Source organism: Massilia sp. UYP32 (assembly GCF_050434365.1).
Taxonomy (GTDB): domain Bacteria; phylum Pseudomonadota; class Gammaproteobacteria; order Burkholderiales; family Burkholderiaceae_D; genus Telluria; species Telluria timonae.
Window position 1 is genome coordinate 112742 of the sequence record NZ_JBNDIK010000011.1, and the last position, 57286, is coordinate 170027.

50 protein-coding genes (2 of these 50 cut by a window edge) are annotated in these 57286 nt (G+C 66.5%); 24 read left to right on the forward strand and 26 right to left on the reverse strand.

Translation table 11 applies throughout. The features are described from left to right. On the forward strand, positions 1-589 hold the 3' portion of the coding sequence (locus tag ABIB42_RS10635) for a LytR/AlgR family response regulator transcription factor (protein WP_071360232.1). Its footprint begins 206 nt before the window's first position; only the last 589 of its 795 coding nucleotides appear in the window; its start codon lies off the left edge, out of view; its stop codon occupies positions 587-589. Positions 590-596: 7 nt separating this feature from the next. On the opposite strand, the gene ABIB42_RS10640 is transcribed toward ABIB42_RS10635, so the two are convergent. Beyond that, entirely contained in the window at positions 597-1139 is a 543-nt protein-coding gene (locus ABIB42_RS10640) for a gamma carbonic anhydrase family protein (protein ID WP_005668382.1), read from the reverse strand. Between the two features lie 87 nt (positions 1140-1226). On the opposite strand from ABIB42_RS10640, the gene chrA reads away from it, so the two are divergent. Then, positions 1227-2435: a chromate efflux transporter gene (gene chrA, locus ABIB42_RS10645; protein WP_429248303.1), complete on the forward strand. Its 1209-nt coding sequence runs from the start codon at positions 1227-1229 to the stop codon at positions 2433-2435. On the opposite strand, the gene ABIB42_RS10650 is transcribed toward chrA, so the two are convergent. Then, complete coding sequence (locus ABIB42_RS10650) at positions 2430-2831, reverse strand: hypothetical protein (protein WP_429248304.1); 402 nt, start codon at positions 2829-2831, stop codon at positions 2430-2432. The two genes, chrA and ABIB42_RS10650, sit on opposite strands and share 6 nt — an antisense overlap. Before the next feature lie 188 nt (positions 2832-3019). Beyond that, positions 3020-3715, reverse strand: coding sequence for a DUF2076 domain-containing protein (locus ABIB42_RS10655; protein ID WP_429248305.1), 696 nt, complete (start codon positions 3713-3715; stop codon positions 3020-3022). A 188-nt stretch (positions 3716-3903) separates the two neighbouring features. Between ABIB42_RS10655 and ABIB42_RS10660 the strand changes: the two genes are divergently transcribed. Next, positions 3904-4440, forward strand: coding sequence for a DUF2058 domain-containing protein (locus tag ABIB42_RS10660; RefSeq protein WP_005668378.1), 537 nt, complete (start codon positions 3904-3906; stop codon positions 4438-4440). Between the two features lie 47 nt (positions 4441-4487). Here the strand turns inward: ABIB42_RS10660 and ABIB42_RS10665 are convergent, their stop codons facing one another. The 7 genes from ABIB42_RS10665 to xapA all read right to left on the reverse strand — a co-directional run bounded on the left by ABIB42_RS10665 (position 4488) and on the right by xapA (position 12188). Continuing rightward, positions 4488-4814, reverse strand: a complete 327-nt coding sequence (locus ABIB42_RS10665; protein ID WP_005668377.1) for a hypothetical protein — start codon at positions 4812-4814, stop codon at positions 4488-4490. A 77-nt stretch (positions 4815-4891) separates the two neighbouring features. After that, complete coding sequence (locus tag ABIB42_RS10670) at positions 4892-5296, reverse strand: cytidine deaminase (RefSeq protein WP_184235266.1); 405 nt, start codon at positions 5294-5296, stop codon at positions 4892-4894. A 14-nt stretch (positions 5297-5310) separates the two neighbouring features. Then, positions 5311-6633: a thymidine phosphorylase gene (deoA, locus tag ABIB42_RS10675; RefSeq protein WP_184235268.1), complete on the reverse strand. Its 1323-nt coding sequence runs from the start codon at positions 6631-6633 to the stop codon at positions 5311-5313. Positions 6634-6766: 133 nt separating this feature from the next. Beyond that, positions 6767-9145 (reverse strand): aldehyde dehydrogenase family protein, encoded by a 2379-nt coding sequence (locus ABIB42_RS10680; protein WP_429248306.1) that lies wholly within the window; start codon positions 9143-9145, stop codon positions 6767-6769. 14 nt (positions 9146-9159) lie between these two features. Then, entirely contained in the window at positions 9160-10116 is a 957-nt protein-coding gene (gene deoC / locus ABIB42_RS10685; RefSeq protein WP_071360242.1) for a deoxyribose-phosphate aldolase, read from the reverse strand. After that, on the reverse strand, positions 10113-11306 hold the full coding sequence (locus ABIB42_RS10690) for a phosphopentomutase (protein WP_312486914.1): 1194 nt from the start codon (positions 11304-11306) through the stop codon (positions 10113-10115). The genes deoC and ABIB42_RS10690 overlap by 4 nt, the downstream gene beginning before the upstream one ends. Before the next feature lie 27 nt (positions 11307-11333). Beyond that, a complete protein-coding gene (xapA, locus tag ABIB42_RS10695; protein WP_219862766.1) occupies positions 11334-12188 on the reverse strand; it encodes a xanthosine phosphorylase in 855 nt (284 codons plus the stop codon). Between the two features lie 288 nt (positions 12189-12476). On the opposite strand from xapA, the gene ABIB42_RS10700 reads away from it, so the two are divergent. The 8 genes from ABIB42_RS10700 (at position 12477) to crtB (ending at position 21669) form a co-directional block, all read left to right on the forward strand. Beyond that, complete coding sequence (locus tag ABIB42_RS10700) at positions 12477-13592, forward strand: carbohydrate kinase (RefSeq protein WP_429248307.1); 1116 nt, start codon at positions 12477-12479, stop codon at positions 13590-13592. 14 nt (positions 13593-13606) lie between these two features. Then, positions 13607-14524 (forward strand): pseudouridine-5'-phosphate glycosidase, encoded by a 918-nt coding sequence (locus ABIB42_RS10705; protein WP_005668365.1) that lies wholly within the window; start codon positions 13607-13609, stop codon positions 14522-14524. Between the two features lie 22 nt (positions 14525-14546). Then, the gene (locus ABIB42_RS10710) at positions 14547-15455 is read left to right on the forward strand and encodes a LysR family transcriptional regulator (RefSeq protein WP_071360246.1); all 909 of its coding nucleotides are present in this window, start codon (positions 14547-14549) and stop codon (positions 15453-15455) included. A gap of 198 nt (positions 15456-15653) precedes the next feature. Further along, positions 15654-16652 (forward strand): polyprenyl synthetase family protein, encoded by a 999-nt coding sequence (locus tag ABIB42_RS10715; RefSeq protein ID WP_312486912.1) that lies wholly within the window; start codon positions 15654-15656, stop codon positions 16650-16652. Positions 16653-16666: 14 nt separating this feature from the next. Further along, positions 16667-17977, forward strand: coding sequence for a glycosyltransferase (locus ABIB42_RS10720; RefSeq protein ID WP_429248308.1), 1311 nt, complete (start codon positions 16667-16669; stop codon positions 17975-17977). Next, positions 17970-19154: a lycopene beta-cyclase CrtY gene (crtY, locus tag ABIB42_RS10725; protein ID WP_429248309.1), complete on the forward strand. Its 1185-nt coding sequence runs from the start codon at positions 17970-17972 to the stop codon at positions 19152-19154. Before ABIB42_RS10720 ends, crtY begins: the two co-directional genes overlap by 8 nt. After that, positions 19151-20677: a phytoene desaturase gene (locus tag ABIB42_RS10730; protein WP_005668357.1), complete on the forward strand. Its 1527-nt coding sequence runs from the start codon at positions 19151-19153 to the stop codon at positions 20675-20677. The genes crtY and ABIB42_RS10730 overlap by 4 nt, the downstream gene beginning before the upstream one ends. Then, the gene (gene crtB, locus ABIB42_RS10735; protein ID WP_005668355.1) at positions 20674-21669 is read left to right on the forward strand and encodes a 15-cis-phytoene synthase CrtB; all 996 of its coding nucleotides are present in this window, start codon (positions 20674-20676) and stop codon (positions 21667-21669) included. The genes ABIB42_RS10730 and crtB overlap by 4 nt, the downstream gene beginning before the upstream one ends. Here crtB and ABIB42_RS10740 read toward each other — a convergent pair. Next, the gene (locus ABIB42_RS10740; protein ID WP_005668353.1) at positions 21563-22099 is read right to left on the reverse strand and encodes a sterol desaturase family protein; all 537 of its coding nucleotides are present in this window, start codon (positions 22097-22099) and stop codon (positions 21563-21565) included. The genes crtB and ABIB42_RS10740 overlap by 107 nt on opposite strands. A 135-nt stretch (positions 22100-22234) precedes the next feature. On the opposite strand from ABIB42_RS10740, the gene ABIB42_RS10745 reads away from it, so the two are divergent. After that, positions 22235-22663 carry a DUF2141 domain-containing protein gene (locus tag ABIB42_RS10745; RefSeq protein WP_005668352.1) on the forward strand — a complete coding sequence of 143 codons (429 nt, stop codon included), beginning with the start codon at positions 22235-22237 and terminating at the stop codon, positions 22661-22663. 489 nt (positions 22664-23152) lie between these two features. Here ABIB42_RS10745 and ABIB42_RS10750 read toward each other — a convergent pair whose 3' ends face one another. The 5 genes from ABIB42_RS10750 to ABIB42_RS10770 all read right to left on the reverse strand — a co-directional run bounded on the left by ABIB42_RS10750 (position 23153) and on the right by ABIB42_RS10770 (position 26136). Continuing rightward, a complete protein-coding gene (locus ABIB42_RS10750; protein ID WP_005668350.1) occupies positions 23153-23389 on the reverse strand; it encodes a hypothetical protein in 237 nt (78 codons plus the stop codon). 22 nt (positions 23390-23411) lie between these two features. Continuing rightward, positions 23412-24077, reverse strand: a complete 666-nt coding sequence (gene pcp / locus ABIB42_RS10755; protein ID WP_005668348.1) for a pyroglutamyl-peptidase I — start codon at positions 24075-24077, stop codon at positions 23412-23414. 7 nt (positions 24078-24084) lie between these two features. Then, entirely contained in the window at positions 24085-25041 is a 957-nt protein-coding gene (locus ABIB42_RS10760) for a DUF979 domain-containing protein (RefSeq protein WP_005668346.1), read from the reverse strand. Beyond that, positions 25038-25754, reverse strand: a complete 717-nt coding sequence (locus ABIB42_RS10765) for a DUF969 domain-containing protein (protein WP_005668345.1) — start codon at positions 25752-25754, stop codon at positions 25038-25040. Before ABIB42_RS10765 ends, ABIB42_RS10760 begins: the two co-directional genes overlap by 4 nt. Positions 25755-25833: 79 nt before the next feature. After that, complete coding sequence (locus ABIB42_RS10770; protein ID WP_005668343.1) at positions 25834-26136, reverse strand: YciI-like protein; 303 nt, start codon at positions 26134-26136, stop codon at positions 25834-25836. Positions 26137-26326: 190 nt separating this feature from the next. On the opposite strand from ABIB42_RS10770, the gene ABIB42_RS10775 reads away from it, so the two are divergent. From ABIB42_RS10775 to ABIB42_RS10800, 6 genes are all read left to right on the forward strand, one after another. Beyond that, positions 26327-27265: an alpha/beta hydrolase gene (locus ABIB42_RS10775; protein WP_005668341.1), complete on the forward strand. Its 939-nt coding sequence runs from the start codon at positions 26327-26329 to the stop codon at positions 27263-27265. A gap of 365 nt (positions 27266-27630) precedes the next feature. Continuing rightward, a complete protein-coding gene (locus ABIB42_RS10780; RefSeq protein WP_071360257.1) occupies positions 27631-28647 on the forward strand; it encodes a BMP family lipoprotein in 1017 nt (338 codons plus the stop codon). Positions 28648-28741: 94 nt separating this feature from the next. Beyond that, complete coding sequence (locus tag ABIB42_RS10785) at positions 28742-30268, forward strand: ABC transporter ATP-binding protein (RefSeq protein ID WP_429248310.1); 1527 nt, start codon at positions 28742-28744, stop codon at positions 30266-30268. Beyond that, positions 30265-31359, forward strand: a complete 1095-nt coding sequence (locus ABIB42_RS10790; RefSeq protein WP_429248311.1) for an ABC transporter permease — start codon at positions 30265-30267, stop codon at positions 31357-31359. Before ABIB42_RS10785 ends, ABIB42_RS10790 begins: the two co-directional genes overlap by 4 nt. Before the next feature lie 3 nt (positions 31360-31362). Then, positions 31363-32328 carry an ABC transporter permease gene (locus ABIB42_RS10795; protein ID WP_005668334.1) on the forward strand — a complete coding sequence of 322 codons (966 nt, stop codon included), beginning with the start codon at positions 31363-31365 and terminating at the stop codon, positions 32326-32328. 254 nt (positions 32329-32582) lie between these two features. After that, the gene (locus ABIB42_RS10800) at positions 32583-34202 is read left to right on the forward strand and encodes a methyl-accepting chemotaxis protein (RefSeq protein WP_005668332.1); all 1620 of its coding nucleotides are present in this window, start codon (positions 32583-32585) and stop codon (positions 34200-34202) included. 50 nt (positions 34203-34252) lie between these two features. On the opposite strand, the gene ABIB42_RS10805 is transcribed toward ABIB42_RS10800, so the two are convergent. The 10 genes from ABIB42_RS10805 to puuE form a co-directional block, all read right to left on the reverse strand. Next, on the reverse strand, positions 34253-35128 hold the full coding sequence (locus ABIB42_RS10805; protein ID WP_219862753.1) for a MipA/OmpV family protein: 876 nt from the start codon (positions 35126-35128) through the stop codon (positions 34253-34255). A gap of 92 nt (positions 35129-35220) precedes the next feature. Then, positions 35221-36282, reverse strand: a complete 1062-nt coding sequence (locus tag ABIB42_RS10810) for a S1/P1 nuclease (RefSeq protein ID WP_314436606.1) — start codon at positions 36280-36282, stop codon at positions 35221-35223. A gap of 17 nt (positions 36283-36299) precedes the next feature. Then, positions 36300-37982, reverse strand: a complete 1683-nt coding sequence (locus ABIB42_RS10815; protein WP_429248312.1) for a bifunctional metallophosphatase/5'-nucleotidase — start codon at positions 37980-37982, stop codon at positions 36300-36302. Between the two features lie 205 nt (positions 37983-38187). Beyond that, positions 38188-41604, reverse strand: a complete 3417-nt coding sequence (locus ABIB42_RS10820) for a TonB-dependent receptor (protein WP_071360266.1) — start codon at positions 41602-41604, stop codon at positions 38188-38190. A gap of 511 nt (positions 41605-42115) precedes the next feature. After that, complete coding sequence (locus ABIB42_RS10825; RefSeq protein ID WP_005668324.1) at positions 42116-43609, reverse strand: adenosine deaminase family protein; 1494 nt, start codon at positions 43607-43609, stop codon at positions 42116-42118. A gap of 72 nt (positions 43610-43681) precedes the next feature. Further along, positions 43682-44998 (reverse strand): guanine deaminase, encoded by a 1317-nt coding sequence (gene guaD, locus ABIB42_RS10830; protein WP_005668322.1) that lies wholly within the window; start codon positions 44996-44998, stop codon positions 43682-43684. Continuing rightward, positions 44998-45999, reverse strand: coding sequence for a xanthine dehydrogenase accessory protein XdhC (xdhC, locus tag ABIB42_RS10835; protein ID WP_184235332.1), 1002 nt, complete (start codon positions 45997-45999; stop codon positions 44998-45000). The genes guaD and xdhC overlap by 1 nt, the downstream gene beginning before the upstream one ends. Further along, a complete protein-coding gene (gene xdhB / locus ABIB42_RS10840; RefSeq protein WP_429248313.1) occupies positions 45996-48320 on the reverse strand; it encodes a xanthine dehydrogenase molybdopterin binding subunit in 2325 nt (774 codons plus the stop codon). Before xdhB ends, xdhC begins: the two co-directional genes overlap by 4 nt. A gap of 10 nt (positions 48321-48330) precedes the next feature. Next, positions 48331-49794, reverse strand: a complete 1464-nt coding sequence (gene xdhA / locus ABIB42_RS10845) for a xanthine dehydrogenase small subunit (protein WP_429248314.1) — start codon at positions 49792-49794, stop codon at positions 48331-48333. Positions 49795-49925: 131 nt separating this feature from the next. Then, on the reverse strand, positions 49926-50873 hold the full coding sequence (puuE, locus tag ABIB42_RS10850) for an allantoinase PuuE (protein ID WP_429248315.1): 948 nt from the start codon (positions 50871-50873) through the stop codon (positions 49926-49928). Between the two features lie 193 nt (positions 50874-51066). On the opposite strand from puuE, the gene uraH reads away from it, so the two are divergent. The 6 genes from uraH to ABIB42_RS10880 all read left to right on the forward strand — a co-directional run. Next, positions 51067-51420 carry a hydroxyisourate hydrolase gene (gene uraH, locus ABIB42_RS10855; protein WP_184235344.1) on the forward strand — a complete coding sequence of 118 codons (354 nt, stop codon included), beginning with the start codon at positions 51067-51069 and terminating at the stop codon, positions 51418-51420. Positions 51421-51493: 73 nt separating this feature from the next. Further along, positions 51494-53332, forward strand: a complete 1839-nt coding sequence (locus ABIB42_RS10860; RefSeq protein WP_429248316.1) for a DUF4153 domain-containing protein — start codon at positions 51494-51496, stop codon at positions 53330-53332. Positions 53333-53386: 54 nt separating this feature from the next. After that, the gene (locus tag ABIB42_RS10865) at positions 53387-53944 is read left to right on the forward strand and encodes a ClpP family protease (RefSeq protein ID WP_005668312.1); all 558 of its coding nucleotides are present in this window, start codon (positions 53387-53389) and stop codon (positions 53942-53944) included. A gap of 190 nt (positions 53945-54134) precedes the next feature. After that, positions 54135-55376 (forward strand): hypothetical protein, encoded by a 1242-nt coding sequence (locus ABIB42_RS10870; RefSeq protein WP_429248317.1) that lies wholly within the window; start codon positions 54135-54137, stop codon positions 55374-55376. Positions 55377-55386: 10 nt separating this feature from the next. Beyond that, complete coding sequence (locus ABIB42_RS10875) at positions 55387-55791, forward strand: hypothetical protein (protein ID WP_005668310.1); 405 nt, start codon at positions 55387-55389, stop codon at positions 55789-55791. A 94-nt stretch (positions 55792-55885) separates the two neighbouring features. Further along, positions 55886-57286 carry the 5' portion of a methyl-accepting chemotaxis protein gene (locus ABIB42_RS10880; RefSeq protein WP_005668308.1) on the forward strand. It continues 168 nt past the right edge of the window, so 1401 of the gene's 1569 nt are visible here — the first part of the coding sequence; the start codon lies at positions 55886-55888; its stop codon lies beyond the right edge, outside the window.

The window sequence follows — 57286 nt, forward strand, 5'->3', positions numbered from 1 at the left end:
CGCGGCGCGCCAGATGTACGAGCGCTGCCACATCGTGTTCGCCACCGCCTACGACCAGTATGCGGTCGAGGCCTTCGAGCACGGCGCCATCGACTACCTGCTCAAGCCCGTCACCCTGGCGCGCCTGGAAACCACGGTGGCGCGCCTGCGCCGCCGGCTCGACCACACGCCGCAGGACATCGGCGCGCAACTGGCCCGCCTGGCGCAATTGGGCGACCAGTTGCTGATGCAGAACGGCGCCGCCGCGGCCGCCGCCAGACCTGCTTATCTGCGCTGGATCCAGGCGCAGGCCGGCAACAGCCTGCGCATGGTGAGCACGCGCGAAGTGCTGTTCTTCCAGTCGGACGACAAGTACACGCGGGTGCAGACCGCCACCGGCGAGCACCTGATCCGCAAGACGCTCAAGGAACTGGAAGAAGAGCTGGACCCGGACGAGTTCTGGCGCATCCACCGCTCGACCCTGGTGCGCGTGGATGCGATCGCGGAAGTGCGGCGCGACCTGCGCGGACGCCAGATGCTGCGCCTGCGCGGCTACCCGGAAGAACTGGAAGTGAGCCGCAACCACGGCGCGCTGTTCCAGCAGATGTAAAGCGACGTCAACGCTGCGCCGGCGTATTCAGGTAGTTGTCCTTGACCCGCACGTAGTGCTCGGCCGAGTAGCGCAGCCAGGCCTTTTCGGCGTCCGTCAGCGGACGCACCTTCTCGGCCGGCCGGCCCATGTATAAAAATCCGCTTTCGAGCCGCTTGCCCGGCGTGACCAGGCTGCCGGCGCCCAGCATCACCAGGTTCTCGATCACGGCGTCGTCCATCACGATGCTGCCCATCCCGACCAGGCAGTCGTTGCCGATGCGGCAGCCGTGCAGGATGACCGAGTGGCCGACCGTGACGTAGTCGCCAATGACCAGGGGCGAACCCTGCGGCTTGTGGGGCGTGCGGTGGGCGACATGGCCCATCGTCAGGTCCTGGATATTGGTGCAGCTGCCGATGACGATGTCGTTGACGTCGCCGCGCAGCACGGCGTTGCACCAGACCGAGGAATCGGCGCCGATGCGCACGTTGCCGATGACCTGGGCCGATTCGTGAAGATAAACGCCGTCGGCGAGTTGCGGCAGGGCGTCGAGGTAGGGGGCGATCGGCATGGCGGTCTATTCGATGACAGGAATTCGTCATTTTAACTTGGGCATGTTTACTGCTATGCTGGGCCGGTCTCGCCCACGGTCCACGCCATGCCGCTCCAAGCCACCGCTACCGCCACCTTGCCCATCTGGTCCATCTTCTGGACCTTCCTGAAGCTCGGCCTGACCTCGTTCGGCGGCCCGATCGCCCATCTGGGCTACTACCGCAACGAGTTCGTCCTGCGCCGCCAGTGGCTCGACGACGCGCGCTACGGCGACCTGGTGGCGCTGTGCCAGTTCCTGCCCGGGCCGGCGTCGAGCCAGGTCGGCTTCGCGCTCGGCGTCCTGCGCGGCGGCGGCCTGGCCGGCGGCCTGGCGGCCTGGATCGGATTCACGCTGCCTTCGGCGCTGCTGATGTTCGCGTTCGCGCTGGGCGCCGCGAGCCTTGTCGGCTTAGGGGCGGCGGGCGTCGTGCATGGCCTGAAGCTGGTGGCGGTGGCCGTGGTGGCCCATGCCGTGTGGGGCATGGCGCGCACGCTCACGCCGGACCGCCGGCGCATCGCGATCGCGCTCGGCGCCATCGCGATCGTGGTCCTCGTCGATGGGCCGACCGGGCAATTGGCCGCCATCGCCGCGGGCGCCGGCGCCGGATACCGGCTGTGCCGGGGACCGGTCGCGCAGTCCGGCCCGGAACTGTCCATGCCGGTCAGCCGCCGCGCCGGCATCACGGCGCTCGTGCTGTTCGGCGTCCTGCTGCTCGGGCTTCCGCTATTGTCCGGCCTGACCGGGCATCGGCCGCTGGCGCTGTTCGATGCCTTCTACCGCTCCGGCGCGCTGGTCTTTGGCGGCGGCCACGTGGTGCTGCCATTATTGCAGGCCGAGACGGTGGCCACCGGCTGGATCCCGAACGAGACCTTCCTGGCCGGGTATGGACTTGCGCAGGCGCTGCCCGGCCCGCTGTTCGCCTTCGCCGCCTTCCTCGGCGCCCAGGCCGGCATGACGGCGGGCGCGCCCACGGGCGCCGCGCTCGCCCTGCTCGCGCTCTTTCTTCCCGGCCTGCTGCTCGTCTATGGAACCTTGCCGTTCTGGGACGGCTTGCGCCGTCACGCGGCCGCGCGCCACGCCATGATGGGCGCGAACGCGGCCGTGGTCGGCATCCTCGCCGCCGCCTTGTACCACCCGGTATGGACCGCCGCCGTGTTCGACATCCGCGACGCCGGCATCGCGCTGGGCGGCTTCATGCTGCTGACGCTGTGGAAGGCGCCATCGTGGATCGTCGTGATCCTGCTGGTGGCGCTGGGGGCTGTTGGCGCGTCATAGCTTCTTGTATATCTCTGGATTCAAACCTGCCGGCCCCGGCCCCTCGCTGCCGCGATTCAGGTCGATCAGCGTCCGTCCACGCAAGGGCAGCCCGGCGCCATGCAGTTCGACTTCGAGCGTGATGCCCGATTCGAACACGATCCGGTTGGTCTGGAACACCTTGGTCACGGTCACCGTTGCCCCCTTGGGCACCGGGGCTTCGAACACGACTTCGGACCCGCCGATGCCTGGGCGGGGAATCAAGGTGAGATAGTCGGCCGGCGCGCGCGAGTGCCGGCCGATGCCATAGGCGTCGACCTCGCCGATGATCTCGTACCGGGAGCCCACGACCTTCCTGAATTCCTCGTGGTGGCTGACATCGGCATAGGTGACCTCGCACGAACAGCCGGAAAGCATGGACGCGCAGGCACACAGGACAATGCAGGGAAGCGGACGCATGGGGTGATCTCCTCGACGGCAAGGAAGCGGCTGGCGTGCCGCAACCGGAAAGGCCATCCTGCCGCTTTCGCCGCGACGCTTCCACGAAAGCCGGCAAGGTGCCGTCATCTGCGCCTGCAAGGAGCGTGCGACGATCCCGGGTATCGTCAGCCGAACAGCCCTTCGTCGGAACCGTCGCCGTCGAAGAAGCCGCCCAGGCTATCCTCGCTGCTGTTGTCGGCCAGGCTGTCGTCGGCGCCGCCGCCTGGCTCGTCGATCGCCCCGATGCCGGCCTGGTCCGCCAGCGCCCCGCCCCCGGCCGCCTCGGCCGCGCCACCGTCGGCCGCGTTGTCCGCCAACAAGTGGTTCGAGGCGCCCTGCCCGTCATTGCCCAGCAGGTTGCCGATGCCGTGGAACAGGAAGCTGCCGGCCGCCACCCCGGCCGCCGTGGCCGCCATCGTGCCCAGCATGCTGCCGCCGGCGCCGCCCAGGAAGCCGCCGCTTCGCGCCGGCTGGGCCTGCGGTGCCGAGCCGGTCGGTCCGTTCTGCTGGTAAGCCCCCTGCTTGACTCCCGGGACCGGATTCGATGGCTGGCTCTGCGCGGAGTTTCCCCATTGGTTCGCGTCGAGGAATCCCCCGCTTCCTCTCCCGCCCTGGCTTTCGAGCTCGGCGATACGGGCCTTGGCATTGCCCAGCGCCTGCTCCACCAGCAGTGCGCGCTGCACCAGCAGGTAGGCGGCGTCCGGCTGCTGGGCCACGGCGCGCTGGATCAGTGCGTCGGCCTCCCGGTCCTTGGCCACGCCACGGGCCTGCACCAGCTGGCCCAGGAAATCCTGCAACATCTTTTCGTCGGATGGGTTCATTGTCGAGCTCCTGTCTGATGGACGGTATTCCACTATGTTGTGGATCAGTCATCGCTATTTCAAGTCGTACGGCAGGCGCGAGTTCGCCTGCGCCATCCCGGCCGGCATGTGATCGCTTTCCGCCGCGCTTGTTGCTATGCTATCGGCTGGCGCCGCGAGCGGCATTCATCATTTCAAGGAAGCACAACATGGTCTCGCTGCAAGAGCAGTTATTGAAAGCCGGCCTGGTCGACAAGAAGAAGGTCAAGCAGGTCAACCAGGACAAGAGCAAGCAACACAAGGAAGTGTTGCGCACCGGCGTGGAAAAGGTCAACGAATCGCGCGAAGCCGCGCTCGAGATGCAGCGCAAGAACGCGGAACGGGCGCGCGAACTGAACGCCCAGCGCGACGCCGCGGCGACCCAGAAAGCCATCCTGGCGCAGATCGCCCAGCTGGTGCAGCAGAACAAGCAGTCGAAGGGCAAGGGCGACGTGCCCTACAACTTTACCTTCGGCACCAAGATCGAGCGCATCCACGTGACGTCGCAGATCGTCGAGCATCTGGTGGCGGGACGCCTGGTGATCGTCCACATGAATGGCAGCTTTGAACTGGTGCCGCGCGTGATCGGCGAAAAGATCGCCCAGCGCGATGCCTCGATCGTGGTGCAGATCAAGAAGAAGGTGCAGGAAGTGGAAGAAGACGATCCGTACGCGGATTACAAGATTCCGGACGACCTGATGTGGTGATCGAAGGCGGCCCCAACGCAGACCCGATGGGGCCGCTGTGACGAAGCTTACTGTTTCGTCTTGTTTTCCACGTCCTGCACGTCCGAACCGCTCTTCTTCGAAGACCGCTCGCCTTCCTTCTTCGGCTGCCCCAGGCCGGATGCGGTGGTTTCCTGCTTGCTGCTGCCCTGGAAATCGGGGTCGACGATGTTCGCGCTTTCCGGCCCTTCCGCGGCCGGATTCTCCCGCTTGTCGCGGTCGGTATTGGCCGGAATCTGCCGATCGACGGTTCCCGTCCGTTCAGCCTGGGTTGTATTCGAACTGGTCTTGTCCGCCTGGGCTGCGGCGCTCGCGGCGATGATCACACCACTCAACAGCACGATGACTTTCTTCATGACTACCTCCAATTCCAGGTTAAAGCATGTAAGGATGTCATCATGGTGGTGACCGAATCGCGGATCACAAGGCCTGTTTAATTGCCGAGGTCACGCCCGCCGAAGGCATTCGGCAACTGCGCCGCCGCAGTGGTCTCGAATATGTCGCCGCCCAGGTTGGTCAGCACGACCGGCAGTTCGTTGCCGCCCAGTTCCAGGATCACCTGGCGGCAGGCGCCGCACGGCGCGATCGGGCCCTCGGTCTGGCCGATCACGGCCAGGGCCGCGAAATCGCCCGGCTGGTAGCCGCTGGCGATGGCGCTGAACAGGGCGGTGCGCTCGGCGCAGTTGCACAGGCCGTAGGCGGCATTCTCCACATTACAGCCGCGGAAGATACGGCCATCCTTGCACTCCAGCGCGGCGCCCACCTTGAACTTCGAGTACGGGGCATAGGCCAGCTCGCGCGCGGCGCGCGCTTCATCGATCAGTTTCGCGTATTTCATGATTGGTCCTCAGCTCAGGGACGAACGGTGCGGTGGATCATCGGCTCGACGGCCGGCTTGTCAAGAGCGATGCGGTAGGCGGCCTGCACCTGGCGGATGGCCTGCTCGGCGGCTTCCCGGGTGCGCGCATGCACCATCGCCAGCGGCTGGCCGACGACGATCGCATCGCCCAGTTCCACCAGCCCGGTCAGGCCGACGGCGAAGTCGATCGCATCCTGCGGACGCACGCGGCCACCGCCCAGCGCCACCACGGCCAGGCCCAGTTCGCGGGTGTCGACCGCGCTCGCATAGCCGGCCTGCAGCGCAGGCGCGGGCACGATGACCGGCGCCGTTTCCAGGTAGGCATCGGGCTTGTCCATCAGGTCGGCCGGGCCGCCCAGGGCGCTGACCATGCGCGCGAAACGCTCGGCGGCTTCTCCCGAATCGAGGGCCGCCTGCAGCCTGGCGCGCGCTTCCTGCTCGCTCGACGCCAGGCCGGAGATGACGAGCATCTCGGCGCACAGCGCCATCGTCACCTCGTGCAGGCGCGCCGGGCGCGATTTGCCGCTCAGGTAGTCGATCGCGACGCGCACTTCGACGGCGTTGCCGGCGGCGTGGCACAGCGATTCGTTCATGCCGGTCAGGATGGCCGAGGTGCGGGTGCCGGCGCCGTTGCCGACATTGACGATCGATTCGGCCAGTTCCAGCGATTTGGCCGGGGTCGGCATGAAGGCGCCGCTGCCGACCTTCACGTCCATCACCAGCGCATCCAGGCCCGCCGACAGCTTCTTGGACAGGATCGAGCCGGTGATCATGGCCACCGATTCCACGGTCGCCGTGGTGTCGCGGATGCTGTAGAAACGCTTGTCGGCCGGCGCCAGCTGGGCGGTCTGGCCGATGATGGCCACGCCCACGTCCTGCACCACCTGGCGGAACTTTTCGGGTTCCGGCACGGTGCTGTAGCCCGGGATCGAATCGAACTTGTCGAGCGTGCCGCCGGTGTGGCCCAGGCCGCGCCCCGAGATCATCGGCACGAAGCCGCCGCAGGCCGCGATCATCGGTCCCAGCATCAGCGATACCACGTCGCCGACGCCGCCGGTCGAGTGCTTGTCGACCACCGGGCCGGGCAAATCCAGCGATTTCCATTCCATGACCTGGCCCGAGTCGCGCATCGCCAGCGTGAAGGCGACGCGTTCATCCATCGTCATGTCGTTGAAATAGACCGCCATGGCGAAGGCCGCGATCTGGCCTTCGGTGACGCTGCCGTCAGGGATGCCGCGCACGAAGAACTGGATCTCTTCGGCGGAAAGGACGCCGCCGTCGCGCTTCTTGCGGACGATTTCTTGGGGGAGGAACATGATTGTGTCCGTTTTCGCTAATAGCTTGAAAACGTCATTCCCGCGGAGGCGGGAATCCAAGTCGTTCGCGATACGCTAGCTTGCTTGGATTCCCGCCTGCGCGGGAATGACAGGGTTTGAGGTTCCGGGCTGATTACACGCCGTACGGAATCCAGACATTCTTGACCTGGCTCGCATGCTGCAGCACCGTGCGGCCGCAGGCCTGCTTCGGATCGAACCAGTCGCGGCCCTTGGCGCCGCCGGTCCAGGTGCGCTTGAGCGATTCGGCCGACAAACGCTCGACTTCGGCACAGCCTTCCGCCGAACCATCATGACGCCACACCGCATCGATATCGCCATGCGTCGCCAGTGTGCGCGCCAGCTCGTCGGCGGAGCCAGTGACGATGTTCAGCGCGCCGCCCGGCAGGTCCGAGGTATCCAGCACCTGGTACAGGTCGATGCTCGATAACGGATGCTGCTCCGACGGCACCGCCACCACGCGGTTGCCCAGCGCCAGCGCCGGCGCCACCAACGAGATGAAGCCCAGCAGCGGGTTCTCGTTCGGGCACACGATGCCGATCACGCCGACCGGCTCGTTGAGCGCGACGGTGATGCCGTGCATCGGCGGCTGGTGCGCCGCGCCGTCGTACTTGTCGGCCCACGCCGCCCAGTAGAACAGGCGCTCGATCGAGGCGGCCACTTCGCGCGCCGCACCCTTCGAACCGGTCTGCTGCGCAATCCGCTGCGCGAATTCGTCGGCGCGGATCGCCAGGTTCTCGGCGATGTAGTACAGCACCTGCGCGCGGTTGTGCGCGGTCGCCCTGGTCCAGCCGGCAGCCTTGTGCGCCGCTTCCACGGCGTTGCGGATGTCCTTGCGGCTGCCTTCGCCGATGTCCGCCAGGAAGTCACCATTGGCGCCATGGATGGCGCGGCTGTAGGCGCCGTCAGGGCGGGCCTGCTTGCCGCCGATGTACAGCTTGGCGGTGCGGTCGACCGCGAACGGGCTGTCTTCCTGCGCCGGCCTGGCCTTGGCTTTGTCGGCCACGATTGGCGCCGCTGGACGCGCATCTTCCGCCAGCGGCGTCAGGTACTCGACCATGCCTTCCTTGCCGCCTTCGCGGCCATAGCCCGATTCCTTGTAGCCGCCAAAGCCGCAAGCCGCATCGAACTGGTTGGCGGTGTTGATCCACACCACGCCGGCCTTGATCTGCGGGACCACGTCCAGCGCCAGGCTGATCGATTCGCTCCATACGCAGGCCGCCAGACCATACACGGTGTTGTTCGCCAGTTGAACCGCCTCGGCCGGGGTGCGGAAGCTCATCGCCACCAGCACCGGTCCGAAGATCTCGGCCTGGGCCACGGCGGCCGAGGTCGACGCGCCCGTGATCAGGGTCGGCAGATACCACGAACCGGTCGCCGCCAGTTCGACGTTCGGCTGCCATACTTCGCAACCTTCGGCGCGCGCCGACTCCACGAGGCCGTGGATGCGCTGCTGCTGCACCGGATCGACCAGCGCGCCGATATCGTTCGATTTGTCCAGCGGCGAGCCGACGCGCAGGTTCTGCATGCGCGCCTTCACCTTGGCGATGAAGCGGTCATAGACCGACTCCTGCACCAGCAGGCGCGAACCGGCGCAGCACACCTGGCCCTGGTTGAACCAGATCGAATCGACCAAGCCTTCGACCGCCGCATCCAGGTCGGCGTCGTCGAACACGATGAACGGCGACTTGCCGCCCAGTTCCAGCGACAGCTTCTTGCCGCTGCCTGCGGTGGCCTTGCGGATCAGGCGGCCGACTTCGGTCGAGCCGGTGAAGGCGATCTTGTCGATGCCAGGGTGATTCACGATCGCTTCGCCCACGCGGCCGTCGCCGGTGACGATGTTGACCACGCCGCTTGGGACGCCGGCGCGCTGGCAGATCTCGGCAAACAGCAAGGCGGTCAGCGGCGTGTACTCGGCCGGCTTGAACACGACCGTGTTACCGGCGGCCAGCGCCGGTGCGATCTTCCACGCCAGCATCAGGAGCGGGAAATTCCACGGCACGATCTGGCCCACCACGCCGACGGCGCGGTAATCCGCGAATTCTTCGGACTGCAGCTGCGCCCAGCCGGCGTGATAATAGAAGTGCCTGCTTGCTAACGGCAGGTCGGCGTCGCGGGTTTCGCGGATGGTCTTGCCGTTGTCGAGCGTCTCGAGCACCGCGAACAGGCGCGCGTGCTTTTGCAGCAGGCGCGACAAGGCATACATGATCTTGGCGCGGCCATGGCCGCCGAGGGCGACCCAGCCCGGCTGCGCGCGGCGCGCGGCGGCGACGGCGCGTTCGACGTCGTCCTGCGTCGCCTGCGTCACCTGCGCCAGCTCGCTGCCGTCAGCCGGATTGTTGGTGGCGAAGGTCGCGCCGGCCTCGCTCCAGGCGTTGTCGATGAACAGGCCGAAGCGGCGGCCACGCTGGTCCAGCCACGCGAGCGCTTCCTTGGTACTCTCTGGTGCAGGACCGTAATCCATGGTGTTCAGAATCTCTTTGATTGTTGGCATGACGAAGTCCGGAATTAAGGTTGCGCGTGGCGATGGGCGGCCGAGTAGTTCCCGGTCACGTAGTGCTCCAGCTGGCGCTCGATGTCGGTCAGCAGGCTGGAAGCGCCGATGCGGAACAGGTGCGGCTGCAGCCAGTCGTTGCCCAGTTCTTCCTTCATCACGGTCAGGTATTGCAGCGCCGACTTCGCGGTCGACACGCCGCCGGCCGGCTTGTAGCCGATCTGGAAGCCGGTCTGTTCGTAGTAATCGCGGATCGCGCGCACCATCACCAGCGACACCGGAATGGTGGCGTTGACGCCTTCCTTGCCGGTCGAGGTCTTGATGAAATCGGCGCCGGCCATCATGCACACCCAGGATGCCTTGGCCACGTTTTCCAGGGTCACCAGGTCGCCGGTGGCCAGGATCGCCTTGACGTGCGCTTCGCCGCAAGCCTGGCGATACGCCACCATCTCGTCGTACAGCGCCTGCCAGTTACCGGTCAACACGTGCTGGCGGGTGATGACGATGTCGATCTCGGTGGCGCCCGCGGCCACCGACAATTCGATTTCGCGCACCTTGGTTTCCATGCTCGACAGGCCGGCCGGGAACGCGGTCGACACGGCGGCGATCGGCAGGCGGCCCTGGATCACTTTCACCGCGGGCTGGATCATCTCGTGGTACACGCACACGGCGCCGGTCGACAGCGTTTCGAGGCCGAGGGCCTGCATCAGGTCGGCGCGCAGCGGACGCATCGCCTTCATGCACAGGCGCTCGACGCGGCCCGGCGTGTCGTCGCCGCTCAGCGTGGTCAGGTCCATGCACTCGATGGCGCGCACCAGCCAGGCGGCCTGGTATTCCTTCTTGACCGTGCGGCGGTTCGCCAGGCTGGCGGCGCGGCGGTCGGCCGCGTTGCGGTTGACCTTGAGGCTGTTCACCAGGCCCAGGTCCAGCGCAATGCCGGTATTACGTTTGAAATCCAGGGGCTGGCTCATAACAGTGCGGTTCCGTTCGAAAGTGGTTTGACGCCGAGGTGCTGCGCCAGCGTGGCGCCGATGCTCGAGAAGGTGTCGGCGGTCGGTAGTTCCTGCGCCTTGACATTCGGGCCGAAGAAGATCATCGGGATGTGCTCGCGGGTGTGGTCCGAGCCAGGCGCGGTCGGGTCGCAGCCGTGGTCGGCGGTGATCACGACCAGGTCGCCATCCTTCAGCTTGGCCATGAATTCCGGCAGGCGCGCGTCCAGCTCGTGCAGCGCGTTCGCATAGCCGGCGACGTCGCGGCGGTGACCGAAGTGCATGTCGAAGTCGACGAAGTTGACGAAAGTGAGCGACTTGTCGCCCGCTTCGTCGGCCACTTCCAGCAGGCGGTCGAACAGCGCCATATTGTCCGGGCCTTTCACCAGGCGCGTGACGCCCTGGCCTGCGAAGATGTCGCTGATCTTGCCCAGCGCGATCATCTCGCCGCCAGCATCTTTCACATGGTCGAGCAGGGTCGGCGCGATCGGCGGCACGGCGTAGTCGTGGCGGTTCGACGTGCGCTTGTAGTCGCCGTTGGCGCCCACGAAAGGACGCGCGATCACGCGGCCGATATTGTAGGGCTTGACCAGCTCGTAGGCCGCTTCGCACACCTGGTACAGGCGCTCGAGGCCGAAGTGTTCCTCGTGGGCCGCGATCTGCAGCACCGAGTCGGCCGAGGTATACAGGATCGGCTTGCCGCTGGCGACGTGCTCGTCGCCCAGCTCGTTGATGACGGTGGTGCCCGAGGCGTGGCAGTTGCCCAGCCAGCCCGGCACGCCGGTCAGTTCCTGCAGCTTGTCGGTCAGCTCGGCCGGGAACGACGGCACGGTCTTGGGGAAGTAACCCCAGTCGAACAGCACCGGCACGCCGGCGATTTCCCAGTGGCCGCTCTGCGTGTCCTTGCCGGTCGACTGCTCGCGGGCGACGCCCCAGGCGCCAGTGAAGCCATCGCGCAGGTCGAAGCCGGGCGCCCACTCGCCGCTCGCCTTGTGCGCGGCAGCCGCGAGGCCCAGTTTCTCCAGGTTCGGCAGCGACATCGGCTTGCCCTCTTTCGCCGCCCACTTGGCGATGTGGCCGAAGGTGTTGGCGCCCGCGTCGCCGTATTTGTCGGCGTCCGGCAATGCGCCGAGGCCGAAGGAATCAAGCAGGAGGATGAATGCGCGTGACATGGTCTTCGCTCTTCCTATTCAAATGATTTATGCGTCGGCGCGCGGGGTCGAGCCCAGGCGTTCGCTCAGTTGCTCAATAAAGGCATGGATCAGCTTGACCATGTCCTGCGCCGCGACGGCGGCGTACTTCAGGGTCTGCTCGTGCGACAGCGCGAACGGCGACAGGCCTTCGGCCAGGTTGGTGATGGCCGAGACGGCGGCGACCTTCAGGCCGCAGTGGCGCGCGGCGATCACTTCCGGGATCAGCGACATGCCCACCACGTCGGCGCCCAGCGTCTTGAAGGCGCGGATTTCGGCGACGGTCTCGAAGTGCGGGCCGGCGGCGGCCAGGTACACGCCTTCGTGCAGGGTGATGCCCTTCTCGGCCGCGACAAGCTTGACCTGCTCGCGGATCTCCGCGTCATAGGCGTTGGACATGCTGAAGAAGCGCGGGCCGAAGCGCTCGTCGTTCGGGCCGGCCATCGGGCTGCCCGGCAGGAAGTTGATATGGTCGGTGATCGCGACCAGGCTGCCGGCGTCGGCTTCGACGCGCAGCGAACCGGCGGCATTGGTGACGAACAGCAGTTCGCAGCCGATTTCCTTGAGCGTGCGGATGGCCGAGGTCATCACGCCCGGACCGTAGCCTTCATAGAAGTGGCCGCGGCCCTTCATGCAGGCGACCGGGACGCCGGCCAGGGTACCCAGCACCAGTTCGCCGGCGTGGCCATGCACGGTGGAGATCGGGAAGCCCGGCAGGTCGGCATAGCTGATCGACACCGCGTCGACCAGCTGTTCGGCCAGCACGCCCAGTCCGGAACCGAGGATCAGCGCCACACGCGGGGCGAAACCCGGCTTGCGGGCGCGGATGATGTCGGCGGCTTCGAATGGGGTATTGCTGGACATGATATTCCTTGTTGAAAACTGGGTGATGTGGGATCGCGGATGAGAGAGGCAGCTGCCCAGCGCACACGAGTGCGGCGCATTTGGACAACTAGATATTATAACTATGCATGATTGGCGATATGTATGGCAAATACACTTTTTCTTCCCGATTTATATCTTTTATAGATAAATTATGCGAAGCGAGAGAGAGGTGCTTACACTGGGGGAAAGATTCGTTGACATGCTCCAAACAATTGTCTAGCATGATAAAACAATTGTCCTGGGCGCCTGACGGCGCATTTGAACGCGATGCCGAAAAAAGAACAGTTATACGAGCTGATCCGTTCTAACCCCTTCATCTCGCAACAAGACCTGGCCGGCCATCTCGGCCTGTCGCGCTCCGCGGTCGCCAACTACATCGCCACCCTGGTGCGCGAGCGCCGCATCCTCGGTCGCGCCTACGTGCTGCCCGACCATCGTCCGATACTGTGCGTCGGCGCGGCCAACCTCGACCGCAAGCTACGCACCATCGGCAAGCTGACCGTGAATACCTCGAACCCGGCGCGCCAGACCGAATCCTTCGGCGGCGTCGCGCGCAACATCGCCGAGAACCTGGCGCGCCTGGGCGCCCCCACGGCGCTGGTCACGGCGGTCGGCGGCGATTCGTCCGGCCGCGCCCTGCTCTCCTACGCCGACGAAGCCGGCATCGACACCCGCGGCGCGCTGCGCGTGGACGGCGCCGCCAGCGGCACCTATACCGCGGTGCTCGACGAGGACGGCGACATGCGCGTGGCGCTGGCCGACATGGAGATCAACGAGTCGCTCACGCCCGATTTCCTCGCCACCCGCGAACAGCAGCGCGCCGGCGCCGCCCTGATCGTCGCCGACCTGAACCTGCCGCGCGAGACGGTCGCCACGCTGCTGGAGGGCAGCCGGCGCGACGGTGTGCCAATGGTGATCGTCGCCGTCTCGGAACCGAAGATCGACCGCCTGCCGCGCGACCTGACCGGCCTGCGCCTGTTGATCCTGAACGTGGGCGAGCTGGCGGCCCGCGCCGGCCGCCCGCTGGCGACCGCTGCCGACATCGCCGCGGCCTGCGCCGAACTGCGGCGCGACGGCGTCCGGGACGTGATCGTCACGCGCGGCGCGCAAGGCGCCATGTTCACGACCGCGACCGGCATCGCGGCGCTCGAAGGCCAGCCTGTCGACGCGCCAGCCGTGGTCGACGTCACCGGCGCCGGCGACGCCTTCGGCGCCGCCGTCTGCTGGAGCCTGTACAACGGCCAGCCCGAGCTGGACCTGGAAACGGCCTGCCGCCGCGGCCAGCTGCTCGCCGCCATGACCATCGCCTGCGCGCAGACCGTCTGCCCGCAACTGGCGCCGGGGCTGTTCGACGCCCCGGTCCAGGACCTCGTTACCGACTGAATAAAGACCCGACCATGCAATCCTTCCTCCTGTTTTCGCCCGAAGTGGCGGCCGCCCGCGCCGCCGGCAAGCCGATCGTCGCCCTCGAATCGACCATCATCTCGCACGGCATGCCCTACCCGCAGAACGTGCACACCGCGCGCGAAGTCGAGCAGGTCATCCGCGACGCCGGCGCCGTGCCGGCCACCATCGCCATCATTGGCGGCAAGATCTGCGTCGGCCTGTCGGAAGACCAGCTCGAGACGCTGGGCTCCTCGCCCGACGCCATCAAGGTCAGCCGCCGCGACCTGCCATACGTGCTGGCGCAGGCCCGGCTGGGCGCGACCACCGTCGCCGCCACCATGATCTGCGCCGAACTGGCCGGCATCGAAGTCTTCGTCACCGGCGGCATCGGCGGCGTGCACCGCGGCGCCGAGACGAGCTTCGACATCTCGGCCGACCTGCAGGAGCTCGCCCAGACCAGCGTGGCCGTGGTGTGCGCCGGCGTGAAGTCGATCCTCGACATCGGCCTGACGCTCGAATACCTCGAGACCCACGGCGTGCCGGTGCTGGCCGTCGGCCAGCCGGGCTTCCCCGCCTTCTTCACGCGCGACAGCGGCTTCAAGGCCGACTTCCAGCTCGACTCGCCCGAGGAACAGGCCGCCTTCATCCGCACCAAGTGGCAGCTCGGCCTGAAGGGCGGCGTGGTGGTCAGCAACCCGGTGCCGGCGGAGTCGGCGATGGCGCCCGACGAGATCGACGCCATCATCCACCAGGCCCTGGGCGAAGCGCAGCAGCAGGCGGTGACCGGCAAGCAGGTCACGCCCTTCCTGCTGGCCCGCATCAAGGAGCTGACGGGCGGGCGCAGCCTGGCCACCAATATCGCGCTGGTCAAGCACAACGCCCTGGTCGGCGCGCGCCTGGCCGTGGCGCTGCACCACAAGGCTGCCTGATGAAAACGAAGAGCGGCGCGCCATGTCGATCGACCTGAAACAGCTCAAATACTTCCTGGCGGTGGCCGAAGAAAAAAGCTTCAGCCGCGCCGCCGAGCGCCTGCACATCTCGCAGCCGCCGCTGTCGCAGCAGATCATGAAGCTCGAGAGCGAGCTGGGGGTGAAGCTGTTCACCCGCACCACGCGCAGCTTCGAGCTGACCGTGGCCGGCCGCGCGCTGATGGTCGAGGCGGCCGAGCTGCTCGGCAAGATGCGCATGACGATCGACACGATCCGCCAGATCGACCGCGGCGAGGTCGGACGGCTACGGGTCGGCATCGTCGGCTCGGCGATGTGGGGCCCGATCCCCGGCCTGCTGGAGCAGTTCCAGAGCCAGTTTCCGCGCGTGAGCTGGACCATCCACGAGCTGGGCCCGAACGACCAGTGGGAAGCGCTGCGCAGCAAGCAGATCGACGTCGGCTTCTGGCGCGAGCCGCGCATCGAGCAGGACGTGCTCAAGCAGGCCAACCTGCGCCAGGAACTCTGTTTCAGGGAGCAGTTCTGCGTGGCGGTCAATGCCCGCCATCCGCTGGCCGCGCGCGACGCCATCGCCCTGCCCGAGATCGCGGGCGAACCCATGCTGACCCTGCACCTGGACCAGTCGGCCGAGCCGCGCTACCTGCTCCAGTGCTGCGTGAACGCCGGGTTCCAGCCGACCATCTTCCAGGAGGCGGCCGAGCCGCAGACCCTGCTGGCCATGGTCGGCGCCGGCCTCGGCGTGGCGCTGATGCCCGAAACCACCAGCCGCATCGGCTGGCCGGGCGTGCGCTTCCTGCCGATCCACGCCCACGCGCCATCGGCCAACCTGTACATCAGCTACCCGGCCCAGGACGATGCGCCGGTGGTGCGCGCCTTCCTCAAGATCCTGTTTCCCGAAGAACAGCCGGCCTGACGACTTCCGGTTATCTTTTTCTGCTCGGCCCGCCATGTGCGGGCCGAACCGTTTTTGTACCGCCTTCCCATAAGTCCTAGCGTAAATTGCGCATTTTTTGCGCAAGAAACCCCCGCACGATTGAGTTCAATTAACTATTTCTCAACTTTGTCTCCGGTATGATGGTTATCAAGTTCATCAATTTCTACAGGATTCCGTATGACTACAGCGACGCGGCGGTACGATGGGATCGGCGTGGAAACGGGCGACGACGCCGCCTTCGATGACATCGCATCGCTGCGCCGGGCGGTGGACGAACGCATCGACCAGCTGCTCTCCGGCAGCCCCCACGACCAGCTCACCAGGGCCATGCGCTCGTCCGCGCTCAGCGCCGGCAAGCGCATGCGTCCCCTGCTCCTGATGCTGGTCGCGCGCGACCTCGGCTGCAATTCGCCGGCCCTGATCGACGTCGCCTGCGCGGTCGAGCTCGTGCACGCGGCCTCGCTGATCCTCGACGACCTGCCCTGCATGGACGACGCCAGCTTGCGCCGCGGCAAGCCCGCGATCCACATCCAGTATGGCGAAGACGTCGCCATCCTCGCTTCGGTGGCCTTGCTCAGCCGCGCCTTCGGCGTGCTGTCGCAGGCCCAGGACATCGCCCCCGCCACCCGCGCGCGCCTGGTCGCGACGCTGGCGCAGACGGTCGGCGACCAGGGCCTGGTGCGCGGCCAGTTCGAAGACCTGCACGGCGGCACGCGTTCGCCCGAGGCGATCGCCACCACCAACGAACTCAAGACCGGCTTGCTGCTCGGCGTCGCGGTCGACATGGCCTGCATCGTCTGCCATGCCGACGAGCAGGTCGCGCAGCAGTTGCGCGCCTTCGCGCTGGCGGCTGGCCAGGCCTTCCAGATCAAGGATGACTTCCTCGACGGCGCCGGCAACGACAGCGCCGTCACGGGCAAGGACACCGGCAAGGACGTCGGCAAGGCCACCCTGATCAACACGCTGGGCCGCGACGAAGCGCAGCGCCGCCTGGCGGCCTGCCTGGTCGAAGCCGACCGCTGCCTCAGCGCCGCCGTCGGCGCCCACGGCCGCACGCGCCGCTTCGTGTCCGGCCTGTTCGCGAAAGAAGGCAAGGGAAAGCGCTTCGCCCCCGAGCTGGCCAAGGCGCGCGAGCTGCGTGCGGGCGCCCAACTGGCCGAGCTGCGCCTCTCCTGAAGCCGGCGGTCCGCATGGCGCATTTCGCGGTGGTGGCCCCGGCGCTCTACAGCCACTTCAATACGCTGACGGTGCTCGCGCGCGAACTGCTCGCGCGCGGGCACCGCGTCACCTTCGTGCACCGGCCGGATGCCGCCGCCTACGTGAAGGACGAACGCATCGGCTTCCATGCCGTCGGTCTCGACACCCACCCGGCCGGCTCGCTGCCGGCGATGCTGGCGCGGGTGGCCAATCCCGGCTCGCCGCTGGGCCTGCGCCGCGTGATCCTCGACATGGCGGCCAGCACCACGATGCTGTGCCGCGAACTGCCGGACGCGCTGCGCCGGCTGCAGGTGGACTTTCTCATTGCCGACCAGATGGAGGCGGCCGGCGGCCTGGTGGCCGAGGGCATCGGCATGCCCTTCGTCTCGGTCGCCTGCGCCTTGCCGGTCAACCGCGAGCCGGGCATTCCGCTGCCCGTCATGCCCTTCATGTATGAAGACAGCGAGCGCGCCTTCAAGATCGTCGAAGGCAGCACCATGGTCTACGACTGGATGATGCGGCCGCACGAGCGCGCCATCTCCGCCGCAGCCCGGCAACTCGGATTGGGTCCACGCGGAAAACTGCACGACTGCCTGTCGCCGCTGGCCCAGGTCGGCCAGGTCGTGCCGGGCTTCGATTTTCCACGGCGCGCGCTGCCGCCGCATTTTCATCACGTCGGCCCGCTGCACAGCGGGGCCGCGGTATCGGCCCAGACGCCGGCCGAACTGGCGGCGCTGCTGCCGTCCGCATCGAGCACGCGCCCCTTCGTCTATGCCTCGCTCGGCACCCTGGTCAGCCAGCGCTTCGGCCTGTTCAAGCGCATCGCGCAAGCCTGCGCGCGCCAGGACGCGCAACTGCTGGTCGCCCACTGCGGCGGCCTGGATGACGGGCAGGTAAGCGCGCTCGAACGCATCGGCGACACCCGCGTCCACGCTTTCGTGCCCCAGCTGGCCGTGCTGGCGCGCGCCGACGCCGTCATCTCGCATGCCGGCGCCAACACCGTGATGGAAGCCGTCGCCACCCGCACGCCGATCCTGGCGCTGCCGATCGCCTTCGACCATCCGGGCGCCGCCGCCCGCGTGGAATACGCCGGCGTCGGCCTGCGCGCCTCGCCGCGCTTCGCGACGGTGGCCGAACTGTCGCGCAAACTGCGCCGCCTGCTCGACGAGCCAGGCTTCCGGCAACGCATGGAACCGCTGGCCGACCAGATCCGCCAGGCCGGCGGCGCGCCGCGCGCGGCCGACGTCATCGAGGCCGCGCTCGGCCTGCAACCCGCGACCCGAGGCCTGGCCAGCCATGGATGAACGCGGCAAGCCCGACTACGACCTGATCCTGGCCGGCGGCGGCCTGGCCAACAGCTTGACCGCGTGGCGCCTGCGCAGCGCGCGCCCCGAACTGCGCATCCTGCTGCTCGAACAGGGCAAGCGCCTGGGCGGCAACCATACCTGGTCGTTCCACGACAGCGATCTCGATGCCGCGCAACTGCGCTGGATCGCGCCGCTGGTCACCCACCGCTGGCCGCGCTACGACGTGGTGTTTCCCGATCTGGCCCGCACACTGGCGGGGGGCTATGCCAGCATCGCCTCGCACGACCTGGCCCAGGTCGTCGCACCGGCACTTGGCGCGGCGCTGCGCACCGGCGTCTGGATCGACGAGGTGACGCCGACCACGGTGCGGCTGGCCGATGGCGAAACCCTGCACGCGCGCGCCGTCATCGACGGCCGCGGCATGCGCCCCAGCAGCCATCTCGCGCTCGGCTACCAGACCTTCCTCGGCCAGGAACTGCGGCTCGACGCCGCCCATGGCTTGACGGCGCCGGTGATCATGGACGCCAGCGTGGCCCAGCAAGGCGGCTACCGCTTCGTCTACCTGCTGCCTTTCGGGCCCGACCGGGTGCTGGTCGAGGACACGCACTACGTCGACAGCGCCGCCTGGGACCCGGAGCGGCTGCGCGCCAACATCGCCGCCTATGTGGGGGCGCGCGGCTGGCGCGTGCGCGACATGCTGCGCGAAGAACAGGGTTCGCTGCCGATCGTGCTGGCCGGCGACTTCGACCGCTTCTGGGACGAGCTTCACGGCCAGCCCAGCGTCGGCCTGCGCGCCGGCCTGTTCCACCCGACCACCGGCTACTCGCTGCCGCACGCAGTGCGGCTGGCCGAGCGCATTGCCGCGCTGCCGGACCTGTCGGCCCCGACGCTGTTCGCCGCCATCCGCACGCTGGCGCGGCACGCCTGGGACGAACAGCGCTTCTTCCGCATGCTCAACCGCATGCTGTTTTTGGCCGGCAGCCCGGATCACCGCTGGCGCGTGATGCAGCGTTTCTATGGCCTGCCCGCGCCCTTGATCGCCCGCTTCTATGCCGGCCATCCGACCCTGGGCGACAAGGCACGCCTGCTGACCGGCAAACCACCGGTGCCCGTCATGGAAGCCTTTCACGCCGTGCGCAAGACCCACCCCTATCAGATCAGGACCGCAGAATGAACCAGATGAATTTCAAGCCGAGACTCGAGCCAAAGCGCGCCGTCGTGATCGGCGCCGGATTCGGCGGCCTGGCGCTGGCCATCCGCCTGCAGGCCGCCGGCATGCAAACGACCCTGCTCGAACAGCGCGACAAGCCGGGCGGCCGCGCCTACGTCTACGAGGACCAGGGCTTCGTGTTCGACGCCGGCCCGACCGTCATCACCGATCCGTCGGCGATCGAAGAACTGTTCACCCTGTGCGGCAAGCGGATGGGCGACTACGTCGAGATGCTGCCGGTCACGCCCTTCTACCGCCTGTGCTGGGAAGACGGCAGCCACTTCGACTACGCCAACGACCAGGAGGCGCTGGACCGCCAGATCCATGCGCGCAACCCGCAAGACGTCGCCGGCTACCGGCGCTTTTTGGCGTATTCGAAGGCGGTGTTCGACGAGGGTTACCTGAAGCTGGGCGCGGTGCCGTTTCTCTCTTTCCGCGACATGATCCAGGCCGGCCCGCAGCTGGCGCGGCTGGAGGCGTGGAAGAGCGTGTACGGCATGGTGTCGCGCTTCGTGAAGGACGAGCAGCTGCGCCAGGCGTTTTCCTTCCATTCGCTGCTGGTGGGCGGCAACCCGTTCGCCACCTCGTCGATCTACACCCTTATTCATGCGCTCGAACGACGCTGGGGCGTGTGGTTCCCGCGCGGCGGCACCGGCGCGCTCGTGAAAGGCCTGGTGCGGCTGTTCGAGGACATGGGCGGCAAGCTGGAACTGAACGCATCGGTGGCGCGCATCGAGACCGCCGGCAATCTCGCCAGCGGCGTGCGGCTGGAAGACGGCCGCTGGTTCATGGCCGACGCCGTGGCGTCGAACGCCGACGTGGTGCACACTTATGCCGACCTGCTGAAGAACCATGGCCGCGGCAGCAGCCACGGCGAGGCGCTCAAGAAGAAACGCTTCAGCAATTCGCTGTTCGTGCTGTACTTCGGCCTGGACAAACACCATGAGCAGCTGCAGCACCACACGGTGTGCTTCGGCCCGCGCTACCGCGAGCTGATCAAGGACATCTTCCACGGCCAGCAACTGGCCGACGACTTCTCGCTCTACCTGCACGCGCCCTGCGTCACCGATCCCTCGCTCGCGCCGCCCGGCTGCGGCAGCCACTACGTGCTGGCGCCGGTGCCGCACCTGGGCAACGCGCCGATCGACTGGGAGACCGAAGGCCCGCGCTACCGCGACCGTATCTTCGACTATCTCGAGCGGCGCTACATGCCGGGCCTGCGCAGCCAGCTGGTGACGAGCCGCATCTTCACGCCGCACGATTTCCGCGACCAACTCAACGCCCACCTGGGTTCGGCCTTCTCGCTGGAGCCGATCCTCACGCAAAGCGCCTGGTTCCGCCCGCACAACCGCGACGCCGAGCTGCCCAACCTGTACCTGGTCGGCGCCGGCACCCATCCCGGCGCCGGCGTGCCGGGCGTGATCGGCTCGGCCAAGGCGACCGCCGGCCTGATGCTGGAAGGCGTGCATGCCGGGGTGCACTCATGAGCGCCTACGCCGGCACCAAGCTGATGGAACACGCGACCCAGACCATCGCGGTCGGGTCCAAGAGCTTCGCGGCGGCCGCCAGGCTGTTCCCGCCCGCCACCCGGCGCAGCGTGCTGATGCTGTACGCCTGGTGCCGCCATTGCGACGACGTGGTCGACGGCCAGGAACTGGGCTTCGCCGCCGCCGCGCCGAGCGCCTATGGCGCCAATTTCGAGCTCGACCGCCTGTACGACGACACCCGGCGCGCCTATTCGGGCGAACCGATGCGCACCCCGGCCTTCGCCGCCTTCCAGGAAGTGGCGCTGGGCCACGCGATCGCGCCGCGCTATGCCTTCGACCACCTGGCCGGCTTCGCGATGGACGTCAACGAGGCGCGCTACCGCACCATCGACGACACCATGCGCTACTGCTACCACGTGGCCGGCGTGGTGGGCCTGATGATGGCCTCGATCATGGGCGCCCGCGACGAGCTGGTACTGGACCGCGCCTGCGACCTGGGGCTGGCCTTCCAGCTGACGAACATCGCGCGCGACATCATCGACGATGCGAAGATCGGGCGCTGCTACGTGCCGTCCGAATGGCTGCTGGAGGCCGGCATACAGCCCGACCACGTGGCCCTGCCGCGCCATCGCGCGGCGCTGGCGACCGTCGCCGCGCGCCTGGTCGACCATGCCGAGCCGTATTACGCGTCCGCCACGCTCGGCATCGCCGCCCTGCCCCTGCGTTCGGCCTGGGCGATCGCCACCGCGCGCAATGTCTATCGGCAGATCGGGATCGAAGTCAAGCGGCGCGGCGCGCACGCCTGGGACGAACGGGTGGGCACCTCGAAGGCGGCCAAGCTGCGCCTGCTGGCCCTGGGCGGCGCCCAGGCGCTGGCCTCGCGCCTCAGCCCTGCTCGGGCAGCGAGGGCGCCGCGGCGGCGCGATCTGTGGCTGCGTCCTGGGCGCGCGGGCGGCGCACCTGGCCCTGCCGCGCCTGCAGCTGACGTTTAAGCCGGGCGACCGGCGGCGCGTACAGGAAGCCGAAGGACACGGCGCCCTCTTTACCTTCCACCGCATGGTGCATGCGGTGGGCCTGGTACAGGCGCTTGAGGTAGCCGCTCCGGGGGACGTAGCGGAATGGCCAGCGCTGGTGCACCAGGCCGTCGTGGGCGATGAAGTACAAGGCGCCGTAGGCGGTCATGCCGGCGCCGATCCATTCGAGGGGGTGGTAGCCGCGCGTGCCGAACCAGATCAGGGCGATGGCGACCCCGGCGAACACCACGGCGTACAGGTCGTTCTTTTCGAACCAGCCGGTGCGCGGCTCGTGGTGCGAGCGGTGCCAGCCCCACCCGAAGCCGTGCATCACGTACTTGTGCGCGACGATGGAAAACACTTCCATGAACGCGATGGTGGCCAGGACGATGAGCGCGTTGGAAAGCATAATGAGGGCTGCCGGAGCGGGTTGACGGGATATCAACAGCCTATCATGGCGGCCCGCGCGCACGGTTGCGCGGCGCTGCCGCAGACCGGTCAAACACGGTCAAACACGATTCACACTTAACCTTATGGAGTTTTCATGCAGTCGATCTTTCGCACCCTGGGTCTTTCCCTCCTGCTGGCGTCAGGCGTGGGCGCCGCCGGTCTTGCTTCGGCCGCGGCGATCGAGGTCAGGGTCCAGGGCGTCACCACTGCCAAGGGCACGGTGCGGGTCGCGATCTGCGACAAGGCGACCTTCCTGAAGGATTGCCCGTATGCGGCGTCGGCCGCGGCGCGCGTGGGCGAGACCGTGGTCACCGTCGACGACCTGCCGCCCGGCACCTGGGCCGTGCTGTCGTTCCAGGACGAGAACGACAACGGCAAGCTCGATCGCAATGCGCTGGGCATCCCGAAGGAGCGCTATGCCTTCAGCCGCGATGCGCGCGGGCGCTTCGGGCCGCCGAGCTTCGAGGATGCAGCCTTCGTGCTGCGTGACGAGAAGGCGGTCAGCTATATCAAATTGCGTTGATCGGCTTCAGTCCCGCAGCGGCGGCGTCGCAAGCCGCCATGCTGAGCTGGACGGCCACATTCGGCTGCTCGCTGTCGAGGCACGGATGTTGCGGCGACTTTCCGGATTGCTGAACGATTCTTCCGTGGCCGCCGGTAGCGTGATTCCAGACTGGATGTCATCCGCAACCGGACGCGGCGCCTGACCCGCTCTGTGTGCGACGGATTCTTCGGCACGCGATTTCCAGCTCGGCGCTTCCCGTGCCCGGAGGGTGACCGATGCAGGTCTTGCTGCGCACGTGCTTGCGCTGGCCGCTATGGGCGCTGCTTTGTCCACAGTAGCTGCCTTCCCTCTGCTTTCTTGATGTAATGAATATTTGGTCCGGCATCGTTTCTCGCTTGCACACGTAGTGAGATGATTTTATTCACTAAGTGCTCGACAATAGTGCCAGCGCAAAGACTGTTCGCTTGTCAGACTTCTCGTACTCTCGGCAAGGGCAGACCGCCACGCTCAGGCTCGATACTCGGTCGTGATCAGGAACACCCCGAAGCAGAAGACCGCCGCCGCAAGCAGCATCGGGATCGATGATAGTATCTTCGCGCCCATACTCGTGCGCGTCCGGCCATCGTGACGCCGCCGGTAGCCCTGGTAGCCATAGTAGAACGCCAGCGGCGGCAGGACGAAGACCGGAATGAGCAGCCAGGCCGTCAATACGGTGAGAGCGGTCAGTGCGAGCGACTTGAGCATGAGGGCCGGCCAGTAGGGAAGTTCAGTGCGTGGCGCCGCCCGTTTCGCGCACGTCGGCCTCGATGCTCACGGTCACCTCCACCGCCAGCTTGATGCCGGCGATGATGTCGTCCAGCGCCATCGACGGCGGCGCATCCGACCGCGCCGCGGCCTGCTCCGGCAGGAAAGGCACGTGGATGAAACCGGCCTTCATTGGCTGCGGCTGGCGCGCCGCATGGTGCATCAATCCATAGAACACATGGTTGCACACGAAGGTGCCGGCGGTCTGCGACACGCCGGCCACCAACCCCTTCTCGCGCAGCGCGCGCACGATGGCCTTGATCGGCAAGGTCGAGAAATAGGCGGCGGGACCGTCGGCCGCGATCGCCGCATCCACCGGCTGCTGGCCGCCGTTGTCGAGGATCGCCGCATCGTCGACGTTGATCGCCACGCGCTCGACCGAGATGTCGGGCCGTCCGCCGGCCTGGCCGACGGCGATCGCGACATCCGGATGCAGCTCGTCGACCATCGCCACCAGGTCTTCGATCGCCTGCCCGAACACGCAGGGCAACTGGCGCACCTCGACCCGGAAGCGATGTTCCCCCACCTCGCCTTCCCAGCCTTCGAGCGCGCGCACCGCTTCCCAGGCCGGGTTGATGCTGGCGCCATTGAACGGCTCGAAGCCGGTAAGCAGTACGGTCTTGATCATCGTGGCCTCACAGGTTCATCAAAAAATACAGCAGGAAGATATTCGCTATCAGGATCGGCAGCGCGCTCGGTATCTGGGCGCGGATCACCGCGTTCTTGTCGGGCAGGTCGAGCAGCGCCGCCGGCACGATATTGAAGTTGGCCGCCATCGGCGTCATCAGGGTGCCGCAATAGGCGCTGAACATGCCGATCGCCGCCATCACGGCCGGATTGGCGCCATACACGCCGATCAGCACCGGAATGCCGACGCCGCCCGCCATCACCGGGAAGGCGGCGAAGCCGTTGCCCATCACGATGGTGAACAGCGCCATGCCGATACAGTACACCGCCACCGCGACGAATGCCGAATCCATGCCGATATAGGTGGTCGTCAGGTGCGCCACCGCCTTGCCGACGCCGGCTTCCGAGAACAGCAGCCCCAGCACCGCCAGGATGTGCGGCAGCACCACCGCCCAGCTCATGGCGTCGACCAGGCGCCGCGCCTCGCGCACGCCCTGCAGCGGCGTCGCGCGCGTCAGCCAGCAGGCGGCAGCCAGGGCCACGACCGCGCCGCAGCCCATGCTGACCAGGGTCAGGTGGGCCGGGTCGAGCATGGGCAGGCCGCCAATGTGAACGTCCTTGAGCACGGTGGCGCCGATCACGGTCACCAGCGGCAGCAGCAAGGCCGGGATGAAGATGCGGTTGCCGAGCCGCGCGGCGCTGGCGCGGCGCGCCTCCGGCTCCAGCGCCTTCGGCGCGCCGGCCTTGACGCCGCCAAAGCCGGCCAGCAGCGCCATGCCTATCATCAGGGCGCCGACCGCCGCCGGCGGCATGCGCTCGCCGGCCAGGTACAGCAGGGCATACAGGCCCCAGAACAACGCGGTGGTATGGCGGCGCGGATTGCTGCGGTCCACCAGGTTCATGATGGCGACACTGGCGAGCAGGAGGCCGACCAGGATGTAGAAATGGTCGATGGTGAGGGTCATGCCGCCTCCTTCGCCGCCGACACGTCACGCCCGACCTCGCGCCTGATCTCGGCATCGAGCCGGCGCAGGTTCCAGGCATGGATCACGAAGGCGGTGATCGCGGTCGGGATGCCCCACAGCGCGATGTGCAGCGGATTGACCTCGATGCCCTCGGCCTGCAGGATCGTGTGCATCAGGACGATGGCGCCGAAGGCGACGAAGATGTCTTCGCCGAAGAACAGGCCGATATTGTCGGTGGCGGCCGACATGGCGCGGATGCGATGGCGCACGCGTGCGGGCAGGCTGCCGTGCTGCGCTTCCGCGGCCGCCTCGGCCATCGGCGCGACCAGTGGCCGCACCATCGTCGGATGGCCGCCCAGGCTGGTCAGCCCCATCGCGGCGGTGCTCTCGCGCGCGAACAGGTAGACGATCAACAGGCGGCCGGCGGTGGCAGAGCGCACCTTCGCGATCACCGATTGCGCCTGTTCGCGCAGGCCGAAGCGCTCCAGCAGACCGATCGCGGCCAGCGGCAGCAACAGGATCAACGGCAGGTTGCGCGTCTTGACGAAGGCGGCGCCGAGCGACTCGAGCAGGGCCATGACGGGCATGGCGGCCGCGACGCCCGTCACGCCGCAGGCGGCGACGGCGACCAGCACCGGATTGGCGCGCAGCAAAAAGCCGGCGACGACGACGACCACGCCGAGCAGTGGCCACAGATTGACAGCAGATTGCATGGATTCCCCGGCAATGTTCGACAAGCCGAGGATGTTACCCGATCTTGTGTGTTAATTCGGCAAGAACTCAGGCGGCGATTCAGGCAGGCCGTACGGGATTGCCCGCCAGGTCACCGACCACCGTATTCCACTGGCGCACGTGGAAGGCGCGCACCAGGCCATGGGTGACGTAGGGGTCGCGCGCCGCGAACAGCTGGACCGGTTCGGCCGTCTCGCAATCGAAGACCAGCACCGCGTGATCGGCCGGTTCGGCCAGCGCGCCGGCCAGCACCAGTTCACCGCGTTCCTGCGCTTCCCAGGCCAGCTTCAGGTGTTCGTCGCGAAATTCGCCGCGGCGTTCGAGGTAGTCGGGGGCGAGGTCATAGGTGAGCAGGTAATGCACGGCGTCTCCAGGATGGCATTGGATGAATGTGAATGCACATCGTAACCGCAATCGCCCGATGGCGGCACCAGCACGACGGCAGCGCTCGATGTTGGTTTAAAACAACTTCTTGACCCGTTTCGCATGGCCCGCCCGACAGTGAGAGGCATCACACAAAACAAAACTCAGCGGCTGGCGTAGACTGTCAGTCATGGATATGTCGAAGAAAATGGCGGCGGGGATCACGGGCTTTGCCAGCATGCTGTGGCTGGGGCTGACGGCGGCCGTCGCCGCCAACCAGCGCCGCCTGGTCTTCAATCCGACGCTCGAGCGCGAGGTGAAAAGCCCGCGCAGCAGCGGCCACCGCACCCGTCCCGTGGTCTTGCGCGCCAACGACGGCACCCGCCTCTCGGGCTGGCTGATGACCCCGACCATTCCCGGTCCGCGCCCGGCGGTGCTGTATTTCGGCGGCCGTTCCGAAGAAGTGTCCTGGGTCGTGCGCGATGCGGGCAAGCTGTTCCCCAACATGACCGTGCTGGCGATGAACTACCGCGGTTATGGCGAATCGCAGGGCGTGCCGGCCGAGATCCACATGATCGAAGACGGCTGCCTGCTGTACGACTGGCTCGCCACGCGCGGCCAGGTCGATCCGCACCGCATCGCCGTGGTCGGCCGCAGCCTGGGTTCGGGCGTCGCGGTGCAGGTCGCCAAGGAGCGGCCCGCCCATTCCGTGGTCCTGATCACGCCCTACGATTCGATCCTGGCGATCGCCAAGCGACGCTTCCGCGTGATGCCGATCGAGTACATGCTGCAGCACCGCTTCGAGTCGATCAAGTACGCGCCCTCGCTCAAGGCGCCGACCTATGTGCTGCGCGCAGCCAGCGACGACGTGGTGCCGCACACGCATACCGACCTGCTGGTGGCCAAGCTGGGCCAGCTGGTGGCGGACGACATCGTGCCCGACTCCGACCACATGAACATCCCCTACCTGGCATCGACCCAGGACATGATCGCGGGCTTTCTCACGCGCCAGTTCAGCCAGCCGGTGACGCCGGCCGCCGCGGCGGCCGTTGCCGACGCGGTCGCCACCGCCGAACCACCCGCCGAGGCGGTGCCGACGCCCGCCGATTTCGTCCTCGCGACAAAATAATTGCTGAAAGTTGTCAGCAGTTATATTTCCAACGAATAAATTGGCAAGTAAAATCGTATTTGTCATCAACTTGCAGGTTGATGCATATTTGACAGCTTGCGCTGAAATGGCGTGAGTTTGCTCATGATTTGCTCACTTCAGCCAGATCGACCCTCCCAGCCTGTTGTGGCCGTGCTACACGTATGCCCTTCTGCTGAGAAAATAGTCGCCAGATACAAACCGTAACTTCCTGCGGATCGCCGGACTGACACAATCGCACAGCGCGAAGTGCCGTCCCCGCCATGTCGCTCGAGGTCGCAATTGCGCAGCCCTTACCATCGGCCACCATGCCGCGGGTACAATATCGCTATTCCAGGAGCCCATTGATGAAATTTAAGCAACTCAGCATGACCATCGCGGCGCTGTGCGTCGCAGGCAGTGCATTGGCCGCGCCGGCAGCAGGTCCGATCGCGCAGCCGAAGCTCGGCATGGTCTACGATGCGGGCGGCAAATTCGACAAATCGTTCAACCAGTCGGCCTTCGAAGGCCTGCAGCGCTTCTCGAAGGAGACCGGCGTCAAGGTGTTCGAAGTCCAGGCCAATAGCGATACCCAGGCCGAGCAGGTCATGCGCGGCCTGGCGCGCAAGAAGGTCGACATGATCGCCGCCATCGGTTTCTCGCAAACCCAGGCCGTCCAGAAGGTCGCCCGTGAATTCCCGAACGTGCGCTTCGTGCTGATCGACAGCGTCGCGCAAGGCCCGAACATCGAATCGGTGATGTTCAAGGAACAGGAAGGCTCCTACCTGGTCGGCGTGGCCGCCGCCATGGCCTCCAAGTCCAAGAAGCTCGGCTTCGTGGGCGGCATGGACATCCCGCTGATCCGCGCCTTCGCCTGCGGCTACGGCCAGGGCGCCAAGGCCCAGGCGCCGAAGATCGAGATCGTCCAGAACATGGTCGGCACCACCGCCGCCGCCTGGAACGACCCGGCCAAGGGCGGCGAGCTGGCGCGCGCGCAGTTCGCGCGCGGCGTCGACGTCGTGTTCGCGGTGGCCGGCGGCAGCGGCATGGGCACGCTGCAGGCCGCCAAGGAACGCGGCAAGCTGGCGATCGGCGTCGACTCGAACCAGAACTACATGCATCCGGGCACCATGCTGACCTCGATGGTCAAGCGCGTCGACGTGGCCGTGTACGACTCCTTCATGGCCGTCAAGAACGGCAGCTGGAAGGCTGGCGTGCACTACAAGGGCCTGAAGGAAGGCGGCGTGGACTGGGTGCTGGACAAGGACAACCGCAAGGTAGTCACGCCCGAGATCGAAAAGCGCGTCAACGCCGTGCGCACCGACATCATCAACGGCAAGATCAAGGTCATCGATTACCGCGCAGGCAGCAGCTGCCCGGTCTGATCTTTTCATTCCCATTCAAAGCGCGCCGCGCCGGCTTCAACCGGCCCGGCGCGCTTTTGAATGATAAGCACACTCATATTTACGACAGATCGCAATGCAGCCAGCCGTAGAATTTCGCAACATCAGCAAGGCCTTCGGGCCTGTGCAGGCGAACGCCGACGTCAGCTTCTCGATCGCCAAGGGCTCGATCCATGGCGTGATCGGCGAAAATGGCGCCGGCAAATCCACCCTGATGAGCATCCTGTACGGCTACTACCATGCCGACAGCGGGCAGCTCGTCATCAACGGCGCCGAGCAGAAGATCCGCTCCAGCCAGGAGGCGATCGACCTGGGCATCGGCATGGTCCACCAGCACTTCATGCTGGTCGAGAACATGACCGTGCTCGATAACGTGATGCTCGGCGCCGAGGGCGGCTTCAAGCTGGCGAAGAAGCGCACCGAGACCGAGGCCAAGCTGCGCGAGATCTGCGCCCGCTACCGCCTCGACGTCGATCCGCTGGCGGTCATCTCGACCCTGTCGGTCGGCGCCCAGCAGCGCGTCGAGATCCTCAAGCAGATCTACCGCAGCGCCGAGATCCTGATCCTGGACGAGCCGACCGCGGTGCTCACCACGCAAGAAATCGCCTCGCTGTTCGACATCCTGCGGCTGTTCAAGGAACAGGGCAAGACCATCATCCTGATCACCCACAAGCTGGGCGAGATCATGGAGATCACCGACCAGGTGACGGTGATGCGCGCTGGCCGCGTGGCCGGCGCCGTCGCCACCCGCGACACCTCGAAGGAGCAGCTCGCGAACATGATGGTGGGCCGCCCGATCGAGGGCAACCTGCCGCGCAAACCGCACGCCCCCGGCGCGCCGGTGCTGCAGGTGGAGAACCTGCAACTGAAGGACGCCAACGGCGTCCAGCTGCTGGCCGACATTGCCCTCAACGTGCGCGCCGGCGAGATCGTCGCCATCGCGGGCGTCTCGGGCAATGGCCAGAGCGAGCTGATGGAAATCCTGGCGGGCATGCGCCTGCCGACTTCCGGCAAGGTGACGATGGAAGGCGCGCCGCTGCCCTTCGCCGGCCGCGCCAACGCCGACGGCCTGCCCGCCCTATTTCGTGACCTCGGCATCGGCCACGTGCCGGAAGACCGCCTGCGCGACGGCGTGATCAAGGATTTCTCGGTCATGCAAAACACCGTGTTCGGCTACCAGGACCGCGTCACGAAGCGCGGCCTGTTCGACTTCGACGCCATCGCCAAACGCTGCGCCGGCTTGCTCGAGGAATTCGACGTGCGCCCGAAAGACCCCAATGTGCGCATCGGCCTGCTCTCGGGCGGCAACCAGCAGAAGGTCGTGATCGCGCGCGAAGTGTCGGCCGCGCCGAAGCTGATGCTGGTCGGCCAGCCGACCCGCGGCGTCGACATCGGCACCATCGAGAGCATCCACACCCAGCTGCTGCGCCTGCGCGACGAAGGCGTGGCCATCCTGCTGGTGTCGACCGAGCTGGAAGAAGTGCGCGCACTCAGCGATCGCATCGTCGTGATGTCGGGCGGCCGCGTCACCGGCGAACTCCATATTGACGAATTCGACACCACCCGCATCGGCCTCCTGATGGGCGGGATGCACAAATCATGAAAACGACTGAACTCCCACGCTGGGCCTCGGGCTTCGTCCTGCCGGTCCTGAACCTGCTGTCCGCGCTGCTGGTCGCCGCGCTGGTCATCCACCTGCTGGGCGAGAGCCCGGTCGAATCGCTGCAGATCCTCGTCAACAGCGCCGTCATCAATCCGGAAGGCCTGAGCTACACGCTGTTCTACGCCTCCACGTTCGTGTTCACCGGCCTGGCCGTGTCGATCGCGATGAAGGCGGGCCTGTTCAACATCGGCGCCGAAGGCCAGATGTACCTGGGCGGCCTGGGCCTGACCCTGGCGATGCTGGCGTTCGACGCCTCGCTCTCCGCCTGGCTCCTGATCCCGCTGGCGATCGTCGCCAGCGCCCTGTTCGGCGCGGCCTGGGCCTTCCTGCCCGGCTACCTGCAGGCCAGGCGCGGCAGCCACGTGGTGGTCACGACCATCATGTTCAACTTCATCGCCGCCGGCCTGATGAATTTCATCATCGTCAAGTACATGATCCCCGAGGGCGACCAGAACCCGGCCAGCCGCGTGTTCTCGGACGCCGCGGCGATCCCGCAGCTGTCGACCTGGCTGCCGTTCTTCGGCGAGAACACGCCGCTCAACCTGGCCTTCATCCTGGCCCTGGTCGCGCTGGTGGTCTATTGGGTGGCGGTGTCGCGTTCGAGCTGGGGCTACAAGCTGCAGGCGACCGGCCTGAACGCCCACGCCGCCCATTACGCCGGCGTGCGCATCAGCCGCACCATCATTGTCGCGATGCTGATCTCGGGCGCCCTGGCCGGCCTGGCGGCGATGAACTCGATCCTCGGCTCGACCCACTACCTGAGCCTGAACTTCCCGGCCGGCGCCGGCTTCATCGGCATCGCGATCGCGCTGATGGGCCGCCAGCATCCGGTCGGCATCCTGCTGTCGTCGGTGCTGTTCGGCGCGCTGATCCAGGGCGGCTTCGACCTGTCGCTGGAAAAGCCGAACATCCCGCAAGAGACCTTCATTTTCATCCAGGGCCTGATCATCCTGTTCTGCGGCGCCATGGAAAACATGTATGGACCGGCGCTGCTGAAACTGATCAACGCCACTCGTCGTAGCAAGGGATAAGCCATGGAAGACTTCCAGTTCGCCAGCATCGTCGTCTCCACCATCCGCAACGCGCCGGTGCTGATCTTCGCGGCCATGGCCGGCCTGTTCGCCGAACGCAGCGGCGTGGTCGACATCGGCCTCGAGGGCAAGATCCTGGCCTCGGCCTTCGTCTCGGCCGGCGTCGCCTACACCTACCAGGACCCGTGGATCGGCATCGCCGCCGGCATCCTCGCATCAGTCGCACTGGCCCTGGTGCAGGCCTTCGTCTCGATCACCCAGAAGGGCAACCAGCTGGTGGCGGGCATCGCCATCAATATCGCGATGAGCGGCCTGACTTTTGTCGTGGCCCAGTACTTCTTCCAGCAGGGCGGCCGTACGCCGGACCTGGGCGAGGCGCGCCTGTCGACCGTGGTGCTGCCGGGTTCCGACCTGGTGGCCGACATCCCCGGCCTGGGCTGGGTCTGGACGCGCCTGATCGGCGGCCACTCGCCGCTGGTGTACTTCGCCTTCGCCCTGCTGCCGATCGTGCACTGGGTGCTGTTCCACAGCCGCTTCGGCCTGCGCCTGCGCGCCTGCGGAGAGAATCCGCACGCGGCCGACGCCGCCGGCATCTCGGTCCAGCGCACCCGCTACACGGCGATGATCATCGCCGGCGTGCTGTGCTCGTTCTCGGGCGCCTACCTGTCGATCGTCCAGAGCGGCTTCTTCCTGCGCGACATGTCGGCCGGCGCCGGCTACCTGGCGCTGACCGCCCTGGTGTTCGGCAACTGGCGTCCGCTGCACACGGTGCTCGGCTGCATGATGTTCGGCTTCTTCGCCGCGGTGCAGATCCAGATCGAAGGCGTCGACCTGCCGGTCGTGGGCCGCATCCCGGGCTCGCTGATTCAGATGATCCCGTACATCGTCACCGTGGTCGTGCTGGCTGGCCTGATGGCCAAGTCGGTGGCGCCGAAAGCGCTGGGCAAACCCTTCGTCAAGTCGCGCTGAGCAATACCTTCGCCTGCCCGCGTTCGCGGGCAGGCGTTTTCTCCTTCCCTGCCCCGCCTCGCAGCGCGAAATCAGCTATCACTTGTTGTGATGACAAGTGAACGTGACTGCATTGCCACACATATCAAGAAATTTGGCATACAAAATGCAATCTTGTTCGGCAATTGCTGTCCAGTCTGAGAAAATACCGACTTTCCGTATGGCAACGAACAGACCATGGTCGTTGACATGCAAATTTTCTCTATAGGAAACTTATGGCAATCGAGAACATCAAGCTGCGCAGCCTCCTGTTCGGCGGCTTCGCTACCCTGCTTGCGGCAATGCTGATCCTGGTCGGCATCGGCCTGATCCAGACCAAGAAGGCGGAAGACTTGACCGACAGGCTGACCACCGAAAGCATGGAGCGTCTGGCCATGCTGCAGGAATGGCAGGCCATCATCGAAACCAATGCGGCGCGCACGATCGCCGCCATCAAGATGGCTGACGCCGCCGACGAGAAATACTTCCTCGACGATATCGCCTCCTCGTCCAAGCGTTCGGACGTGCTGCACAAGGGCCTGATCGAAAGCCTGAAGGACGACGCCGCGGCGATGGCCCTGTTCGACAAGGTCGACGAGCAGCGCGAAGGCTACCGCGCCGCGCGCAAGAGCGTGCTGGAGAAAAAAGCGGCCGGCGACGACGAAGCGGTGCGCGAATTCCTGGCCAAGGACATGCTGCCGCGTGTGAAGTCGTACATCGAGAGCCTGCGCGCGATCGTCGAGTACCAGAAGAAGGTGGTCGAAGCCGATGCGCAGTCGATCGATGACGGCTTCAAGACCAGCCTGAACCTGCAGCTGACCCTGGCCGCGATCGCCCTGGTGGCCGGCGCCGCCTTCGCCTGGTGGATCGGCCGCCGCATCACCGCGCCGTTGGAAGAAGCCGTGGCCGTGGCCCAGACCGTCGCAACCGGTGACTTGAGCAGCCGCATCGTCGCCCAGGGCAGCAACGAAACCGGCGTGCTGATGGGCGCCCTGAAGGACATGAACGACAACCTGGTGGGCATCGTCGGCCAGGTGCGCAGCGGCACCGAGACCATCGTCGAAGCGGCCGACCAGATTTCGGCCGGCAACCTCGAACTGTCGTCGCGCACCGAGCAGCAGGCCGGCGCGCTGGAAGAGACCGCGTCGTCGATGGAAGAACTGACCTCGACCGTGAAGCAGAACGCCGACAATGCGCGCGAAGCCAATGCGCTGGCGCAGACCGCCTCGCAAGTGGCGGGCCGCGGCGGCGAGACCGTCGGCCGCGTGGTGCAGACCATGGACGCGATCAACGATTCGTCGAAGAAGATCGTCGACATCATCTCGGTCATCGACGGCATCGCCTTCCAGACCAATATCCTGGCGCTGAATGCGGCCGTGGAAGCGGCGCGCGCCGGCGAACAGGGCCGCGGCTTCGCGGTCGTGGCGAGCGAGGTGCGCAACCTGGCCCAGCGTTCGGCGGCGGCGGCCAAGGAAATCAAGACCCTGATCGGCGACTCGAGCGCCAAGGTCGAGGAAGGCAGCCGCCTGGTGTCGGATGCCGGCGCGACCATGCAGGAAATCGTGGACAGCATCGGCCGCGTCACCGCGATCATGTCGGGCATCGCCATGGCCAGCCAGGAGCAGTCGGCCGGCATCGAGCAGGTGAACCAGGCGATCGCCCAGATGGACCAGGTGACGCAGCAGAACGCGGCGCTGGTGGAAGAAGCGGCGGCTGCCTCGACCTCGATGCGCGAACAGGCGCAATTGCTGGCGCAGCTGGTGTCGACCTTCCGCTTCGAGCCCGAAGCGGCTGCCGGCCGTCCTGCGCTCAAGAACGCCGGCCGTCCGGCCCTGGCGATGCGCCAGGCGGCCTGACGCCGACGATTCGTGTCTTCGTTTGACGCCGGGCTGGTCCCGGCGTTTTTTTATGGCGTGACCGGATCGACCGGCTCATAGCCCGCCGCGCGGCGGCTCGAGCGCGCCAGGGTCCAGGCAAAGCCGATGCCGGCCGAGGTGCCGGTGTTCTTGAGGTGCAGCGGGCTGTCGCGGTTGGCGCTGCCCGCATACGATTCGAAGCGCACGAAGCCGAACAGGCGCACATCCGGATTCAATTGGCGCGTGGCGAACAGGCCGACGCGGGTGAGCATCAGGCCGGCGTCGGCGCCGTAGGCGGCGCGCGACGCGTTCGCATACTGCGGCTGCACCTCGTAGAAATAGCGGTTGATGCGCTTGTCGCCGAACACGACCGAGACATTCCCCTCGACGCTCCACAAGCCGCGCTCACCGCGCGTCTCATACGCCAGCTTGGGCTCGAAGGTCCAGCCCTGGCGCCGCAGCCCTCCCCTTGCCTCGATCACGGCGCGTAGCGGCAGCTCCGCGCGCAGGCGGCTGCGCTCGTCGAAATCGGCCACCCGGATCTTCAGGCGCGGCCCGAATTCGAACAGGGCGCCCAGGTCGGGCATGCCGGCGCGGATCTCGACGTCGTCGGAATCGGACGGCAAGGCGCCGGCCAGGCCGACGTCGAATTCGAGCCGGTCGGAACGGAACAGGCGCGCACCGATGCCCGACTGGTCGGCGCGCAGCACTTCGCCGCGGTACAGCAGGTAGGGCACGGGCAGGACGCGGTTGTTGCGATCGTCGGCGCCCGGATAGGCCGGCGCCGTGAGGCCGAAGGCGCCCACGCCGAATTCCCAGAGCGGCAAACCGGCCGAGGCGGGCGCCAGTTCGGGCGACTGCGCGCTGGCGTGGAGGGAGGGAATCAGGCATGCGGCCGCGATAGCGGCCTTGAGGGTGGGATGCATGTGGCCTCGGAATCTGGTCGGGATGACGCGATTCTAGCCGAGGCCACGAAAAAAATGCGCCATACGCGACCGGGGATCGGCGCGGCGCAAAATTACGGCCAGATCGCCTGCAGCATCGCCGCCAGGTTGTAGCCGCCCTTGATCAGCTGGGTCTTGGCGATCTCCGAGCTCGGCACCGGGTAGTTCTGCGGCACTTCGAGCGCGAAGGTGTAATAGGTCTCGCCCTTCTTGCTGGTCTGCGGGGTCAGCTTTCCAGGTGTCACGTCCTTGTAGGCCAGCTTGGCCGACACCAGGCCGTCCTCGACCCACTGCACCGGCCAGGTCGAGACATCGCCCTGCGCCCGCTTGATCTGTGGCCGGCTGGCGACCGCGACGTCGGCGAACTGCTCCGGCGTGCGGGTCTTGATGCGGCGGAAGGCGTAATCGACCGTGGTGCTGTCCCAGTAGGAGTGGAACGGCTTGGTCAGCGCCGCCGGCACGCCTTCCTTGACGACGATTGGCTCGCCGGCCGGGATCACGCCGGCCGACAGGGCCGACAGGCGCTCGTTATCCAGCAGCAGGTTGTTGCCGCCGCGCGAGTCGAAGACCAGGGTCTCGTCGATCTCGGCGCGGTCTTTCGGCACCACGAACTGGCCGTCCTTGGAAACGAAAGCCGAACCCACGTGCAGCGGCTGGTGGATGTCGCCGGCGAAGTGGGTTAGCAGGATCAGGGCCTGGCGCTTGGTGAACTTGTGCGGGTTCAGGGCAGGGTCGGTCTTGCCTTGCAGGACGGCGATGCACTGCTCCAGCGTCTGCACGATGTCGACCTCGCTCGTGCCCACGCCGTGTTCATGGTAGTGGTCCAGCTGGAACGGCACATTGGTGTAGTGGTATTCGCTGTGGCGCGGATTGGCGGCCACGTACTCGACCATCTCGGGCGTTTGCGGGCCGCAATAGGTGCCCTTGACGCAGTCGGCCCAGCTGGCCATCGACGCCAGCGATTCGCCCGGCTGCAAGAGCTGCGCGATTTCCTTTTGCGCGTTGCTGCCCTTGAGCAGGCGGTCGGCGATGGCGCCGATGGCGCGGTGGCCGTCGCGGCCCCAGGCGGCGGCGTCGGGCGCGGCCACCGATGCGAAGACGCCGGTCAGCGCCAGCGCGCATGCGAGTTTTTTCATGGTGATTCCTTGTTGATTCAGTTGACCTTGCGGATGCGCGGAGCCGCTGGCGCCATCGCGCCCTGCCCTTCGATCTTCTTCAGGTAAGCGATGAAGCCGTCCAGGTCGCGCATGCCGGTGTCGACGCGCGCCGTGCCCTTGCCGAACTCCGGATAACCGTCGCTGCCTTCGGCCAGGAAGTTGTTGGTGGCGATGCGGTAGGTGGCGTTGTCCTGCATCTCCTTGCCGTTCAGCCTGAGGCTGCCCGGCACCAGGCGGCTGCCCGCCGGACGCTTCGGGTCCCAGGCATAGCTGAAGCCCTCGGAAATCTGCAGCACCGATGAATTCGAATCGACGCCGTCGGCCCACTGGCGCTCCAGCAGGGCGCGGATCTGGGCGCCGGTCAGGTCCATCACGACCGTCGTGTTGCCGAATGGGAGCACCACCTGGACCTGGCCGAAGGCCACCGTACCGTCAGCGCCGGCCTCGAGGTCGCGGCGGATGCCGCCATTGTTCATGAAGGCCAGTTGCGCGCCCAGGTGACGGACCGAATCGAGGGCCGCATCGGCGATCATATTGCCCAGCACCGATTCGCCGGCATCGTTGGTCCTGCGCAGCACGGGCGCTCCGGCCACCCTGGCGATCGGGCGATTCAAGGCTTCCTTGCTGCGCTCCTTCACCTGCGCCACGAAGGCCGTCATCTTCGGGTCCGCCGGGTACTCGCCCGGCTTCATCACCACGTTCTTCACGACCAGGTTGCTCACCGCGCCGGTCTTCGGCTCGACCTGCATCGACACGCGGGTGAGCAGGTGGCCGGCGGTGTCGGCCTGGGTCACGGTGCGGCCATCCACATTGCACAGATAGCCCTGGTGCGAGTGGCCGGTCAGCACCAGCCTGACCGACGGGTCGATCTTTTTCACCACGTCGACGATGTCGCCCTTGAGCTGCGAGCAGCCGGCCTGCAGCGGCGACTCCACCGTGCGGCCGCCTTGGTGCACCAGGGCCACGATGACTTGCGCGCCGGCGGCGCGCATGGCCGGCAGCGCGGCATTGATCGCCTCGGCCTCGTCGCCGAAGCGCAGGCCGGCGATGCCGGAAGCGACCACCATGTTCGGCGTGTCCTTCAGCACCACGCCGACCAGGCCGACCTTGATGCCCTTGACGTCTTCGATCCTGAAGCCCGGGATGACCGGCTTGCCGGTGGCCGAGTCGATCACGTTAGCGCCGAGGTAGGTGAACCTGGCGCCGCCGAAATTCGGGGTGAGCTTGCAGGCGCGGGTCGGATGCGGCGAATCGCAGCCGCCGTTCTGCTGGCGCAGTAGTTCCTTGCGGCCGCCGTCGAACTCATGGTTGCCGACCGCGCTGGCGCGCAGGTTCAGCATGTTCATCACTTCGATGGTCGGCTCGTCGGCCCACAGCGAAGACAGCGCCGGGCTGGCGCCGACGATGTCGCCGGTGGACACCAGCAGCAGGTCCTTGTCTTCCTTGCGCCAGGCCTGCAGGGCCGCGGCCACCGCTTCGGCGCCGCCGGCGCGCATGACTTCTTCCCTGCCGTCCGCATGCTTGAGGACGTAGCGGCTCGGCTCGAGGTTGCCGTGGAAGTCGTTCAGCGACACGAGGTTGAGGGTGACCGGCCCCTGGGGCGCGCTGACGCAGCCGGCCAGCAGCAGCGCCATGGTGAGGGTGGAAAGACTGGCGCATGCGCGGCGCGAAACGATCATGGGAACACCTTTAGTGGATGCGGACCGGCGCGAACGGCGGGTCCGGAAAAACGGAGTTCGAGCGAACTCGACAGCCAACATTATCCCACGCGGCTTGTGCGCAGGAAATCCTTACGGCGGCTGGGTTTCTCAATTTTTGAAAGAAAAACGGCCGGTGTTTCCACCGGCCGTTTCTTGACTAGCTCATGCTACGAATTCGACCTGCTTAGAATTCGTACTTGAGGGTTGCCTGGATCGCCCACTGCGACTCGCCCTTCGACTGCTTCAGGTCTTGACGCTCGACGTCGTTGCGCACGACGTAGATGTAACGACCCTGGCTGTCCAGACCGGCGTAGTCGACGAAGCTACGCGCCATGCCGCCCGACGACTGGAAGCTGATCTCTTCGGTACGGCCCCACTTCTTGTTCAGCAGGTTGCCGAAGTTCATGAAGTCCAGGGTGAAGGTCGCCTTGTTGCGCTTGAACAGGCCAGGGATTTCCTGGCTGATACGCACGTCGAAGGTGTTGACCCACTCAGCGGTGCTGTTGTTACGCTTCACGACGCCACCGGCCGAACCGTGCAGGCCCTTGTTGGCGTTGACGACGTCCCAGAAACGCTGCTCGTTCGAATGGTTGGTCGCGGTGTCGCCGTAGAACACGACTTCGCCGGAACCGAACGCGGTCGGGATGTACATCAGGTCGTTGCCCGACTCGCCGTCACCATTCAGGTCATTGTTGATGGTCCAGCTGTATGGACGACCTTCACGACCTTCGTAGAAGATGCCCAGGCGGGTGTTGTAGTTCGAGAAGAACTTCTTCTGGAAGTTGACCAGCGCATTGACGCGGTTCTTGATGGCGTAGCTCGACGCTGCAGCGACTTCTTCGTTCGGGTTGAACACCGAACGACCGCGCCAGTTCGAGTTGGCCACCGACGAGGTCAGCGGCGAGACTTCGGTTGCATCGGTGTAGGTGTAAGCCACCGACCAGCCGAAGCCCTTGGTCATTGGACGCGACAGCGACGCGGTCAGGACTTTTGCATCGCCCTTGTCGGTATCGCGCGCCACCAGCACGTTGCCGAAGCTGCGGTTGTTCAGCGAGCGAGTCTGTGCGCCGGCGCTGGTGATCACGTTGGCGGTGTTGTTCGACACGCCCCAGCTATTCTGGTTCAAGCCGGCCGCGTTCCAGTACAGCTCACGACCGTCGGTGCCGGTGCGGGTCGACGCGCCCAGGTTCAGGTGCTCGTAGTAGATGCCGTTCTTGTTCTTGGTGTACAGCGCTTCGGCGCCGAACACGATGCCGTACCATGGCAGTTCGGTATCGAACGCCAGGTTGGCTTTCCAGATCGACGGCTGGCGGAAGTCCGGATCCAGGAAGTTCACGTCAGCAGCCGGAATCGCGCCGGAAATCGCCGGCTGGGCGTCCGGATCCAGGCTGGCCAGGCCGCCCGTGGTCGGGCAGCGGGTCGCGCCGGTGCCCGAGCAGCTGATGGTGGCGGTTGCCACGCCGGTGCCCGAGAACGGGTTCGACATCCAGACGGTCGCTGCCGCGCCCTGGAACAGGCCGACGCCGCCGCGCAGCTGGGTCGGACGCTCCGCCTTGTCGAAGCGGTAGTTGAAGCCCACGCGTGGCTGGACCAGGTCGGTGCCGTCGATGGTCTGGCGGTTGTCCAGACCGAAGCCGCCGCTCTGGCGGACGCCGGTGGCCGGGTTGCCGGCAACCATCGGTGCGGCGGCAGCGGCGTTGTACAGCGGGACGCCGCCGACATCGTTCCGGTCGTAACGCACGCCGTAGGTCAGGGTCAGCTGGTCGTTGACAGCCCAGGTGTCCTGCAGGAACAGGCCGGTGTTCTTGGTTTCGAACGTGGCGATCGCGTCGTTCAGCGATGCGCCCGGCAGCGCGCGCTGCTGGCTGAAGCTCAGCGGACGGCCGCGCTGGAAGTTCTCGAGCACGGCTTGCTGGATGCGCTCGGCCGAGGCGCCGGAGCAGGTCAGCGCGCCGAACGAGTAGAAGTTGGTATCGGCCGAATCCAGGCAGGCGAAGGTGTACGAGCCGTTAATGCCCTGCAGGAAGGCGTTATAGACTTCGTTCTTGGTCTGGTCGACGCCGAACTTCAGCTCATGGTCGCCCACGATCCAGTTGGCGCCCGCATACATGTCCTTGGTCTTGTTGCGCAGGACGTTGTTATGGCGGCTGAACTCGGTGCCGAAGTTCAGGAAACGGTTGGCGGTCGACAGGCCGGCCGGTGCGCCGGCTGGCAGCGCGCCCGAGAATTGCAGGCCGATCGATGGGGTGCGGGTCGCGTTGACCGGGACCGAATCATAGTCGCGGGTCGAGAACTTGAACTCGGTCGAGAAGGTCGGGGTCCAGTCCGAGAAGATCTGGCCGACGACGGTCTCGATCTCCTTGCCCTGGTTGTAGAAGCTCGACGACAGGCCGACGCCGGTGGCCGAGAAGCCCGGGTAGAACGGCTCGCCCTGGGTGGTCTTGGCGTAGCGCAGGTTGGCGCGGTGCTCGTCGGTGATGTTCCAGTCGAACTTCACCATGCGCTCTTTCGAGGTCAGCATCGAGCCGCTAGGAACGGTCGGGCTGCCGATGTCGACGCCGTAGACGCTCTGGGCGATGCGCTGGGCTTCGGAGATGGCTGCCGGGGTGATGGCGACGGTGGTGCCGGCGCCGCTGCCGATCGGTCCGAAGTCCGGGCTCGAACGCGAGCTTTCATAGTTTTCAGCCAGGGCGAAGATGAACAGCTTGTCCTGGATCAGGGGACCGGAAGCCCAGATACCCTTGGTGGTTTCCTTCGACTTCGGCGGCTCGCTGTAGACGTCGGTGATCGGGTTGTAACGGTCGCCCGACATGGTGTCGTTGCGGAACACGTAGTACACGCCACCCTTGTAGGTGTTGGTGCCCGACTTGGTCACGGCGTTGATGTTGGCGCCGGTGTAGCCCTTCTGGGTCACGTCGTAGTTGGCGACGTTGACCTGCACCGACTGGATCGCTTCGATCGAGATCGGCTGGCGTGCGGTCGGGCTGCCGTTCGCTTCCAGGCCGAAGGTGTCGTTGATCGCGACGCCGTCGATGGTCATCGAGTTGTAGCGCGAGTTCTGGCCGGCCACGGACAGTTCGCCGCGGTCCTTGTCGGTCTGCGACACGCGCGGGTCGGCACGTGCGTAATCTTGCAGGTTACGCTGGATCGATGCCTGGGTCTGCAGTTCGGTGTTGCTGATCGAGGTGCCCGAGCCCATGTTGTTGCTCGAGAAAATCTCCGAACGAACAGCCGAGCCGGCCACGGTCACGGTCTGGATGCCGACGGTCGCGTCGACGGTCGCGGTCTGCGCCAGCTCGACGTAGACGTCGTTGCGGGTCTGGGTGACGCCATCCTTGGTGATGGTAATGGTGTAAGGACCACCCACGCGCAGGCCGCGCGCGGTGTAGCGGCCTTCCGCGTCAGTGACGACATTGCTGACAGAACCCGACTCGACGTGCAGGATCTGCACTTGGGCGCCGGCGGCTGGTGCGCCCGCAGCGTTCGAGATACGGCCACCGATGGCGGACGTGGTGTTCTGTGCAAACGACGGCGACGCCGCCAGTGCAACCGACAAAGCCAGCGCCAATTTGGTGAGCCGGATCTGTTGTTGAGTGATCATTGATTACCCCAAAAAGAACTTCAATTTATTGTTGGACGCCCGGGCGGACGCCCTCCCCTACGATTTACTGCTTGAATTTTTTGCTTGGTGCGGCAGCGCTTCAGCCGGCAAGCGGCTGCGATTGTATCGTTACAATGTTTCAACAAAGTGACACGACGGAGTGATGAGATACAGCGGAATTCCGCCAATATGCATGAGCTTTGAACAAGCCGACAAATTCGTTTTGGCTTCGTTATTCAGAGCTTTTACGTATAAATCACCGCGTATGTGTTGTCTTTACGCGACATAATCGGAGTGCTGCCAGCCGGAATATGACAAGGCGGGATTATATGTGCGGCGTTCTCCAGCGGAATTTTTTTGATAAAAATTCAGTGGAAGTGCGTAGGGAACGAAGATTTTTGTAGCGAGAAGGCGACATAAGTTAATTTTATATTAACTTATTACCAAAGAGTCACCGGAGAATCATGACAAGGTAGTGGCCCGGCGGGCGCCGGGCCGTGGATGTCACACTTTATTTGGCACGGACGGCCGCGGCGTCCAGGGCAGCGATCTTTGCCTCGAATTCCGTGTAACGCTGATCCAGTTGTCGGGTCAGCCGTTGCTTTTCTGCCACGGGCAAGAAGGCATAGCGGATGCTGTTGTACGAGGCCTTCTTCACTTCCGCGTAGCTCGGCTTGAACTGGCTGGCGAACTGTACGTACTCATGCGACAGCGTGTGACGGGTCACGCCGGCATCGTCGGTCGAGATCACGTAAGGCACGCCATATTTACGGTACAGGTTGAGCGGATGGTTCGTGGTCGACACGCCGCTGATGAAGGCGTTCGAGGTCAGGTTGATCTCGACCGGGATGTCCTTCTCGCGCATGGTCTTCATGATGCCGGGGGCATTCGCCTCGTGCGCCAGGTCCAGGCCGTGGCCGATGCGGTCGGCGCCCGCCACCGCCAGCGCCTGGTCGATGTGGAACTTCAGGCCTTCCGGCGGCACGTCGCCCAGCGCCAGTTCGCCCGCATGCATCGCCACCTTCACGTCCGGGTAGACCGACTTCAGGAAGCGGAACATCTTCATGTGGAGAAGATAGTCGCGCATCGAGACGTGGGTGCTTTCCTGGCCCACGATGTTCAGGCCGACGACGCGCCCGCCCTTGGCTGCCGCCTTGAAGCTCGACACCATGGCCGAGAAGACCTGCGACGGGTTCAACAGGCGCAGCGTGTAGTTCTGGTAGCGCATGGTGAAACGCTCGTCGTCGATGCCTTCGGAGGCGGCATGGATCTGCTGGACGAAGTCGTCGATCGACTTGTTGAAGGCGGCGTCTTTATCCAGCGCAGCCAGTTTCGCGCGCAGCGCATCGTCGAGCGCCTTGTCGTCGTTCACCGTGGCCCAGGCCTGGCTGTCGAAATCCGGATTGGCGATGAAGGGCGACAGCAGGAACATCGTTTCGATGTAGCCGACGTTTTCCGCGATCGCGCGCTCCTTGATCTCCAGCAGGCCTTCGCGCAGGTTGTCGTTGGCCACCGGGCCGAAGTAGCCGAAGGTCTGGAAGAAGCGCTGGTCGGGCGCCGGCTGCAGGTTGGTGTGGTTGTAGAAATCCCTGTTCGACCAGCGCTTGGCCACTTCGCGCCAGGTGTCTTCGTCGGCGCGCACCTCGGCGCCCGAGCGGCAAGCACGCTGGGCTGCCGGCTTCGCGCGTTCGGCGGCGACGACTGCCTTGTCGGTCTCGATCCGATACGTCTGCGTGTTGATGCAGAAGCCCTGCTTGTCGACGAATTCGGTATAGGTCTCGGCATACACCGAACCCGAATAATGGTGGTGCAGGTCGCCGCCCTTCGGCATCTGCGTGAAGAACATCGTCAGCTCGGACAGCTTCGGCTGCTCGCCCGCGATCAGGCCCGCGTAGTGGCGGGCGGTGGCCGCTTCATTGGCGTTGGCGGCAGGCTCCTTGGCCCAGGCCGGAGCGCCGGCCACGGCCAGCGCCAGCAGCGCGCTGCCGGAGAGTAGCTTGTGCATAGTGTGCTTTCTGGATGAGATGGAATCGCGCCACTCTAACTGCTTAGTTCACCCTTGGCAATATTGCCAGACTCATTTGCCAAATGCGCGCTGATGCACCTTGCGTCCGCCCGAATACGTCGCGGCGATCGTGCGGTCGTCTCCCAGCAGCGCCAGCGCGAACAGCAGTTCTTCCAGCGAATCGGCGTAGCTGGTGCGACGCGCCAGCAGCGGCGTCGCCTCGCGGTCGAGCACCACGAAGTCGGCTTCCAGGCCGGGCTGGAAGCTGCCGATCGTGTCGTCCAGGCGCATGCTGCGCGCCGCGCCCAGTGTGGCGAGGTAGAACATGCGCAGCGCCGGCAGGTAGCTGCCCTTCAGGCGCGCCACCTTGTAGGCTTCGTTCATGGTCTGCAGCATCGAGAACGAGGTGCCGGCGCCGACGTCGGTGCCCAGCGAGAGCAGCGCACGCGCGCTGTCGGCGCGTTCGAAGTCGAACAGGCCGCTGCCCAGGAACAGGTTCGAGGTCGGGCACACGGCGGCGGCCGACCCGGTGGCCGCCATGCGCGCGAAGTCTTCGTCGTCGAGCCAGATGCAGTGGCCGAACAATGCGCGCGGACGCATCAGGCCAAAGCGCTCGTACACGTCGAGGTAGCTGCGCGCCTGCGGGAACAGCTCGCTCACCCAGGTGCACTCGTCCTTGTTTTCCGAGACGTGGGTCTGGATGAAGGTGTCCGGGTGGCGCGCCGCCAGCTCGCCGGTCAGGCGCAGCTGGACGTCGGTCGACGTCGGGGCGAAGCGTGGCGTGATCGCGTACAGCGACCGTCCGCGCTTGTGCCATTTGTGGATCAGGTCTTCGCTCTGCCCCAGGTCGCCCTCGAGGTCGCGCAGGAAGTCCGGGCAGTTGCGGTCCATCAGCACCTTGCCGGCCACCATGCGCAGGTTGCGCGCCTCGCTCGCCTCAAAAAAGGCGTCGACCGATTGCGGATGCACGGTGCAATACACCACGGCGGTGGTGGTGCCGCAGCGCAGCAGTTCGTCGAGGAAGAACTCGGCGGTCGCGCGCGCATGCGCCGGGTCCTCGAAACGGCGCTCGCTCGGGAAGGTGTAGGTCTCCAGCCATGGCAACAGGCCCGGCGACGGCGAAGCGATCATGTCGGTCTGCGGGTAATGCAGGTGGGTGTCGATGAAGCCGGGGGCGATCACCTTGCCGCGGTAGTCGACCGGCTCCAGGCCGGGCGGCAAAGTGGAAACCAGCGCGGCATGGTCGCCGGCGGCCTTGACGCGGCCGTCCTCGACGATCAGCAGGCCGTCTTCATGCCACAGCGCGGCCCCGTCGTCGAAGGCCGGATCGGCGCGAAAGTGCAGCAAGCTGGCACGGTAGGCTTGCACATTGGATGATGCGGTGGACATTACGAGAGTTCCGGTTGTTCTTCAGGGTAGTGGGCGGCTTCCCACACGGACAGCAGCTGGGCGGCGACGGAGGCGGCGATCACGGCCGGGGCCTTGCCGTCGATGCCGGGCAGGCCGATCGGGCAGGTCATATCGGCCAGGCGCGCGGCATCGACGCCGCGTTCGCGCAGGCGCGCCTCGAACTGGCTGCGTTTGGTACTCGATCCTATCAGGCCGAACCAATCCTTGCAGGAATCACTGCGCGCGCGTGACAGGATTGCGTGGCACAGGCGCAGGTCGAGCGCGTGGCTGTGAGTCATGACCAGGAAGCTGGTCCCGGGGGCGGCGCGTTCGGCCAGTGCTTCCGGGGTGTCGGTCGCTTCCACCGTCACGTTGGCGGGGACATCAAGCGGGAACAGGTCGTCGCGTTCGTCGACCCAGGTGACGCGGCAGGGCAAGGGCGCCAGCGCGCGCACGATGGCGGCGCCGACATGGCCGGCGCCGAACAGCATCAGGTGCTCGCGCGGGGCGAGGACGGCGTCCAGCAGCCAGCGGCGGCGGCCCTCCCCCTCCACCACGCGCGTATCGCCTTGCGCTGCAAGGATTGGCGTCGTGACCGCACCGGCGAGGTGACGGCCCGCTTCGTCGAGCAGCGTCCATTCGCTGGCGCCGTCGAGGGCGACCAGGCGCCAGGTGTCCTGGTGGCGGCGCGCGCGCAGGATATCCATCTGTTCGGCTTCCATGCGCTCGAACGCAAGCCAGGCCACGCCGCCGCAGCACTGGCCCAGGCTCGGGCCAAGGGGAAAGCGCTCGAAGCGGCGCGCTTCGCCAAGCTGCAGCATCGCACGCGCGATGTCCAGTGCCCGGTGCTCGAGGTGGCCGCCGCCGATGGTGCCGTCGAAATCCCCGGCGCGCACCAGCATCTTCGCCCCCGGTTCGCGCGGCACCGAGCCCTTCACGGCCGCCACCGTCACCAGCACGGCGGCCGCGCCCGCGTGCGGGGCAAGCCAGTCGTTCGTCATGCGCGCGCCGCCTCGACGAAAGCGACCGCCTTCAGGATCTCTTCGGACGTCGCCGGCGCGTTCAAAGGCGGGTTGACACGGTGCCCGCCCACGCTCGAGACGGCGTCGCGGATCGCGAAGAAGACCGAGAACGGCAGCAGCAGCGGCGGCTCGCCGACCGCCTTCGAGCGGTGGATGCTGTCCTCGACGTTGGCGTTGTCGAACAGGCGCACGCGGAAGTCTTCGGGACAATCCGAGACGGCCGGAATCTTGTAGGTGGACGGCGCATGCGTCATCAGTTTGCCGGCCGGATTCCACCACAGTTCTTCCGTCGTCAGCCAACCCATGCCCTGGATGAAGGCGCCTTCGACCTGGCCGATGTCGATCGCCGGATTGAGCGAGCGGCCGGCGTCGTACAGCGCATCCACGCGCAGCAGCTTCCATTCGCCGGTGAGCGTGTCGACCACGACTTCGGACACCGCCGCGCCATAGGCGAAATACGAGAACGGCCGGCCGCTCATCGTCTTCGGATCCCAGTGCAGGCCGGGCGTCGCATAGAAACCGTCGGACCACAGCTGCACCCGCGCCAGATACGCTTTGGCCACCAGTTCCTCGAACGGCAGCGCCATGCCGGCGACGAACACGGTCCCGGCCGCGAAGCGCACCTCGCTGGCCGCGCCGCCGTACTGGCCGGCGGCGAAATCGGCCAGGCGCGCGCGGATGGTGCGCGCCGCATCCTGGGCCGCCTTGCCGTTCAGGTCAGCGCCGGTCGACGCCGCCGTGGCCGAGGTGTTGGCGACCTTGGACGTGTTGGTGGCGGTGGCGCGCACCCTTTCCAGTTCCACGCCCAGCTCGTGCGCCACCACCTGCATCACCTTGGTGTTGATGCCCTGCCCCATCTCGGTGCCGCCATGGTTGACCAGGACCGAGCCATCCACGTAGACGTGCACCAGCGCGCCGGCCTGGTTCAGGTGGGTGACGTTGAAGGCGATGCCGAACTTGAGCGGCGTGAGCGCCAGGCCCTTCTTGAGCACCGGGCTGGCGCGGTTGTACTCGAGGATGGCGGCGCGCCGGGCGCGATAGTCGCTGTCGGCTTCGAGCTCGGCCACCAGTTCGGGGAGCACGTTGTCGACGATCTCCTGGCCGAAGGGCGTGACATTGCGCTCGGTCTTGCCATAGAAATTCAGGCGCCGGATGTCGAGCGCATCGCGCCCCAGCTCGCGCGCGATCTCGTCGAGCACGTACTCGATGGCGATCGCGCCCTGCGGACCGCCGAAGCCGCGAAATGCGGTGTTCGACTGGGTGTTGGTCTTGCCGCAGGCGGCGCGGATCTCGACGTCGGAAAGATAATACGCATTGTCGAAGTGGCAGACCGCGCGCGTGGCGACGGGGCCCGACAGGTCGGCCGAGTAGCCGGCGCGGGTGACCATGTCGACCTTCGCCGCCAGGATGCGGCCGTCGTCGTCGTAGCCGACCTCGTACTCGTAGTGGAAGCAGTGGCGCTTGCCGGTGACCAGCATGTCGTCGTCGCGGTCGGCGCGCAATTTGACCGGGCGCCCGGTGCGCACGGCCGCGATCGACGCCGCCGCGGCCCACAGCGCCGACTGCGATTCCTTGCCGCCAAAGCCGCCGCCCATGCGGCGGCACTCGACCGTCACATGATGCGAGTGCAGGCCCAGCGCATGCGCGACGACGTGCTGCATCTCGCTCGGGTGCTGGGTCGAGCAGTACACGTGCATGCCGCGGTCCTCGCCGGGGATCGCATAGGCGATCTGCCCTTCGAGGTAGAACTGTTCCTGGCCGCCGACGTGCAGCTCGCCCCTGACGACGTGCGGCGCGCGAGCAAAGGCCTGCGCCGCGTCGCCGCGGGCCAGGCGCATCGGCGGCAGCACGTAGGATGCGGCGGCGCGCGCCGCCTGCGGCGTGAGGATGGCCGGCAGGTCGTCGTAGTCGACCACGGCCAGGCGCGCCGCGCGGCGCGCGTTGTCATGGCTGTCGGCGACGACGATGAAGACCGGCTGGCCGACGTACTGGACCAGGCCATCGGCCAGGATCGGATCGTCGTGGACGATCGGGCCGCAATCGTTCAGGCCGGGGATGTCGCGCGCCGTCAGCACCGCGACCACGCCGCGGCTGGCGGACACCTTCGCCAGGTCGATCGCCCTGACGCGCGCATGCGCGCGCGCCGACAGGCCCAGTGCCGCGTGCAGGGTGCCGGCCAGCTCGAGGATGTCGTCGGTATAGGTGGCCTGGCCGCGCACGTGCAGCTCGGCGGATTCGTGCTTGCGTGCGCGGCCGACTTCGGCCCAGGCGTCCATGCGGTTCAAGCCTGCATCGTTCATGATCAATCCCTCACAAGCTTGCAAAGGCGTTGACGGCGCTGGCCGGCAGCGGATTTTCCGGGCGCGTCTCCAGCCAGAAGCGGTGCAGCAGGTTTTGCGCGGTGCGCATGCGGTAGCTGCTGGAGGCGCGCGCGTCGCTCAGCGGCGCGTAGTCGCGGGCGAGCGCCGCCATTGCCGCGCGCAGCGTGGCTTCGTTCCAGTCCTGGCCTCGCAGGACGGCTTCGGCCTCAAGCGCGCGCTTCGGCGTGGCCGCCATGCCTCCAAAGGCAATGCGCGCGTCGACGATGGTCGCGCCGTCGAGCGTCACGGCGAAGGCGGCGCACACCGCCGAGATGTCCTGGTCGAAGCGCTTGGCCAGCTTATAGGTACGGAAGCGCAGCCCGGGCAACGGCAGCGGCACGCGCACCGCTTGCACGAACTCGCCCGCGCGCAGGTCTTTCTGCTGGTAGCCCAGATAAAAATCTTCCAGCGCCAGCACGCGGCTGCCCTCGTTACCGCGCAAGACCACCTGGCTGCCCAGCGCGATCAGCCACGGCATCGAATCGCCGATCGGCGAACCATTGGCGACGTTGCCGCCCAGGGTGCCCGCATTGCGGATCGGGAGCGAGGCAAAGCGCTGCCAGAGTTCGGACAACTCGGCCGGATAGCGCTCGCACAGCGCCGCGTAGGCATCCTGCAGCGAGACGCCGGCGCCGATCTCCAGCATGCCGGCATCCATACGCACGCTCTTGAGCGCCTCGACCTGGCCCAGGTAGATGACATCGCCCAGATCGCGCAGCTGCTTGGTGACCCACAGGCCGACGTCGGTCGAACCGGCCAGCAGCACGGCGGCCGGATGCGCGGCGCGCAAGGCCACCAGTTCGTCCAGGGTGCGCGGCACGTGGAAGCGTTGGCCGCCGGCCGTGTAGCTGAAGCCGGTGCTGCGCTGCAGGCCGCGCAGGCGCTCGGCCAGCGCAGGCTTGTCGAAAGCAACAGCAGGGAGTTCGGTCATGCGGCGCGCGGCGTCGATGATGGGACGGTAGCCGGTGCAGCGGCACAGGTTGCCGGACAGCGCGTCAATGATCTCGCGGCGCGCCGGCGCGCGGCCCTCCTGCTTGAGGTACATGCCCCACAGCGACATGGCAAAGCCCGGCGTGCAGAAGCCGCACTGCGAACCATGGCACTCGACCAGCGCCTGCTGCACCGGGTGCAGCGCGCCGTCGGCCTGGGCCAGGTCTTCGACCGTGAACAGCGCCTTGCCGTCGAGCGTCGGGGTGAACTGGATGCAGGCGTTAATGGACTTGAGTGCAAGATGGCCGTCTTCCAGCGAACCGACCACCACCGTGCAGGCGCCGCAGTCGCCTTCGGCGCAGCCTTCCTTGGTGCCGGTGCAGCGCACGTCCTCCCGCAAGTGTTGCAGGATGGTTTGCGTCGGCGGCGTCTCGCGCACTTCGCGCACCTCGCCACGGAAGAGGAATCGGATCGGTTCTGACATGCCTGTCTCGATGTACAACTTTATTGTTCGCCAAGGGCGGAAGGCTACCATCCGGCGGCCATCCTCATATCATCAAATTCTGATATCGGTTATCATCAATTGCAAATACCCTGGACGCGCGTCCTTGCGCCTCATTCCACGTAAGGATGCACGGTTTTCCAGTGATTGGCGATATCGATGCGGCGCGTCACCCAGACCCGGTCATGCCGCATCACGTAATCGAGGAAGCGCGCCAGCGCCGCCGTGCGCCCCGGCCGCCCCGCCAGGCGGCAGTGCAGGCCGACCGAGAGCATCTTCGGCCGGTCCAGGCCGGCGGGGTCGCCTTCCGCGTAGAGCACGTCGAAAGCATCCTTCAGGTAGTCGAAGAACTGGGTTCCTGAGTTGAAGCCCTGGGCGGTGGCGAAGCGCATGTCGTTGGTGTCGAGCGTGTACGGCACCACCAGGTGCGGCGCCGCGCGCACGACGCCATCGGCGTCAAGGGCGTCGACCCGCTGCCAGAACGGCAGGTCGTCGCCATAGTGGTCGGCATCGTAGGCGAAGCCGCCATGCTCGACCACCAGCCGGCGCGTATTGGGCGAATCGCGTCCCGTGTACCAGCCCTGCGGCGCGGCACCTAGCAGGCGGCGCATGATCTCGACGGCCTCTTTCATGTGCGCGCGCTCGATCGCCTCGTCGACGTTCTGGTACGAGATCCAGCGCAGGCCGTGACAGGCGATCTCGTGCCCCAGTTCGCGAAACGCGGCGACCGCCTCGGGGTGGCGCTCGAGCGCCTGCGCCACGCCGAACACGGTCAGGGGCAGCCGGCGCTCCTCGAACAGCCGCAGCAGGCGCCACAGGCCGGCGCGTGAACCGTATTCATAGAGCGACTCCATGCTCATGTGGCGCGCCGGGAAGGCGCTGGCGCCGACGATCTCGGACAGGAAGGTCTCGGAGGCCGGGTCGCCGTGCAGCACGCAATTCTCGGCGCCCTCCTCGAAGTTCAGCACGAACTGCAGGGTGATGCGCGCGCCGCCGGGCCAGCGCGCATGCGGCGGATTGCGGCCGTAGCCGGCCAGGTCGCGCGGATAGGAAGCTGCCATGGCGTCCCTCGACAAGGAAGAATACTTCCGATCATATATTGCAACGACCACAACAGTATATGACAGGACGCATATGCGGGCTCTTGGCGCCGATATACGTCCCTCAGGCGCGCATGATGAATGGGTCGACGCTTGTATCTGTCCAGATCGGCGTTATGATGAGCTCCCCCCACATTCCCCGACAAGGACCACGATGGGAAAACTGACCACCCATGTGCTCGACACCGCCCACGGCTGCCCCGGCGCCGGCATCCGGGTCGAGCTGTACGCGACCGGCGCCAGCGGCCGCACGCTCCTGAGCAGCGCGGTGACGAACGACGACGGCCGCTGCGGCGCGCCCCTGCTGGAGGCGGCCGCGCTGCAGGCCGGCCAGTACGAACTGGTGTTCCACGCCGGCGACTACTACGCGGCGCGCGGCGTCGACCTTCCGTCTCCCCGCTTCCTGGACCGCATCACGCTCGGCTTCGGCATCGCCGATCCCGCCCAGAACTACCACGTGCCGCTGGTGATGACGCCGTGGTCGTATTCGACCTACCGCGGCAGCTAGCAGACTTGTGGGCGTCATTCTGCGTTGATCGGAAGTAAGATACTCATCAAGACCACGATCAAGGATTGACGCCATGCAGCAGCCCGCGCCCGCCGCTTCTTCCGCGCTTTCGCCCGACGACGACCTGGTCCCCGCCTGGCTCGGCCCCACGCGCATCGGCATCGGCCTGGCCCAGGGCCTGCTGCTCTATCTGCTGTACACGGCGGCGCAAGACAAATCCTGGCCGGCCACCGCTGCGCTGCTGTTCGGGCCGCTCGTCATGCTCGGCCTGCTGCTGCCGGTGATCCTGATCAGCGGCCTGGGCCACCTGTCGCGCCGCCAGCTGGCGTCATGGGCGGTGTCGGCGGCCATCGTCATCGCGCTGCTGGCCGCCTACGATATGTGGCGCCGGCTCGGCGGGCCCGATGGGGAGGGCGGCAAGCCGTCCGGCATGCTCACCTTCTGCCTGGCGGTCGGCTTCTTCATCGCCCATGCGCTGGTGCTGGCGGCCTGCCGCGAGGGGCGCCGCATCGCGGCCTATGCCAACTACTTCGAGGTCGCCTGGAAGCTCAATCTGCAGATCCTGTTCTGCCTCGTGTTCGTGGGCGCGACCTGGATGGTGCTGCAGCTGGGCGCCGCGCTGTTCGACCTGGTCAAACTGAATTTCCTGAGCTGGGCCATCGGCAAGGCCTGGTTCTTCATTCCCGTCACCGCCTTCGCGTTCTCGGTGGCGATGCACCTGACCGACGTCAAGCCCGCCATCGTGCGCGGCATCCGCAACCTGCTGCACGTGCTGCTGTCCTGGATCTTGCCGGTGCTCACCCTGCTGGTGGGGGGCTTCCTGGCCAGCCTGCCGTTCACCGGTCTCGATCCGCTGTGGGCCACCCGCAGCGCCGGCGGCATGCTGCTCAGCGCGGCGGCTGCCTTCGTGGTGCTGATCAATGCCGCCTACCAGGACGGCGCCAGCCCGCCGGCGCGCGTGCTGGCCGCGTCGGCGCGCATCGCCTGCCTGCTGCTGGTGCCGCTGACGCTGCTCGCCGCCCATGCCCTCGCGCTGCGGGTCGCGGACCACGGCTGGTCGGCCGACCGCGTCATCGCCGCCGCCAGCCTGCTGGTCGCGGCCTGTTATGCCGGCGGCTATGCGGCGGCAGCACTGCGCCGCGGCTGGTTGCGCACCCTGGCCGGCGTCAATATCGCAGCCGCCTTCGTGGTGCTGGCCGTGCTGGTGCTGCTGCTGTCGCCCGTCCTCGATCCGGGCCGCATCGCGGTCAACAGCCAGCTGGCGCGCCTGGCGGCGGGCCAGCTCACGCTGCGCCAGCTGGACGTCGCCTACCTTCATCACCACGGGGCGCGCCATGGCCGCGCGGCGCTGGCGCGGCTGGAGCAAGACGCCGCCGGCCCCGACGCCGACTGGCTGCGCGCCGAACTGGCGCGCCTGCGCCAGCCACGCCCACTCGGCGCCGACGCGCCGGCGCAGATCGCGCGCAACCTCAAGGTCTGGCCGGCCGGCGCCTCCCTGCCCGCCGGCTTCGCGCACTACGATTGGAAGAAAGTCGACGGGCAGTACAATCTGCCGCTATGCCTGCAACGCCAGCAGACGCCGTGCGACGCCTATGTGATCGATCTCGGCGGCGACGCCAGGCTGGAGGTCGTCGTGATCGGCGCCCGCGACCATGGCAATGCCGTGCTGCGCCAGGACGACCAGGGCGCTTGGGAAATCGCCGGCAGCCTGCCCGCGTCGCTGACCGGTTGCGCGCCCATGCTCGACGCCCTGCGCGCGGGCCGGGTGCGCGCGGTAGCGCCGCCGATGGCCGATCTCGAGATCGGCGGCCGGCATGTCGCGATCGAGCCGGCCGCGACATTACCCAATTGCGCAGCGACGTTCGGGCAAGGCCATAGGGCCGGCGCCGTCCAGGAAGACGCGCCGCGCTGACGAATATTGCTATGCTCGGGGGCCGGATACTACCGCTGGAGGGGAGGCGCGCATATGGCATTGCACATCGTTCATTTCATCGGCCCGATCAACCACAACTCCGCCTGCACGGTGCGCAACTGCTGCCTGGAGGCGCTGCAAAAAGGCGCGACCGAGATCGCGCTGCACATGTCGACCGAGGGCGGCAATATGACGGCCGGCTTCGCGCTCTACTTCTTCCTGAAATCCCTGCCGATCCCGCTCACCACCCACAATATCGGCAGCGTCGAATCGGTCGGCGTGGTGATCTTTTTGGCCGGCCAGAAGCGTTATGCCTGCCCCGGCACGCGCTTCCTGATCCACCCGCTGCACTGGGGTTTCGGCAATCTGGTGGCGGCCGACCATGCGCGCGTGTCGGAGTGGCGCGAGTGCCTGGATTTCGATGCCGAACGCTACGCCAGCATCTTTCGCGAGGCTACCCGCGAAGCCGGCCATGAAACCGACATCCGGCCGCACCTGACCGGCCAGGCCCGTATCTATACCGCCGAGGAGGCGGTTGGCGCCGGCATCGTCCACGAAGCGGTGCAGGCCAGATTGCCGACAGCAGGGCCGACTTGTCATTGGTGGAACTAAATCTGACAACGAAATGTGTCAATCCAGCCACAGAATATGGCAAAGCATCTCCAAATATCTCCAATTGTCATAAATTTGTTGCTGCGAAAATTACCTGCTGGATAGAATAATTTCCAGCGCCCATGCCTGCTGCCCTTGCGTGCGCATCTTCCCTAGCAGCTCACGTTACAAATCCGGTATCACCCCCGCAATGAACAAAAAGATTCTCGCCAGCCTGCTGGCGCTCCCCTTGGTCGTCCCTGCGATGGCCCAGGCGCAAGATAACGCCGTCAAGATCAGCGGTTTCGGCACCGCCGCCCTCACCTGGTCGGACGACGACCGCGCCCAGTTCGGTCGCCCGAACCAGGCCAGCGGCGCCGCCGACAATTTCCGCACCGGCGTCGATTCCAACCTCGGCTTGCAGGCCGACTACGCGGTCAACAACTGGCTGTCGCTGACTGCCCAGGGCCTGGTGCGCCAGGATGCCGAAGAACACTACGGCGCCGAACTGAGCTGGGCGTTCGCCAAGTTCCGCATCTCGGACGACCTGAGCGTGCGCGTCGGCCGCGTCGGCCTGCCGGTCTTCATGATCTCGGACTACCGCAACGTCGGCTACGCCAACACCATGCTGCGTCCGCCGTCGGAAGTGTATTCGCAAGTGCCGTTCAACAGCGTCGACGGCGCCGACATCACCTGGCGTCGCGACTACGGCAACACCACCGTCACGTCGCAGCTGGCGGCCGGCGCCATCAAGTCGCCGCTCGACGGCTTCCACGTGCGCGGCAAGGACATCGTGGCGCTGAACGTGGTCGCCGAGAATGGCCCGTTCACGCTGCGCGTCGGCCATGCCCGCACCAGGATCACGGTGGACGACCTGGCCTCGCTCAACACCCTGGTCGGCTCGCTGCGCGCCGCCGGCGCCGGCTATCGCCTGCCACAGCTGACCGACCTGGCCGGCCAGATCGAAGCCAAGGATGCCAAGGGCACCTTCAATTCGATCGGCCTGACCGCCGACTGGAACAACTTCGTGCTGCAGACCGAGTTCGCCAAGCGCAAGACCGAGACCTATATCAACGACACCACCTCCTGGTACGTGATGGGCGGCTACCGCATCGGCAAGTTCTTGCCGTACTACACGCGGTCTGAACTGAAGATCGACGGGTCCATCAACAGCACCGTGCCTGCGGCCTGCCCGGCGGGCTATCCCGCGGCCTGCACCCCGACCCTGATGCAGCTGGACGGCGCCGTGCGCCGCATCCCGGTATCGGGCGTGGGCCAGGGCGAGCAGACCACCGACACCATCGGCGTGCGCTGGGATTTCGCCAGCTCGGTGGCGCTCAAGGTCCAGATCGACCGCATCAAGCCAAGCGGCAACGGCCTGTTCATCAACGCCCAGCCTGGCTTCTCCGGTCCGGTGACCGTGGGCGCCGTGGCCCTCGATTTCGTGTTCTGAAGGAGCGAACATGAAGAAATTGATTCTGGCCGCGTGCGCGGCATCGAGCTTCGCCGTCCTGCCGGCAATGGCCCAGGTGGTCGTGGTCGTCAATCCCAAGGCGGCCGAGAGCAGCATGACCAAGGAACAGGTCGCCCAGTTCTTCCTCGGTAAATCGACGGCCATGACCCCGATCGACCAGCCGGACGGCGCACCGATCCGCGCCGACTTCTACAAGAAGGTCGCGGACAAGGACGCGGCCCAGGCCAAGGCGCTGTGGTCCAAGCTGGTGTTCACCGGCAAGGCCACGATGCCGAAGGAAGTCGCCGACAGCGCGGCCGTGAAGGCGGCCGTGGCGGCCAACCCGAAAGCGATCGGCTATATCGAGAAGAGCGCGGTCGACGCGACGGTCAAGGTCGTCCACACCGCGCAGTAAATGGCATCTGCCAGGCGGCCGGCATTGCCGCGCCGCCTTGTCGATCCGCCGACGGCATTCGCCGCCCGGCGGGTCTCGCATATCTGGAGACATCATGAGCATCAAGCGCAGGATCTGGGCACTGCCCGTCATTTCCGCCATCATCTTCGGCCTCGGGGCCGGCGCCAGCGTGACGATCGCGAACGGCGCACTGGCGTCGATCACCACCACCGAAACCGTCGATTACCCGCTGATGGATGCCGTCAAGGCGGTGACGCTCGACATCGCCGCCGTCACCGAGGGCCTGACCGACGCCGTGACCGAGGGCGACAAGGCGCGCATCGAGCAGGTCGGCGCGCAGGCGAACAAGGTGCGCGCCGATCTCGACAAGCTTGGACAGATCCCGGGCCATGCAGCGACCGGCGCGCGCCTCAAGAACGAATTCGACGCCTACTACGCTCCCGCGCTGTCGTCGGCGCGCATCATGCTCGAAATGGAACAGGGCGACCCGCAGGCGACGGTCGGCAAGATGCAGGCGGCGCTGGCCTCCCTGAACGCCGACCTGGCCAAGACCGTCGACAGCGCCCAGCGCCAGTTCGCGGCCGGCATCGCCGCCAGCCAGGACAGCGTGCGCAACACGCTGGTGGCGATGGTCGCCAGCGCCCTGGCCGTGCTCGCCGCGCTGGCGATCACCTCGTGGTTCGTGGTGCGCACCATCTGGCGCCAGCTGGGCGGCGAGCCGGCCTATGCGCGCACGATCGCGCAGGCGGTGGCCGCCGGCGACCTGTCGATGGATATCCGGATCGAAGCGGGCGACAACGACAGCCTGCTGGTGGCGCTGAAGGACATGCGCGAACGCCTGGCGACGCTGGTGGCCGGCATCAAGGGTTCGGCCGACACCATCGCCAACGCCAGCACCGAGATCGCGAGCGGCAACGCCGACCTGGCGCGCCGCACCGAATCGCAGGCGGCGAGCCTGGACCGCACCACGCGCGCGATGGAAGAGCTGACCGGCGCCGTGCGCCAGAACGCCGCCAACGCCAGCCAGGCCAACGCCCTGGTGGCCTCGGCCACCGACATCGCCACCCGCGGCGGCGCCGTGGTGGGCGGCGTGGTGACCACGATGGGCGACATCGACGCCTCGTCCAGGAAGATCGTCGAGATCATCGCCACCATCGATGGCATTGCCTTCCAGACCAATATCCTGGCGCTGAACGCGGCGGTGGAAGCGGCGCGCGCCGGCGAACAGGGCCGCGGCTTCGCGGTCGTGGCCAGCGAGGTGCGCACGCTGGCCCACCGCTCGGCGGCGGCGGCCAAGGAAATCAAGCAACTGATCGGCGATTCGGTGTCCAAGGTGAACGCCGGCAGCGCGCTGGTCGACGAAGCGGGAGCGACGATGGAACAGCTCGTGGACGCGGTGCGCAAGGTGCAGACCATCATGGTCGAAATCCGCGACGCCGGCGCGCGCCAGCACGCGGGCATCGAAGACATCGGCCGCGCGATCGGCAGCATCGAC

Coding starts and splice junctions, on each gene's coding strand:
- ABIB42_RS10785 (WP_429248310.1), top strand. CDS start 28,742: ATGCAGCCAGCCGTAGAATTTCGCAACATCAGCAAGGCCTTCGGGCCT.
- ABIB42_RS10740 (WP_005668353.1), bottom strand. CDS start 22,099: ATGCTTTCCAACGCGCTCATCGTCCTGGCCACCATCGCGTTCATGGAA.
- ABIB42_RS10760 (WP_005668346.1), bottom strand. CDS start 25,041: ATGACCCTCACCATCGACCATTTCTACATCCTGGTCGGCCTCCTGCTC.
- ABIB42_RS10655 (WP_429248305.1), bottom strand. CDS start 3,715: ATGAACCCATCCGACGAAAAGATGTTGCAGGATTTCCTGGGCCAGCTG.
- ABIB42_RS10720 (WP_429248308.1), top strand. CDS start 16,667: ATGGCGCATTTCGCGGTGGTGGCCCCGGCGCTCTACAGCCACTTCAAT.
- ABIB42_RS10790 (WP_429248311.1), top strand. CDS start 30,265: ATGAAAACGACTGAACTCCCACGCTGGGCCTCGGGCTTCGTCCTGCCG.
- chrA (WP_429248303.1), top strand. CDS start 1,227: ATGCCGCTCCAAGCCACCGCTACCGCCACCTTGCCCATCTGGTCCATC.
- xdhA (WP_429248314.1), bottom strand. CDS start 49,794: ATGTCAGAACCGATCCGATTCCTCTTCCGTGGCGAGGTGCGCGAAGTG.
- ABIB42_RS10745 (WP_005668352.1), top strand. CDS start 22,235: ATGCAGTCGATCTTTCGCACCCTGGGTCTTTCCCTCCTGCTGGCGTCA.
- ABIB42_RS10805 (WP_219862753.1), bottom strand. CDS start 35,128: ATGCATCCCACCCTCAAGGCCGCTATCGCGGCCGCATGCCTGATTCCC.
- ABIB42_RS10775 (WP_005668341.1), top strand. CDS start 26,327: ATGGATATGTCGAAGAAAATGGCGGCGGGGATCACGGGCTTTGCCAGC.
- ABIB42_RS10865 (WP_005668312.1), top strand. CDS start 53,387: ATGGCATTGCACATCGTTCATTTCATCGGCCCGATCAACCACAACTCC.
- deoC (WP_071360242.1), bottom strand. CDS start 10,116: ATGAGCCAGCCCCTGGATTTCAAACGTAATACCGGCATTGCGCTGGAC.
- pcp (WP_005668348.1), bottom strand. CDS start 24,077: ATGATCAAGACCGTACTGCTTACCGGCTTCGAGCCGTTCAATGGCGCC.
- ABIB42_RS10780 (WP_071360257.1), top strand. CDS start 27,631: ATGAAATTTAAGCAACTCAGCATGACCATCGCGGCGCTGTGCGTCGCA.
- ABIB42_RS10660 (WP_005668378.1), top strand. CDS start 3,904: ATGGTCTCGCTGCAAGAGCAGTTATTGAAAGCCGGCCTGGTCGACAAG.
- deoA (WP_184235268.1), bottom strand. CDS start 6,633: ATGTTCCTCCCCCAAGAAATCGTCCGCAAGAAGCGCGACGGCGGCGTC.
- ABIB42_RS10705 (WP_005668365.1), top strand. CDS start 13,607: ATGCAATCCTTCCTCCTGTTTTCGCCCGAAGTGGCGGCCGCCCGCGCC.
- ABIB42_RS10650 (WP_429248304.1), bottom strand. CDS start 2,831: ATGCTTTCCGGCTGTTCGTGCGAGGTCACCTATGCCGATGTCAGCCAC.
- xdhC (WP_184235332.1), bottom strand. CDS start 45,999: ATGACGAACGACTGGCTTGCCCCGCACGCGGGCGCGGCCGCCGTGCTG.
- ABIB42_RS10710 (WP_071360246.1), top strand. CDS start 14,547: ATGTCGATCGACCTGAAACAGCTCAAATACTTCCTGGCGGTGGCCGAA.
- ABIB42_RS10730 (WP_005668357.1), top strand. CDS start 19,151: ATGAACCAGATGAATTTCAAGCCGAGACTCGAGCCAAAGCGCGCCGTC.
- ABIB42_RS10690 (WP_312486914.1), bottom strand. CDS start 11,306: ATGTCACGCGCATTCATCCTCCTGCTTGATTCCTTCGGCCTCGGCGCA.
- ABIB42_RS10800 (WP_005668332.1), top strand. CDS start 32,583: ATGGCAATCGAGAACATCAAGCTGCGCAGCCTCCTGTTCGGCGGCTTC.
- guaD (WP_005668322.1), bottom strand. CDS start 44,998: ATGTCCACCGCATCATCCAATGTGCAAGCCTACCGTGCCAGCTTGCTG.
- ABIB42_RS10670 (WP_184235266.1), bottom strand. CDS start 5,296: ATGAAATACGCGAAACTGATCGATGAAGCGCGCGCCGCGCGCGAGCTG.
- ABIB42_RS10870 (WP_429248317.1), top strand. CDS start 54,135: ATGAACAAAAAGATTCTCGCCAGCCTGCTGGCGCTCCCCTTGGTCGTC.
- ABIB42_RS10795 (WP_005668334.1), top strand. CDS start 31,363: ATGGAAGACTTCCAGTTCGCCAGCATCGTCGTCTCCACCATCCGCAAC.
- ABIB42_RS10640 (WP_005668382.1), bottom strand. CDS start 1,139: ATGCCGATCGCCCCCTACCTCGACGCCCTGCCGCAACTCGCCGACGGC.
- ABIB42_RS10810 (WP_314436606.1), bottom strand. CDS start 36,282: ATGAAAAAACTCGCATGCGCGCTGGCGCTGACCGGCGTCTTCGCATCG.
- uraH (WP_184235344.1), top strand. CDS start 51,067: ATGGGAAAACTGACCACCCATGTGCTCGACACCGCCCACGGCTGCCCC.
- xapA (WP_219862766.1), bottom strand. CDS start 12,188: ATGTCCAGCAATACCCCATTCGAAGCCGCCGACATCATCCGCGCCCGC.
- crtY (WP_429248309.1), top strand. CDS start 17,970: ATGGATGAACGCGGCAAGCCCGACTACGACCTGATCCTGGCCGGCGGC.
- ABIB42_RS10750 (WP_005668350.1), bottom strand. CDS start 23,389: ATGCTCAAGTCGCTCGCACTGACCGCTCTCACCGTATTGACGGCCTGG.
- ABIB42_RS10665 (WP_005668377.1), bottom strand. CDS start 4,814: ATGAAGAAAGTCATCGTGCTGTTGAGTGGTGTGATCATCGCCGCGAGC.
- ABIB42_RS10765 (WP_005668345.1), bottom strand. CDS start 25,754: ATGCAATCTGCTGTCAATCTGTGGCCACTGCTCGGCGTGGTCGTCGTC.
- ABIB42_RS10815 (WP_429248312.1), bottom strand. CDS start 37,982: ATGATCGTTTCGCGCCGCGCATGCGCCAGTCTTTCCACCCTCACCATG.
- puuE (WP_429248315.1), bottom strand. CDS start 50,873: ATGGCAGCTTCCTATCCGCGCGACCTGGCCGGCTACGGCCGCAATCCG.
- ABIB42_RS10875 (WP_005668310.1), top strand. CDS start 55,387: ATGAAGAAATTGATTCTGGCCGCGTGCGCGGCATCGAGCTTCGCCGTC.
- crtB (WP_005668355.1), top strand. CDS start 20,674: ATGAGCGCCTACGCCGGCACCAAGCTGATGGAACACGCGACCCAGACC.
- ABIB42_RS10860 (WP_429248316.1), top strand. CDS start 51,494: ATGCAGCAGCCCGCGCCCGCCGCTTCTTCCGCGCTTTCGCCCGACGAC.
- ABIB42_RS10820 (WP_071360266.1), bottom strand. CDS start 41,604: ATGATCACTCAACAACAGATCCGGCTCACCAAATTGGCGCTGGCTTTG.
- xdhB (WP_429248313.1), bottom strand. CDS start 48,320: ATGAACGATGCAGGCTTGAACCGCATGGACGCCTGGGCCGAAGTCGGC.
- ABIB42_RS10825 (WP_005668324.1), bottom strand. CDS start 43,609: ATGCACAAGCTACTCTCCGGCAGCGCGCTGCTGGCGCTGGCCGTGGCC.
- ABIB42_RS10715 (WP_312486912.1), top strand. CDS start 15,654: ATGACTACAGCGACGCGGCGGTACGATGGGATCGGCGTGGAAACGGGC.
- ABIB42_RS10700 (WP_429248307.1), top strand. CDS start 12,477: ATGCCGAAAAAAGAACAGTTATACGAGCTGATCCGTTCTAACCCCTTC.
- ABIB42_RS10680 (WP_429248306.1), bottom strand. CDS start 9,145: ATGCCAACAATCAAAGAGATTCTGAACACCATGGATTACGGTCCTGCA.